At 34.6% G+C, this 57,671-nt stretch carries 61 protein-coding genes, 1 other RNA gene and 2 other annotated features (1 of these 64 running past the window's edge); of the genes, 12 read left to right on the plus strand and 50 right to left on the minus strand.

Annotated elements, in window-relative coordinates:
- Nucleotides 1-42 precede the first annotated feature (42 nt).
- The 16 genes from HNQ35_RS03625 to gpr form a co-directional block, all read right to left on the minus strand.
- Complete coding sequence (locus HNQ35_RS03625; RefSeq protein ID WP_146936912.1) at nt 43-1,371, minus strand: NfeD family protein; 1,329 nt, start codon at nt 1,369-1,371, stop codon at nt 43-45.
- A gap of 189 nt (nt 1,372-1,560) precedes the next feature.
- Nucleotides 1,561-2,007 (minus strand): GatB/YqeY domain-containing protein, encoded by a 447-nt coding sequence (locus tag HNQ35_RS03630; protein ID WP_146936910.1) that lies wholly within the window; start codon nt 2,005-2,007, stop codon nt 1,561-1,563.
- A gap of 18 nt (nt 2,008-2,025) precedes the next feature.
- The gene (gene rpsU / locus HNQ35_RS03635) at nt 2,026-2,208 is read right to left on the minus strand and encodes a 30S ribosomal protein S21 (RefSeq protein ID WP_146936908.1); all 183 of its coding nucleotides are present in this window, start codon (nt 2,206-2,208) and stop codon (nt 2,026-2,028) included.
- Between the two features lie 122 nt (nt 2,209-2,330).
- Nucleotides 2,331-2,981: a deoxyribose-phosphate aldolase gene (deoC, locus tag HNQ35_RS03640; protein WP_146936906.1), complete on the minus strand. Its 651-nt coding sequence runs from the start codon at nt 2,979-2,981 to the stop codon at nt 2,331-2,333.
- Nucleotides 2,982-3,355: 374 nt separating this feature from the next.
- The gene (gene mtaB, locus HNQ35_RS03645) at nt 3,356-4,702 is read right to left on the minus strand and encodes a tRNA (N(6)-L-threonylcarbamoyladenosine(37)-C(2))-methylthiotransferase MtaB (protein WP_146936904.1); all 1,347 of its coding nucleotides are present in this window, start codon (nt 4,700-4,702) and stop codon (nt 3,356-3,358) included.
- On the minus strand, nt 4,702-5,460 hold the full coding sequence (locus HNQ35_RS03650; protein WP_146936902.1) for a 16S rRNA (uracil(1498)-N(3))-methyltransferase: 759 nt from the start codon (nt 5,458-5,460) through the stop codon (nt 4,702-4,704). Before HNQ35_RS03650 ends, mtaB begins: the two co-directional genes overlap by 1 nt.
- 15 nt (nt 5,461-5,475) lie before the next feature.
- A complete protein-coding gene (gene prmA / locus HNQ35_RS03655) occupies nt 5,476-6,423 on the minus strand; it encodes a 50S ribosomal protein L11 methyltransferase (RefSeq protein WP_146936900.1) in 948 nt (315 codons plus the stop codon).
- An 18-nt stretch (nt 6,424-6,441) separates the two neighbouring features.
- On the minus strand, nt 6,442-7,557 hold the full coding sequence (gene dnaJ, locus HNQ35_RS03660) for a molecular chaperone DnaJ (protein WP_146936898.1): 1,116 nt from the start codon (nt 7,555-7,557) through the stop codon (nt 6,442-6,444).
- Between the two features lie 147 nt (nt 7,558-7,704).
- A complete protein-coding gene (gene dnaK / locus HNQ35_RS03665) occupies nt 7,705-9,534 on the minus strand; it encodes a molecular chaperone DnaK (protein ID WP_146936896.1) in 1,830 nt (609 codons plus the stop codon).
- A gap of 38 nt (nt 9,535-9,572) precedes the next feature.
- Entirely contained in the window at nt 9,573-10,181 is a 609-nt protein-coding gene (gene grpE / locus HNQ35_RS03670) for a nucleotide exchange factor GrpE (RefSeq protein WP_146936894.1), read from the minus strand.
- Nucleotides 10,182-10,281: 100 nt separating this feature from the next.
- Nucleotides 10,282-11,310, minus strand: coding sequence for a heat-inducible transcriptional repressor HrcA (hrcA, locus tag HNQ35_RS03675; RefSeq protein ID WP_146936892.1), 1,029 nt, complete (start codon nt 11,308-11,310; stop codon nt 10,282-10,284).
- A gap of 76 nt (nt 11,311-11,386) precedes the next feature.
- Nucleotides 11,387-12,544 (minus strand): radical SAM family heme chaperone HemW, encoded by a 1,158-nt coding sequence (gene hemW, locus HNQ35_RS03680; protein ID WP_146936891.1) that lies wholly within the window; start codon nt 12,542-12,544, stop codon nt 11,387-11,389.
- A gap of 80 nt (nt 12,545-12,624) precedes the next feature.
- Complete coding sequence (lepA, locus tag HNQ35_RS03685) at nt 12,625-14,433, minus strand: translation elongation factor 4 (RefSeq protein ID WP_146936889.1); 1,809 nt, start codon at nt 14,431-14,433, stop codon at nt 12,625-12,627.
- 169 nt (nt 14,434-14,602) lie between these two features.
- Nucleotides 14,603-14,893, minus strand: coding sequence for a hypothetical protein (locus tag HNQ35_RS03690; protein WP_146936887.1), 291 nt, complete (start codon nt 14,891-14,893; stop codon nt 14,603-14,605).
- Nucleotides 14,893-16,056, minus strand: a complete 1,164-nt coding sequence (gene spoIIP, locus HNQ35_RS03695; RefSeq protein WP_246118067.1) for a stage II sporulation protein P — start codon at nt 16,054-16,056, stop codon at nt 14,893-14,895. The genes HNQ35_RS03690 and spoIIP overlap by 1 nt, the downstream gene beginning before the upstream one ends.
- A gap of 282 nt (nt 16,057-16,338) precedes the next feature.
- Nucleotides 16,339-17,424, minus strand: a complete 1,086-nt coding sequence (gene gpr, locus HNQ35_RS03700; protein WP_146936883.1) for a GPR endopeptidase — start codon at nt 17,422-17,424, stop codon at nt 16,339-16,341.
- A gap of 139 nt (nt 17,425-17,563) precedes the next feature.
- On the opposite strand from gpr, the gene rpsT reads away from it, so the two are divergent.
- Nucleotides 17,564-17,824 carry a 30S ribosomal protein S20 gene (gene rpsT / locus HNQ35_RS03705; RefSeq protein WP_146936881.1) on the plus strand — a complete coding sequence of 87 codons (261 nt, stop codon included), beginning with the start codon at nt 17,564-17,566 and terminating at the stop codon, nt 17,822-17,824.
- 27 nt (nt 17,825-17,851) lie between these two features.
- Here rpsT and holA read toward each other — a convergent pair whose 3' ends face one another.
- Nucleotides 17,852-18,874 carry a DNA polymerase III subunit delta gene (gene holA, locus HNQ35_RS03710; RefSeq protein ID WP_146936879.1) on the minus strand — a complete coding sequence of 341 codons (1,023 nt, stop codon included), beginning with the start codon at nt 18,872-18,874 and terminating at the stop codon, nt 17,852-17,854.
- A gap of 342 nt (nt 18,875-19,216) precedes the next feature.
- On the opposite strand from holA, the gene HNQ35_RS03715 reads away from it, so the two are divergent.
- Nucleotides 19,217-19,351: a YqzM family protein gene (locus tag HNQ35_RS03715; protein ID WP_146936877.1), complete on the plus strand. Its 135-nt coding sequence runs from the start codon at nt 19,217-19,219 to the stop codon at nt 19,349-19,351.
- A 44-nt stretch (nt 19,352-19,395) separates the two neighbouring features.
- Here HNQ35_RS03715 and HNQ35_RS03720 read toward each other — a convergent pair whose 3' ends face one another.
- From HNQ35_RS03720 to HNQ35_RS03770, 11 genes are all read right to left on the minus strand, one after another.
- Nucleotides 19,396-21,648 carry a DNA internalization-related competence protein ComEC/Rec2 gene (locus HNQ35_RS03720; RefSeq protein ID WP_170226640.1) on the minus strand — a complete coding sequence of 751 codons (2,253 nt, stop codon included), beginning with the start codon at nt 21,646-21,648 and terminating at the stop codon, nt 19,396-19,398.
- A 30-nt stretch (nt 21,649-21,678) separates the two neighbouring features.
- Complete coding sequence (locus HNQ35_RS03725) at nt 21,679-22,245, minus strand: ComE operon protein 2 (RefSeq protein ID WP_146936873.1); 567 nt, start codon at nt 22,243-22,245, stop codon at nt 21,679-21,681.
- A 40-nt stretch (nt 22,246-22,285) separates the two neighbouring features.
- Nucleotides 22,286-22,891 (minus strand): helix-hairpin-helix domain-containing protein, encoded by a 606-nt coding sequence (locus tag HNQ35_RS03730; protein ID WP_146936871.1) that lies wholly within the window; start codon nt 22,889-22,891, stop codon nt 22,286-22,288.
- 101 nt (nt 22,892-22,992) lie between these two features.
- A complete protein-coding gene (locus tag HNQ35_RS03735) occupies nt 22,993-23,745 on the minus strand; it encodes a class I SAM-dependent DNA methyltransferase (protein ID WP_146936870.1) in 753 nt (250 codons plus the stop codon).
- 5 nt (nt 23,746-23,750) lie between these two features.
- A complete protein-coding gene (gene rsfS, locus HNQ35_RS03740; RefSeq protein WP_146936868.1) occupies nt 23,751-24,107 on the minus strand; it encodes a ribosome silencing factor in 357 nt (118 codons plus the stop codon).
- 3 nt (nt 24,108-24,110) lie between these two features.
- Nucleotides 24,111-24,683, minus strand: a complete 573-nt coding sequence (gene yqeK, locus HNQ35_RS03745; protein WP_146936865.1) for a bis(5'-nucleosyl)-tetraphosphatase (symmetrical) YqeK — start codon at nt 24,681-24,683, stop codon at nt 24,111-24,113.
- Nucleotides 24,670-25,239: a nicotinate-nucleotide adenylyltransferase gene (locus tag HNQ35_RS03750; RefSeq protein ID WP_146936863.1), complete on the minus strand. Its 570-nt coding sequence runs from the start codon at nt 25,237-25,239 to the stop codon at nt 24,670-24,672. Before HNQ35_RS03750 ends, yqeK begins: the two co-directional genes overlap by 14 nt.
- An 18-nt stretch (nt 25,240-25,257) precedes the next feature.
- Nucleotides 25,258-25,548, minus strand: coding sequence for a ribosome assembly RNA-binding protein YhbY (yhbY, locus tag HNQ35_RS03755; RefSeq protein WP_146936861.1), 291 nt, complete (start codon nt 25,546-25,548; stop codon nt 25,258-25,260).
- A gap of 1 nt (nt 25,549) precedes the next feature.
- The gene (gene aroE / locus HNQ35_RS03760; RefSeq protein WP_146936859.1) at nt 25,550-26,395 is read right to left on the minus strand and encodes a shikimate dehydrogenase; all 846 of its coding nucleotides are present in this window, start codon (nt 26,393-26,395) and stop codon (nt 25,550-25,552) included.
- A 20-nt stretch (nt 26,396-26,415) separates the two neighbouring features.
- Nucleotides 26,416-27,528 carry a ribosome biogenesis GTPase YqeH gene (gene yqeH / locus HNQ35_RS03765; RefSeq protein WP_146936857.1) on the minus strand — a complete coding sequence of 371 codons (1,113 nt, stop codon included), beginning with the start codon at nt 27,526-27,528 and terminating at the stop codon, nt 26,416-26,418.
- Nucleotides 27,516-28,031 carry a YqeG family HAD IIIA-type phosphatase gene (locus tag HNQ35_RS03770; protein ID WP_146936855.1) on the minus strand — a complete coding sequence of 172 codons (516 nt, stop codon included), beginning with the start codon at nt 28,029-28,031 and terminating at the stop codon, nt 27,516-27,518. The genes yqeH and HNQ35_RS03770 overlap by 13 nt, the downstream gene beginning before the upstream one ends.
- 406 nt (nt 28,032-28,437) lie before the next feature.
- Here HNQ35_RS03770 and HNQ35_RS03775 point away from each other — a divergent pair, with 406 nt between their 5' ends.
- From HNQ35_RS03775 to sigK, 8 genes are all read left to right on the plus strand, one after another.
- A complete protein-coding gene (locus HNQ35_RS03775; RefSeq protein WP_146936853.1) occupies nt 28,438-28,578 on the plus strand; it encodes a sporulation histidine kinase inhibitor Sda in 141 nt (46 codons plus the stop codon).
- A 195-nt stretch (nt 28,579-28,773) separates the two neighbouring features.
- Nucleotides 28,774-31,110, plus strand: a complete 2,337-nt coding sequence (locus HNQ35_RS03780) for a Na+/H+ antiporter subunit A (RefSeq protein WP_146936852.1) — start codon at nt 28,774-28,776, stop codon at nt 31,108-31,110.
- Complete coding sequence (locus HNQ35_RS03785) at nt 31,110-31,448, plus strand: Na(+)/H(+) antiporter subunit C (protein WP_146936850.1); 339 nt, start codon at nt 31,110-31,112, stop codon at nt 31,446-31,448. Before HNQ35_RS03780 ends, HNQ35_RS03785 begins: the two co-directional genes overlap by 1 nt.
- Nucleotides 31,441-32,922: a Na+/H+ antiporter subunit D gene (locus HNQ35_RS03790; RefSeq protein WP_146936848.1), complete on the plus strand. Its 1,482-nt coding sequence runs from the start codon at nt 31,441-31,443 to the stop codon at nt 32,920-32,922. The genes HNQ35_RS03785 and HNQ35_RS03790 overlap by 8 nt, the downstream gene beginning before the upstream one ends.
- 5 nt (nt 32,923-32,927) lie before the next feature.
- Nucleotides 32,928-33,404, plus strand: coding sequence for a Na+/H+ antiporter subunit E (locus HNQ35_RS03795; protein ID WP_146936846.1), 477 nt, complete (start codon nt 32,928-32,930; stop codon nt 33,402-33,404).
- On the plus strand, nt 33,401-33,715 hold the full coding sequence (locus HNQ35_RS03800) for a Na(+)/H(+) antiporter subunit F1 (protein WP_146936844.1): 315 nt from the start codon (nt 33,401-33,403) through the stop codon (nt 33,713-33,715). The genes HNQ35_RS03795 and HNQ35_RS03800 overlap by 4 nt, the downstream gene beginning before the upstream one ends.
- Nucleotides 33,696-34,064, plus strand: coding sequence for a monovalent cation/H(+) antiporter subunit G (mnhG, locus tag HNQ35_RS03805; RefSeq protein WP_146936842.1), 369 nt, complete (start codon nt 33,696-33,698; stop codon nt 34,062-34,064). The genes HNQ35_RS03800 and mnhG overlap by 20 nt, the downstream gene beginning before the upstream one ends.
- Nucleotides 34,065-34,180: 116 nt before the next feature.
- Nucleotides 34,181-34,888 carry an RNA polymerase sporulation sigma factor SigK gene (sigK, locus tag HNQ35_RS03810; RefSeq protein ID WP_183330121.1) on the plus strand — a complete coding sequence of 236 codons (708 nt, stop codon included), beginning with the start codon at nt 34,181-34,183 and terminating at the stop codon, nt 34,886-34,888.
- Between the two features lie 46 nt (nt 34,889-34,934).
- On the opposite strand, the gene HNQ35_RS03815 is transcribed toward sigK, so the two are convergent.
- The 18 genes from HNQ35_RS03815 to cymR form a co-directional block, all read right to left on the minus strand.
- Nucleotides 34,935-35,471: a hypothetical protein gene (locus tag HNQ35_RS03815; RefSeq protein WP_146936838.1), complete on the minus strand. Its 537-nt coding sequence runs from the start codon at nt 35,469-35,471 to the stop codon at nt 34,935-34,937.
- Between the two features lie 123 nt (nt 35,472-35,594).
- On the minus strand, nt 35,595-36,284 hold the full coding sequence (gene mtnN, locus HNQ35_RS03820; RefSeq protein ID WP_146937115.1) for a 5'-methylthioadenosine/S-adenosylhomocysteine nucleosidase: 690 nt from the start codon (nt 36,282-36,284) through the stop codon (nt 35,595-35,597).
- Nucleotides 36,285-36,310: 26 nt separating this feature from the next.
- Nucleotides 36,311-36,955, minus strand: coding sequence for a YrrS family protein (locus tag HNQ35_RS03825; RefSeq protein ID WP_146936836.1), 645 nt, complete (start codon nt 36,953-36,955; stop codon nt 36,311-36,313).
- A gap of 88 nt (nt 36,956-37,043) precedes the next feature.
- On the minus strand, nt 37,044-37,520 hold the full coding sequence (gene greA, locus HNQ35_RS03830) for a transcription elongation factor GreA (protein ID WP_146936834.1): 477 nt from the start codon (nt 37,518-37,520) through the stop codon (nt 37,044-37,046).
- Nucleotides 37,521-37,716: 196 nt separating this feature from the next.
- Nucleotides 37,717-38,346: a uridine kinase gene (gene udk / locus HNQ35_RS03835; RefSeq protein WP_146936832.1), complete on the minus strand. Its 630-nt coding sequence runs from the start codon at nt 38,344-38,346 to the stop codon at nt 37,717-37,719.
- Between the two features lie 5 nt (nt 38,347-38,351).
- Complete coding sequence (locus HNQ35_RS03840; protein ID WP_146936830.1) at nt 38,352-39,017, minus strand: O-methyltransferase; 666 nt, start codon at nt 39,015-39,017, stop codon at nt 38,352-38,354.
- Nucleotides 39,018-39,037: 20 nt separating this feature from the next.
- Nucleotides 39,038-40,156: an endolytic transglycosylase MltG gene (gene mltG / locus HNQ35_RS03845; protein WP_146936828.1), complete on the minus strand. Its 1,119-nt coding sequence runs from the start codon at nt 40,154-40,156 to the stop codon at nt 39,038-39,040.
- A gap of 132 nt (nt 40,157-40,288) precedes the next feature.
- On the minus strand, nt 40,289-40,579 hold the full coding sequence (locus HNQ35_RS03850; RefSeq protein ID WP_146936826.1) for a DUF1292 domain-containing protein: 291 nt from the start codon (nt 40,577-40,579) through the stop codon (nt 40,289-40,291).
- 10 nt (nt 40,580-40,589) lie between these two features.
- On the minus strand, nt 40,590-41,006 hold the full coding sequence (gene ruvX, locus HNQ35_RS03855) for a Holliday junction resolvase RuvX (protein ID WP_146936824.1): 417 nt from the start codon (nt 41,004-41,006) through the stop codon (nt 40,590-40,592).
- Nucleotides 41,003-41,272, minus strand: a complete 270-nt coding sequence (locus HNQ35_RS03860) for an IreB family regulatory phosphoprotein (protein WP_146936822.1) — start codon at nt 41,270-41,272, stop codon at nt 41,003-41,005. The genes ruvX and HNQ35_RS03860 overlap by 4 nt, the downstream gene beginning before the upstream one ends.
- Nucleotides 41,273-41,350: 78 nt before the next feature.
- A complete protein-coding gene (gene alaS / locus HNQ35_RS03865; protein ID WP_146936820.1) occupies nt 41,351-43,993 on the minus strand; it encodes an alanine--tRNA ligase in 2,643 nt (880 codons plus the stop codon).
- 65 nt (nt 43,994-44,058) lie between these two features.
- Nucleotides 44,059-44,263 (minus strand) — a binding site (T-box leader).
- A gap of 55 nt (nt 44,264-44,318) precedes the next feature.
- Nucleotides 44,319-45,374: an AI-2E family transporter gene (locus tag HNQ35_RS03870; RefSeq protein WP_146936818.1), complete on the minus strand. Its 1,056-nt coding sequence runs from the start codon at nt 45,372-45,374 to the stop codon at nt 44,319-44,321.
- A 34-nt stretch (nt 45,375-45,408) separates the two neighbouring features.
- Entirely contained in the window at nt 45,409-45,600 is a 192-nt protein-coding gene (locus tag HNQ35_RS03875) for a YrzR-like zinc ribbon domain (RefSeq protein WP_146936816.1), read from the minus strand.
- A 69-nt stretch (nt 45,601-45,669) separates the two neighbouring features.
- On the minus strand, nt 45,670-47,982 hold the full coding sequence (gene recD2 / locus HNQ35_RS03880) for an SF1B family DNA helicase RecD2 (RefSeq protein WP_146936814.1): 2,313 nt from the start codon (nt 47,980-47,982) through the stop codon (nt 45,670-45,672).
- Between the two features lie 31 nt (nt 47,983-48,013).
- Complete coding sequence (locus HNQ35_RS03885; RefSeq protein ID WP_146936812.1) at nt 48,014-48,670, minus strand: tetratricopeptide repeat protein; 657 nt, start codon at nt 48,668-48,670, stop codon at nt 48,014-48,016.
- A 13-nt stretch (nt 48,671-48,683) separates the two neighbouring features.
- Nucleotides 48,684-49,790, minus strand: a complete 1,107-nt coding sequence (gene mnmA / locus HNQ35_RS03890; RefSeq protein WP_146936810.1) for a tRNA 2-thiouridine(34) synthase MnmA — start codon at nt 49,788-49,790, stop codon at nt 48,684-48,686.
- A gap of 13 nt (nt 49,791-49,803) precedes the next feature.
- A complete protein-coding gene (locus HNQ35_RS03895; protein WP_146936808.1) occupies nt 49,804-50,946 on the minus strand; it encodes a cysteine desulfurase family protein in 1,143 nt (380 codons plus the stop codon).
- A gap of 28 nt (nt 50,947-50,974) precedes the next feature.
- Entirely contained in the window at nt 50,975-51,397 is a 423-nt protein-coding gene (gene cymR / locus HNQ35_RS03900) for a cysteine metabolism transcriptional regulator CymR (RefSeq protein WP_146936806.1), read from the minus strand.
- Nucleotides 51,398-51,551: 154 nt separating this feature from the next.
- Between cymR and HNQ35_RS03905 the strand changes: the two genes are divergently transcribed.
- Together HNQ35_RS03905 and HNQ35_RS03910 are read left to right on the plus strand one after the other, a co-directional pair.
- A complete protein-coding gene (locus HNQ35_RS03905) occupies nt 51,552-52,835 on the plus strand; it encodes a replication-associated recombination protein A (protein ID WP_146936803.1) in 1,284 nt (427 codons plus the stop codon).
- A 109-nt stretch (nt 52,836-52,944) separates the two neighbouring features.
- On the plus strand, nt 52,945-53,598 hold the full coding sequence (locus HNQ35_RS03910; protein ID WP_146936801.1) for an RsfA family transcriptional regulator: 654 nt from the start codon (nt 52,945-52,947) through the stop codon (nt 53,596-53,598).
- 37 nt (nt 53,599-53,635) lie between these two features.
- Here the strand turns inward: HNQ35_RS03910 and ssrS are convergent.
- The 4 genes from ssrS to dtd all read right to left on the minus strand — a co-directional run.
- Nucleotides 53,636-53,817, minus strand: a non-coding RNA gene (gene ssrS / locus HNQ35_RS03915) — 6S RNA.
- A gap of 114 nt (nt 53,818-53,931) precedes the next feature.
- Entirely contained in the window at nt 53,932-55,698 is a 1,767-nt protein-coding gene (gene aspS, locus HNQ35_RS03920) for an aspartate--tRNA ligase (protein WP_146936799.1), read from the minus strand.
- Nucleotides 55,699-55,710: 12 nt separating this feature from the next.
- On the minus strand, nt 55,711-56,979 hold the full coding sequence (hisS, locus tag HNQ35_RS03925) for a histidine--tRNA ligase (protein WP_146936797.1): 1,269 nt from the start codon (nt 56,977-56,979) through the stop codon (nt 55,711-55,713).
- A 54-nt stretch (nt 56,980-57,033) separates the two neighbouring features.
- Nucleotides 57,034-57,252 (minus strand) — a binding site (T-box leader).
- Between the two features lie 87 nt (nt 57,253-57,339).
- On the minus strand, nt 57,340-57,671 hold the 3' portion of the coding sequence (gene dtd / locus HNQ35_RS03930) for a D-aminoacyl-tRNA deacylase (protein ID WP_146936795.1). 115 nt of this gene lie beyond the right edge of the window; 332 of the gene's 447 nt are visible here — the last part of the coding sequence; its start codon lies beyond the right edge, outside the window — the gene reads right to left on this strand; it ends in the stop codon at nt 57,340-57,342.

Below are 57,671 nucleotides of genomic sequence, written 5' to 3' on the forward strand. Positions count from 1 at the left end.
TAATCTATATCTAAGTTGGCAAAATGCGCCGACTTTGATAACTTAAATTTTTCTAACGACAATTCGTGCTCCTTCAACTTTTACAATCTTAACGCGTTCATCTTTCTTAATAAAAGTTCCTTCCGAAATAACATCGAGTGTTTCATCTTGAAATACAGCTCTTCCAGATGGTCTAAGTCCGGTAAGCGTCTGACCTTCTAAACCAATTAATTCAAGACGATTAACATGTGCTACATAGCCTTCTTCTGTCGTCGTACTATCTTTTAAAATAATATGGCGAAAAAGTCCTTTTTCTAAACCCATTTTTTTAAAAAGAATCACTGACGCAATGATTGCAACAACTAGGGCTATAAAAATGCTTAAAGCCATATGTGATACACTCGCTCCAGAGATAAATAGTGAACCTACAATTGCTCCACCACCTAATAATCCAAGAATGCCTCCTGGCACAAAAAACTCAGTAATTATTAATGCAATTCCAATAATAAGTAATAAAATAGCTTCCATACCGGCAAGACCTGCAACTACATGACCGTAAAAGAACAAAATGAGTGAGACTAAACCCATCGTTCCTGGAACACCAAAACCTGGAGAATACAATTCAACAATTAGCCCGAGGCTTGCAATCGATAATAAAATGGGCACAACGATCGGATTTGTTAAAAATCGTGCAATTTCTTCTGCAAATGTCGGTTCGGTTTCTACTATCGTCGCTTTATCCAAGCCGAGTTCATACAATAATTCCGTACGATTATTAACAATCCCTTCAGCATATTTAACTTTTAAAGCATTTTTTGCGCCTAGGGTTAGGTATTCACCTTTTTTTGCGCCATATTCAGGTAAATCAATGCTCTCATCTGCCATCGCTTTTGCATAAAGAGGATCTCTTCCTTTAGATTCAGCCGCTTCACCCATTTTAGCAATCCATGCAGATTGTGCTTTTTTTTCAGCAGCATTTCCATCACTTGTGATAACACCACTTGCTCCCATCGTTGCATGTGGTTTCATATAAATATTATCCGTATTTAGAGCTATATAAGAACCAGCAGATAATGCATCATTAATAATAAACGACGTCGTTTCTATATCAAGATTTTGTAACATATTTGCAATATGCCCGGCAGCATCAACACGTCCACCTGGTGTATCAATCTCAAAAATGATATGATTGGCTCCTTCTTCAATCGCTTCATCTGTCATTCGTTTCATAAATGCTTCTAGCCCACGCTCAACTTCTTTTTCAACGGGAATAATATATACAAGCTTCCCACGTCCAGCATCATCTGCTTTAACAAATATACGATCACTTATTAATATTCCAAACATGACCGTAACAATCATTATGTATGCGACTAAGATTCGCTTTATCATATATTCACCTCCCTATACTTTTAATTATTATATACGAATTCATATATTATTTGGTTTCATCATTTATTTGTTGGAGCATTCATTAAAAGCATACACTAAAACTTGTGAAAATCATAGTCGTGATTTAAAAATATAGTATGAAATAGAGAAAGATTCCTTACAATTATTGTAAGGAATCTTAACCATTCATTATGATAATTTTTCTTGTACAAGTTTACTGACAAGAGCACCATCTGCTTTTCCTTTAGTCTTAGAAATTAGGGCACCCATAACTCTTCCCATATCTTTTTTAGAAGATGCGTTTAGTTGTTTAATCGTATGTTCAACTAGTTGCTCTAACTCTTTAAACTCAAGCTGTTCTGGCATATATTGTTGTAATATATCGAGTTCATTTTCGATTTTCTCAACAAGATCTTCACGCTTCGCTGTTTTAAATTCTTGGAGGGAATCTTTTCGTTGTTTAGACTCTCTTGATAAAATTGTGAGTTCTTGATCCTCTGACAATTTGTTCGTTCCAAGTTTTATCATTTCATTTTGTAGTGAAGCTTTTACCATTCTAATCACACTGAGTCGCTCTTTATCTTTTGCTTTCAAAGCTTCTTTCATATCTTTATTTAATTGTTCTAAAATGGACATGAAATCGCACCTTCTTTATTAATATCTACGCTTCTTCTTTCGAGCGGCTTCAGATTTCTTTTTGCGACGAACACTTGGTTTTTCATAGTATTCACGCTTACGATATTCTGATAGTGTTCCACTTTTAGAAACATTACGTTTAAAGCGACGAAGAGCATCCTCAAGAGACTCATTTTTACGAACACGGGTTGTGTTTGACATGGTATTTCCCTCCCTCCGAAGCAACAAAACAAATTCTAATGGCATTAACAAAAAATTCACATGCCTTTTGCCATTATAATATATGCTATGTTCAAGGTCAACATCTTATAAAAGATGAGCGTTTATTTTTCTTCTTGAACAATGGATACGCCTGAACTTGCACCAATACGTGTTGCACCAGCTGCAATCATCGCTTCTGCTGTTTTACGATCACGAATGCCACCAGAAGCTTTCACTCCCATATGATCGCCTACTGTTTGCCGCATTAATTTCACATCTTCTACTGTTGCACCACCACCTAAAAAACCTGTCGATGTCTTAACAAAGTCTGCACCAGCTTCTAGTGCAAGCTGACAAGCACGTTTCTTTTCATCATTATTTAACAAAGCTGTTTCAATAATGACTTTAACTAATGCCTTATCTTTGGCAGCGTTGACAACGGCTAAAATATCATTCTTAACAGTTTCATCGTCATTCATCTTTAATGCTCCGATATTAATGACCATGTCCACTTCTTCGGCACCTGACTGAATCGCTTCTTTTGTTTCTGCTACCTTAATAGAGGTCGTTGATGTACCAAGTGGAAAACCAATCACTGTACAAACTTTTACATTCGTTTCCTTCAATCGATCGTAGCAATGGTTTACCCAATACGGATTAACACAAACAGAAGCAAATTGATAAGTTTTTGCATCTTCAATGATTTGATTAATTTGCTCTTCTGTTGCATCAGGCTTTAATAATGTATGATCTATATATTTTCTTAATTCCATTATAAACATCCTCTTTTCTAAAATGGTTTATGTGTACATCTACATAAATAATAGCATGTCTAATAATTTAAATCGAATGGTTCAGAATAAAAACTTATCATAAATAATTGAATAAAATAAATTGTCCCTAGTAAAATAAACTGATGAAAGGGTACAGTTCATAATGAGCCTGTCTTTTAGAACAATGGGCCGTATGAACTATTCTGAATTAAACATATTTAGTATTGAAACATTAAATAGATCCACCCCTTAAGGGAAGGAGTGGATCATTATATTTTTCTATGACAAGCTATATAAACCATCTTTTTTCGTTACAATGAACAAAGTATAAAATACCAGCTAAAATCATACATGTTAGTTTTCCAACTCTTTCTTTATTTAGCCAAGGCATGAGTCGCATCTTCCATGACTCTTACGAAAACACCCTCATTGACAGGATAATCTGCTTTTGTAATTTTCACACGAACAATTTTCCCTATTAAATCAGGTGTTCCTCTAAACTGAACTTTTAAATAGTTATCTGTGTAGCCAGCCAATATGTCTGGATGTTCGGCATCGTGAACCTTTTCTTCTGGAATCACTTCTAACACTTCATTTTCGTAGCGCATCGCATATTGTTTCGCTAACTTATTTGATAAATCGATCAAACGATGAACCCGTTCTTCTTTCACGTCTTTTGGAACTTGATTGTCCATTCGAGCTGCTGGAGTTCCCGTTCTTTGTGAGTACGGGAAGACGTGTAATTCAGAATAACCAACTTGTTTGACGAATTCATATGTTTCCATGAATTCAGCTTCTGTTTCTCCTGGAAAACCGACAATAACATCTGATGTAATCGCTAAATCAGGTAATGCTTTACGAATTTTTTTCACCTTTTCATAGTAAAATTCAGCACTATACTTACGACGCATTCGCTTTAATACGTCATTTGAACCTGATTGTAATGGGATATGAAGATGACGAACAATTTTTCTAGATTGGTCAAGCACTTCAATAACCTCATCTGTAATTTGGCTCGCTTCAATTGAAGATATGCGAATTCTTTTTAAACCATTTACTTTTTCTTCTAAGTCGCGAAGTAACATGGCAAAATTGTAGTCAGGCATATCTTCACCATAGCCGGCTGTATGAATTCCAGTCAAAACAATTTCTTTATACCCTGCATCAACTAGACGCTGAGCTTGTTGTAATACACTTTCTGGTTTTCTAGAACGTAGTAAACCACGTGACCATGGAATAATACAAAATGTACAGAAGTTATTACATCCTTCTTGAATTTTTAATGATGCGCGGGTGCGATCTGTAAATTCTGGAACATCCATTTCTTCAAACACGCGATTTTTCATAATATTAGACACAGCATTAACAGGTAGGCGTGTTTTTTGGTGCTCCTCGATATATTGAATCATATTTTTTCTATCTTGTGTTCCAACAACGACATCAACACCTGGAATAGCTAAGACTTCTCCCGGAGATGTTTGAGCATAACACCCTGTTACACAAACGACAGCATCGGGATTTTTTCGAATGGCACGACGAATGATTTGTCTACTTTTTTTATCTCCTGTATTTGTCACTGTACACGTATTAATAACATATACATCTGCCATTTGATCAAACTCAACACGTTCATAACCATGATCCATGAACAGACGCCAAATTCCTTCTGTTTCATAATGATTTACTTTACAACCTAATGTATGAAAAGCCACTGTTGGCATTAAAAACACCCCAATTCTTCAAATTGATATGAGAGACTTGCTAAAGCATATAAAGCTGCCGTCTCCGTTCGCAATATTCTCGGACCTAATCGAACGGGTGTGAATCCATTTTTCTTAAGCAAAGCTACTTCTTCTTCAGCAAATCCACCTTCCGGACCGATACATAAAAGCAAGGATTGGTCTTTTTTAAGTTTCTTAACTATTGTACTAAAGGAATGATATTTTTCAACCTTAGCCTCTTCTTCATAAGCAAATATCTTAATATCAAATGATTGACTTATTTTAAGCAGTTCATTTAAGTTCATTGGTAAATATACTTTAGGTATACGATTTCTATGACTTTGTTCACTAGCTTCTTTTACAATTCTAGAAAAACGTTCATGTTTTTTTCTACTTTTTTTATCATCCCATTTGACAACGGATCGCTTACTTGAAAATGGAATAAATGCGTGGGCACCAAGTTCAGTTCCTTTTTGAAGAACGAAATCGATTTTGTCACCTTTCGGTAAGCCTTGTGCGATGGTGACGTGAATAGGTAATTCATTGTCCTCTGTTAGCCATTCTTTAACTTTTAATTGGACTTCTTTATCTGCAATCGCATTAATTGCACATATGGCTGCCTTCCCATCCGTGTTATTACAAATGACTTGATCACCAATATGACTTCGCAAAACACGAATGAGATGGTGTGCATCTTGTCCTTTTATGATGACATCTTGATCATGCCAGTTATTTGAAGGGATAAAATATCTTTGCACATTGCCCACCTTCTTCTATTGTTTTTTAGCCACAATCGATACCCAATCATCGAGGTGATTTGTTTCTATAATTTTAAATCCTTGTTTTTCAAGTCCATTTTCAACTAATAAACGCTTTTCATTAATGATACCTGATGTAATAAATATCCCGTCTCTGGTTAAATTATTCCAAGCATCTTCAATAAATTGTACGATGATTTCTGCTAAGATATTTGAGACAATTAAATCTGCTTGATGTTCAGCTCCTTTTAAGAGGTCCTTTTGCATTGGAAATACAGCATGTTCGAGACCATTTAACTTAATATTTTCCTTGGTACTTTTAACAGCAACAGGATCTAAATCATAAGCAAATACTTCTTTTGCACCTAAAAGAACTGAAGCAATACTTAATACGCCTGATCCGCTACCTACATCAATGACCGTGTCTTGCTTATGGATATATTTTTCTAGTGCTTGAATACTTAATTTCGTAGTTGGATGTGTTCCAGTACCAAAGGCCATACCTGGATCTAGTTTGATTATTTTTTCGTTTTTCGATTTTGCCTCATATTTGTCCACATCCCAAGACGGTACGATTGTAACGTGTTCAGAAACATGGACAATATCATAATATTTCTTCCATGCTGTTGCCCAATCCTTTTCGGCAACTTCTCGCAAATAAAGCATATTTGGTCCGATATCAATTTGAAAGTCAGGTAATTGATTGATTTTCTTACGCATTTGATTAATTTTTTTGTCCAATTGTTCATCTTGCTGCGAAAAGTATGCTTTAATAAATACGCCTTCCTCAGGATAATCAGCTATATTAAGATCAAATATTTCTCCAAATTTTGTTTCCCGTTCCTTTTCTATATCAAGTCGATTTTCGATGACAACACCGCTTGCACCATAATTCATCAATATATGTGAAACAGGTTCTATCGCTTCATTCGTCGTATGAACACATAGTTCCGTCCAGTTAATTTTACATCACGTACCTTTCTAGTCACCTTTAAAAGCATTTTTCAATCGTTTAAATAGAGATGAATCCTCTTCTGTAGATGAATGACCACGTAATTTATTAAATTCACGTAGTAATTCTTTTTCACGTTCCGTCAGATTTGTCGGTGTTACAACCTTGAAACGCACATGTTGATCACCTTGTCCATAACCACGAACGTTAGGAGCACCTTTACCTTTTAGACGGAATATTTTACCAGTTTGTGTACCTGCTGGGATTTTAAGTTTTACTTTACCATGAACAGTAGGTACTTCAACTTCATCACCAAGTGCTGCTTGAGTAAATGTCAAAGGCATTTCACAGTAAATATTATCTCCATCGCGTTCAAAGAAATCATGTTTCTTCACTTGAATTAAGACGAATAGATCTCCAGGAGGTCCGCCATTTATTCCAGGCTCACCTTTACCTGCAATGCGAATTTGTTGTCCTTCATCAATTCCAGCTGGGATTGAAACTTGAATCCGCTTATGTTTTTTCACTTTCCCAGAGCCATGGCAAGTTGGACATTTATGTGGGATTTCTTTTCCTGTTCCTTGACACGTATGGCAAACACGGCGATTGACAATCCGACCAAACGGTGTGCTTTGTTCGTGATTCATTTGTCCTGAACCATGACAGGTTGAACATGTTTTTGGTTGTGTACCTGGCTTAGCACCTGAGCCTTTACATGTTCCGCATGTTTCATCTGTCGGGATCTGTATTTCTGTTTCTTTACCAAAAATCGCTTCCTCAAATTCTAATGTGATTGTATACTGTATATCCGCACCTTGTTGTGGAGCATTTGGATCTCTTCGCCTTGCGCCTCCACCAAAAAACATATCAAATATATCACCAAAGCCACCGAAGTCTTGAGCACCGCCAAAACCATCAAAGCCTTGAGCACCTGCATGACCAAATTGATCATACTGGGCGCGCTTTTGATCATCATTTAATACTTCATAGGCTTCTTTTACTTCTTTAAATTTCTCTTCAGCATTCTCTTCTTTACTAACGTCAGGATGATATTTTCTAGCTAATTTACGATATGCTTTTTTTATGTCTTGTTTTGAGGCATTTTTATCAACACCAAGCACATCGTAATAATCGCGCTTACTCACTTATAATCCACTCTCCTCGAACACATTTACATACGTTTAATCTTATCATTTGTATAGAAGCATGACAAATATGAAATGTTTATTTGTATCAGTAAAAAAGCCAAAGTCAAGGAAAACCCGACTTTGACTTTTTTGTTTTAGGACGCCTTATTTTTTATCATCTTCGTCATCAACTTCGCTGTATTCTGCATCGACAACATTGTCATCTTCTTGTTCGGCCGTTCCTTGTTGTGCTTGACTTTGTTGATTCATTTGCTCATATAATTTTACAGAGAGTTGTTGAACCTGTTCTTCCAAAGCTGACTTTTTAGCTTTAATTTCTTCAAGATCTTTACCTTCAAGTGCTTTCTTTAAATCTTCTTTAGCTGTTTCTGCTCTTTGCTTATCTTCATCAGAGACTTTATCACCAAGGTCTTTAATTGTTTTATCCGTTGTGAAAATAAGTTGATCTGCTTCATTACGTAATTCAACTTCTTCACGACGTTTCTTATCTTCTTCAGCATTTTCTTCTGCTTCTTTAACCATACGATCAATCTCTTCATCAGATAATCCACTAGACGATTTAATCGTAATGGACTGCTCTTTGTTTGTGCCTAAATCTTTCGCACGAACATTTACAATACCGTTTGCATCAATATCGAAAGTAACCTCAATTTGTGGAACGCCACGTGGTGCTGGAGGAATATCAGTTAATTGGAAACGGCCAAGTGTTTTGTTATCTGCAGCCATTTCGCGTTCCCCTTGAAGCACATGGATATCTACTGCTGTCTGATTGTCTGCCGCCGTTGAGAAAACTTGTGAATGACTAGTCGGTATTGTTGTATTTCGTTCAATAAGACGAGTAAATACGCCCCCCATTGTTTCAATACCGAGTGAAAGTGGTGTTACATCTAAAAGAAGTACATCTTTAACATCACCTTGTAACACGCCACCTTGTATAGCAGCACCAAGAGCTACAACTTCATCTGGGTTCACACCTTTTGATGGTTCTTTACCAATTTCTCGTTCAATTGCTTCTTGAACTGCTGGAATGCGTGTTGAACCTCCCACTAGAATTACTTTATCAATATCACTTGCTGATAACCCAGCGTCTTCTAATGCTTTTTTAGTCGGTATCATCGTACGATCTACTAGGTGTGAAGATAATTCCTCAAATTTAGCACGCGTTAATGTCATTTCTAAATGCAATGGACCAGCTTCTCCAGCAGTGATAAACGGTAAAGAGATTTGTGCTTGGGTAACCCCGGATAAATCTTTCTTTGCCTTTTCAGCTGCATCTTTTAAGCGCTGTGTCGCCATTTTATCTTGAGATAAATCAATGCCATTTTCTTTTTTAAATTCTTGTACCATATAGTCAATAATGACTTGGTCAAAATCATCTCCACCAAGTTTGTTATCTCCAGCAGTAGCAATAACTTCGAATGTACCGTCACCAATATCTAAAATCGATACATCAAATGTTCCACCACCTAAGTCAAAGACAAGAATCGTTTGATCTTGATCACTTTTATCAATACCGTAAGCTAATGCTGCAGCAGTTGGTTCGTTAATAATTCGTTCAACTTCAAGACCAGCGATAATTCCTGCATCACGTGTAGCTTGACGCTGAGAATCATTAAAATATGCTGGCACTGTAATGACTGCTTTCTCTACTTTTTCACCAATATAATCTTCCGCATAAGCTTTTAAATGTTGTAATGTAATGGCTGAGATTTCCTGTGGTGTATAATCTTTACCTTCTATATTAACTTTATAATCTGAACCCATATGACGTTTAATTGATTGAACCGTATCAGGGTTAGTGATAGCTTGGCGTTTAGCAACTTCACCTACTTGTCTTTCGCCGTCTTTAAATGCTACTACAGATGGGGTTGTTCTGTTTCCTTCTGGGTTAGGAATGACAACTGGCTCGCCACCTTCCATGACTGATACACAAGAGTTTGTAGTTCCTAAATCAATTCCAATTATTTTACTCATTCTACATTTTCCTCCTAAATAATTTTGACTCTATAAATTTACTTATTAACCTTAACCATTGCTGGTCGAAGCACTTTATCTTTAAGCATATATCCTTTTTGTAATTCTTCTACAATGACATTTGAATCAAATGAATCATCTTCAACTTGCATAACGGCATGATGTATGTTTGGGTCAAACGGTTGACCGACTGTTTCAATTTCTGTAATACTTTCTGCTTTAAGCACATCAGTAATTTGTCGATAAATCATTGACATACCATCAACAAAACTTTTCATTTCTTCTGGCACATCTTCTATATTTAAAGCACGTTCAAAGTTGTCTAATGCAGGTAAAAGTTCTGTTGCTAAACTTTCAGATTTATATTTTCTTTCTGCTGCTTTTTCTTTTTGTGTGCGTTTTTTATAGTTATCATATTCCGCTTGTAAGCGTAATAAACGGTCATAAATTTGATCCTTTTCTTCTGTTATCTTAGCTAATTGTTTTTTTAATGTTGTTACTTCTTCAGTTTCTTTTTGTTCTTCTTCAACTGTATGATCGTTCTCACTTTCGACTTGTTTTTCATGACTTGCCACGTCTTTAGTTTCTTCCTTAGTTTCTTCCTTAGTTTCTTCTACATGTTCTTGTGAAGCATCCTTTTCTGCCATTTACGACACCTCCGATATTTCTCAGCTAATGAGCTTACGCTTATAAAAACAGACAAAATAAAGATGTAGTGAATAATCACTACAAAAATAAATCTTTATATCACTTATCCTTGTACATAAGATATAAAGCTTCAGTCATTTCTGATGAAAAAGCATTTAACAATGTAATCACTTTTCGATATTCCATTCGTGTAGGGCCAAGTAGACCAATCGTTCCTTTTTGATCACCATGCACATGGTAGGTAGCTGTAATTAAGCTAAAGTCCTTAATGGCATCAATATCATTTTCTTGACCAATTCGAACATGAATACCTTCTTTTGACGTTTGTACAAGTCTTGCAATCTCTTGTTCGTCTTCCATAATGGATAAGAAGGAGTGAATTTTATTAACATCCCGAAATTCAGGTTGTAATAACAAATTGGACTTCCCACCTACGTATACTTTAACAGGTTGGTCTTGACTAAATACTTTCGACAAATACACATATGCCCTTTCAAAATCTGTGACATATCTTTTCATTAGATGAAGCACTTCATCTTGAATCACTTCCTGTAAGCTAAGGATAGGAACACCAGCTAAACGATCATTTAATATGTTGACCATTTTTTCCAAATCCGATGCTTTCATATCGAAAGGAATTGAAAAAGAGCGATGTTCAACATGTCCCGTATCTGTTACTAATATAGAAACAGCGCTGTGATCTGATAAAGGTACTAACTGAATTTGTTTTAATTTTGTGTCATATATTTCTGGCCCTAATATAATGGCTGTATAGTTTGTTAACTCCGATAGCACTTCTGCTGCTTTTTGAACAACTTGCTCGACTTCAAAATAACCTTCTTGCATAACATGTTTTATAATGTTGATATTACTACTTTTTATCGTCGGTGCAATGATGTGATCAACGTAATATCGATAGCCTTTTTCGGACGGGATTCTCCCTGAAGATGTATGCGTTTTTTCAAGATACCCTAGTTCTTCTAGGTCGGACATTTCATTCCGAATCGTTGCAGCACTTAAAGAAATACCATCTTTTTTTGAAATGACACGGGAACCAACAGGATGTGCAGAATCGATAAATTCATCAATAATGATTTTTAATATTAGTAACTGCCGTTTTGTTAGCATCATATTCACTCCTGTTAGCACTCCTTACCCTTGAGTGCTAATGCTAATAATAAGTTAACAAATCATTATTTCTTTGTCAATTAACATGATTAATCTCTTGTTCATCAAGTAAAAAATACTGAAAAACATCATTACCAAACAAGAGGCCTTCTTCAGTGAGTCGAATAGAGTCACAATCTTCTACTAACCAATTTTTACGAATTAATTCTTTCACTTGTTTTTTGTAAATGCGGTCGTAAGGAAACCCGAATTTTTCATTGAACTGTCGTTTGTTAATTCCTGATCGCTTTCTTAATCCTAGGAAGAATTCCTCCTCGAGTCTCTCTTTTAAGCCGATGGTATCCACCTTCATAACAGGTAAATTATGTTTATTCGCTTGTTTCATATATGCTGGAATAGCTCTAATATTCATCATCCGTTTACCCGGCAAATACGATGATGCACCTGCTCCAAACCCATAATAATATTCATTATTCCAATAGGTAAGATTGTGCTTACTTTCATATGATGGTTTTGCGAAGTTACTTATTTCATATTGCTTTAATCCTTGATGGGCCATGTTTTTCCGAAGTATGTTATACATCTTAACTTCCTCTTCTTGTTCAGGCCGATGTAAGTCTCCTTTTTGATAACGATTATAGAAGATAGTTTGAGGTTCCACTTGTAAAGAATATGCCGAATAATGCGGTAACTGGAAACTTAATGCTTCTTTTACTGTTGCCTCAAAATTTGCTACCGTTTGATGCGGCAAGGCATAAATTAAATCAATACTAATATTTTTAAACTCATTCTTAGTCAAATCATTTATTGAACGATATACGTCTTGAACTTGATGAGCTCGACCAATAGCTTTTAATAACTGATTATCAAATACTTGTACACCTAAAGATACACGATTTACTCCAAAATGTTTTAATAAGCGGATTTTTTCTTCTGTAAAATCACCGGGATTAGCCTCAATCGTAAACTCTTCACATGATGCAACATCAAAATATTGATGAATCAACTGTAATAATTTCTCTAATTGAGCCAAATTTAGAGCTGTTGGTGTCCCGCCACCGATAAAAATTGTACGAATTTTACTTTTTACTTCAGGTAAACATATAGACATTTCCTTTCCTAAAGCTTCTATATAGTCATTGGCCATTGATTCGTTATAAAAAATCTTTGTAAAATCACAATAATGACAGATATGGTGACAAAAAGGAATGTGAATATAGGCTGATTGAATCATGATACTCCTCCTTAAGACAAAATAAGAAAAGGAAAAATTTTATGCTATATGTCACATAAAATTTCTCCTTTCTTTCAAACTTAATTCTCATCCATTTTTAGGACGGACATAAATGCTTCTTGCGGGATTTCAACAGAACCGACCATTTTCATACGTTTTTTACCTTCTTTTTGACGTTCAAGTAATTTTCTTTTTCGTGAAATGTCTCCTCCATAACATTTAGCAAGAACATTTTTTCGAATGGCTTTAATCGTTGAACGGGCAATAATTTTATTTCCGATTGCTGCTTGGACTGGTACTTCAAAATGCTGTCTCGGTATTAAATCACGTAACTTCTCAACAATTTGTTTTCCACGTTCATAGGCAAAATCACGGTGTACAATAAAAGATAAAGCATCCACTTGTTCACCATTTAATAATATGTCCATCTTTACTAAGTTCGAAGGTTGATAGCCGATTAATTCATAATCAAAGGAAGCATAACCTTTCGATTGTGATTTTAATTGATCAAAGAAGTCATAAACTATCTCTGATAACGGGATATGATAAATAACATTCACACGAATAGCATCTAAATATTCCATATTAACAAATTGGCCACGTTTTTTCTGGGAAATTTCCATGACAGGTCCAACAAAATCATTAGGAACCATTATCGTTGCTTCAACAAATGGTTCACGTACTTCTTCTATCTCTTGTTGTTCTGGCATATCTGATGGATTATCAACTTTCACAATCTCACCATCGGTCTTTTTCACTTCATAGATAACGCTAGGTGCTGTTGTGATTAAGTCAATATTAAACTCACGCTCTATTCGCTCTTGAACTATTTCCATATGCAACAAGCCTAAGAAACCACATCTAAACCCAAAGCCTAAGGCTTGTGATGTCTCTGCTTCATATTGTAGAGCGGAATCATTTAACTCTAAGCGTTCTAATGCTTCCCGTAGATCATTATAATCATTGGTATCTATTGGATATAAACCGCAGAAAACCATCGGATTTAATTTCCGATACCCTGGTAACGGTTCCTCTGCTGGACGATCAACATGGGTAATTGTATCACCGACATGTGTATCTGAGACATTTTTTATTGAAGCCGTTAAATAACCGACATCCCCTACATCCAATCGTTCAACTGATTGTGGTTTAGGATTAAAGACCCCAACTTCATTGACTTCGAACTCTTTTCCTGTTGCCATCATTTTTATTTTATCGCCTACTTTTACCGATCCTTGCATAATACAAACGTAAGCAACTACACCACGGTAAGAATCAAATAAAGAATCAAATATTAATGCTTGAAGTGGTTCTTCTGGGTCACCACTAGGCGGTGGAATAGCTTCAACAACACGCTCTAATATATCTTCAATACCTATATTAGCTTTGGCTGAAGCTAAGATGACATCATCTGGATCGATGCCAATCACTTCTTCTAACTCTTTTTTAACACGATCAGGATCCGCGTTTGGTAAATCAATTTTATTAATTACGGGAATGATTTCTAAATCATTATCTAGTGCTAAATAAACATTAGCTAACGTCTGTGCTTCTATGCCTTGTGCCGCGTCTACAACAAGTATAGCACCTTCACAGGCAGCTAAACTTCTTGAGACTTCATATGTAAAGTCTACATGTCCTGGTGTATCAATCAAATGAAATGTATATTCTTCACCATTTTTACTTTCGTATTGAAGTTGTACTGCATTCAATTTGATTGTGATGCCGCGTTCACGCTCTAAATCCATTGCATCCAGAAATTGTTCCTTCATTTCACGTTTAGTCAACGCTTTTGTATTTTCTAAAATCCGATCTGCTAACGTTGACTTCCCGTGGTCAATATGAGCGATTATCGAGAAATTCCGGATGTTTTTTTGCTTTTTTGACATAAATGCTGTTCACTCCTAAGCGTCATTTCCATAAGATCATATAAATTATCAATTATCTTTTTTATACTAAATCTCTAAGTTGACATAAATCACTAGGTTAAATTATATCAATACGTCCACAACGTTTCAAGAACAACTCATTTATAGATTTAGAGCATCGGAAGTTATGTTAAAATAGTAACGATGATATTTGATATATGACTTGTACAACACCTTCATAAAATCCTGTTACAATTTTTTCTAAACCAGTAGCTAATTTTTGTGTAAAATGAGGTGATTGCTTTTGCGTATTCAATGTGTGCATTCGTTCTTTTTCAATATTAATATCAAGTGATTCACTGTATTTAATAGGATAGATCGCGTTTTCTTCAAAATGATGAGACTGTTTATCAAGCCCAAACAACATCCCAATGAGAAAAAATATTACGAAACATAGAACAAATATTGTAAAGCGAGCCATCATTTTTTCACCTCAATCGATTGATTAACTTTCTCCGCATCCCAATAATATTCAGAAAAAACTTCAGCAAACACGTCTGTTGTTCGATATAATTCATCCCAATTATTTTCCACGCCACCAATTTCTAATAAAATCGCATGGTCTGATAAATCTTGATTAAAGACTCCGTTAGTACCAGGCCCTTTTTTTTGAAAAATCCCTCTACTTATACCTGGATATTTCTTTTCCAATAAATAATGTAAGTCTGTTGCAAATTGTAAATTCCGTTCATAATTTGCATGTTCAGCTCCAACAACAAACATTATTTTCGCATAATCTTTTCCCTTTATTTTTTTCGTCGTTTTATCATATCCTTGAGAATCCCTATGAATATCAAATACATAAACGACATCACGGTATTTTGATAAAGCTACTTCGACTGTTTCTCTTGCCACTTGATATGATTTCGGATATTTCATACCCCTATCTTTTAAAACTTGCATATGGTCTGTCTGATCAACAATTGTCCCTATTCCTGCTGATTTTAATGCTTTTTCTAGTCGCTCACTAAGTTTTGTCACATTTGCTTCATGATGGAAAGCTAGATTTGCATTTGATACGTCAGGCAAAGCAGGCAAGAATGATTCACGATTGTGTGTGTTATATATAAAAACAACATTTTTGTCTCCTGTTGTTAATGATGTTTTTACTTTTGAATTTGTACGATCTTTATGGTCGTCATTAATGATAGCATGACGGTCCTGTAGAATATCTTCTAAAGGAGCAGCAGATTCCATTGGTAAATTAGTATAGTCTGTTCCCTCTCCTGCTAACAATATTTTTGTATCAAAAATTTGAAAGCCTGGTAATTCATTACCAAGCAGGCTCCTGACATCATTTAACTTAACATCTGTCGCTATTTGAAACAATGATGATGAAATGCTTGGGAATTGTTCCAATTCTGTCGCATGACGAAAAGCACGATTTTCCATTCCAAATAAATGAAGAAATGTTGCACTCTCTACTTTATTTGTCCATTCTGTCAATATTTGTGATGAGATACGATATGTCGGAGAAACAGTTGTTAATAGCCCAATTAATATAAATGTGAAAAAAACACTAAGAAAATAGACACTTCCTTTTTTTATCAAACGTATCAAGGATAATTCTCTACGTTTAAACAACTTATCACCCCATTTTCTACTAGAATGTTGCTCTATTATAAAACTATGAAAATGGGTAGAAAAGTAGAACAAGCTTCTTAATTGTTTTGTTTTCAAGTGATTTAAACTACCAGCAAGCTTATCTATATTATGCTCCATTAGTCAATAGACAAAGACTTACATCCTAGGTACGAATGCACGCTTCTTTCCATTAATCACGACGGCTTGAAAAGCGAGACCTTATATTATGGTGCATTGTACCTAGAATGGTGATGATGCACTAAAGTACATATAAAGAACAAGTTAGCGTGTATACGCTGATAAGTTATCCACATCTATTGTTTCATGTAAGGCTGCATTAATACCAGAAGCCAGTACATGAGCCATGTTCTTCATAAAATCATCAACTTCTTTTGGCGTTACAATCATGTTTTTTCCAAGTGGTGAAAGTACTTCACTTATTAAAGAACGCTTGTCTTCTTCTGATAAAGTTCCAACCATACCTAAAAAAGTTTGCCGTTTTTCAAGATTAGGTAAATCTGTATCATTAAGTTCTTGTTTTCCAAAAGTAAAGCCACCCGGTAATAAAGATTGGAACGGTCTGTCTTTTTCTTTCCATGTACGGCCAAAATGTTTTAATAAATAATCAATTGTATCACTTGTAATTGTAACGGCATCAACAACTGTCGGTACACCAATTGCAATAACGGGAATACCAAAAGTATGTTTACTCAATTCCTTACGTTTGTTTCCTACACCAGAACCAGGATGTATTCCTGTATCAGATATTTGGATCGTTTCATTAATTCGATCAATCGATCGTGAAGCTAATGCATCGATTGCAATTACAAACTCAGGTTTATATTGTTCTATAATCCCTGCTATAATTTCGCTCGTTTCTATTCCTGTTACGCCCATAACACCAGGTGTTACAGCCGCTACCGGTCGATAACCTTTTGCCACTGTTTCAAATTCCAATTCAAATAAATGATTCGTCACCAATACTTTTTCAACTGTCATCGGACCTAAAGCATCTGGTGTAACATGCCAATTTCCTAAACCGACAATTAATCCTTTGTCATTCTTATGAATGTGATTTAACTTTAAAATATTTTCTAATTCAGAAGCTAATATTTTAGCCGCTGCTTCCTGACTGGCCGTATCTTGTTTTTTGACACCGTCTGCATATATTGTTACGTAATGTCCTCTTTTTTTTCCTGTTTTTCGTGCGCCTTCATCATTAATTTTAACGTATGAAATTTTTATACCATCTTTCTTTACATCACGTACTGTAATGCCTTCACTTTGTCCTTCTTCCTTACCATACATATCCTTAGCCTCTACAGCTAAATCTGTTCGAACAGGATTAAATTGATCATCATTAACCATTAATAACAGCCTCCAAAAAGGTTATTAAGAGTATCATTTGCAATTATTGATTCATTCATGCAAAATATATGTATAGCTTTTAATTTAAAATATTTATTTTCCGAATAATTAGAATATATAACTTGAAGGAGAGATTTAAATGGCTAATATTAAATCGGCTATTAAACGTACGCGAACAAACAATAGAAAGCGGCTACAAAATCAAAAAGAGCGCACGACAATGCGTTCTCATATTAAAGCTGTTGAAGTTGCAATTGAACTAAACGATAAAGCAAAGGCTCAAGAGGCATATCAATCTGCCGTGAAAGTGATTGACAGAGCTGTTCAAAAAGGCATTATTCACGCTAATAACGGTAATCGCCAAAAAGCAAGATTAGCAAGAAAAATGAAACTACGCTAAATAAAAAACGACCGATTCGGTCGTTTTTTATTTAGCGTCATAGGTTACTAAGTGATGTAATAACAGTTCGAAGGCAATATTTTTGTCCATTCTCCCTTGTTTTAATATTGCATCAGTTTCAGCTAATTGATTGATAATATATTTTAATCGTTTAATCGAAAATTGGCGTTCCCTGTCATGGGCAACTTTTACAACATAAGGATGAACTCCTAAACTTTTCTGGATTTGTCCTTGAGTATATCCTTTTTGCTTTAAAAGCTTAACCCTTAATATCATGCGGAATTGATAAGCTAATAAACCAATTAATGGGATTTGCTCCTCTTTTTGCTTCATTAAATCATGATAAATGGCAATCGCTTTATAAAGATCGGCTGTCATAACTGCATCTACCAAACGTAAGGCTGAACTAGTTGGCGTATGGGATACCATTTCCCCTACAATGTCTTTCGTAATGACACCACCTTTACCTACATACAGTGCAAGCTTATTTATTTCACTCTCTAATAATTGAAGGTTTGTTAATAAGTCAGGATCAAGCAAATAAAGAGCTTCCTCTTCAATCGTAACATGTAAATCTTCTGCTATTTTAATAACCCATTTTTCTGCTTCGTGTGGTTTAACAGTTTCACATAAAGCGATCGTTGCTTTTTGCTTCAAAAGTTTTGTTATTTTTTTACGGCTATCTATCTTATCAGAATGAAGTATAAATACAACAATCGAATAATTAGGTGGAGCCTGTAAATACTCTTCCAGTACTGACAATTGATGCTCAAAGGGTAGTTTCTTTGCTTTCGCTTGTAAAAAGACAGGATTTATAGCAAAAATGAGTTTTTTCCCTTCAAAAAAAGGATATGTCATCGCATCAGCTAAAACATCTTGAATAGGGGTTTCAGTTAAATCGTATGTCATTATATTTGCTGGATCTGTTTGAACTTGTTTAATAAAAAGGTCTTTTATTCGCTGGATAAAAAATGTTTCCTCTCCATAAACTAGGCTAACGAGTGGAATATCATTGTTTTTTAGTTGGCGACTTAAATTAAAATAAGTCATATCGTCTCCCCCATACATAAAGTATATATATATGGTACGCTGTTACACATTGTTTCGCAAGCAGTGATTTCAATCTATTTGTACATAATTAAAAGGAGGGCATAACTTCCCTCCTGATCTATATCAACGTATAAGCAAAAGCTTTATACGATTATTTATAGCCTAACCGGACATGATAAAAATATCGCTGACAACTCTTACTAATTATGACGTGTTTTGTCTCTTCATAATCGTTATGGTTTTAAATTGTGATGAAACAATGAAACCTTTTATTAAAAGTGGATTTTTTTGATCATTTATCTTATACTAGATGTTAGTGAATGGAGCTTAGGAGGGTTAGTTATGAATGAATTTGAAAAAGATCCACAATCAAAAAACTTAGACGTTGCTGATTCCATAAAAGGGTTTACTTTTTCATTTTTATATTTTTTATTAATCTTTGCTATTGGTGTTTTTATTAGCGTATTGTACTCATAAGGTAAAAAGGTTACATAATAAAAGAGGCTGACACAGTCTCTTTTTTACTTTCTTAAAAATGTATCAAAATACCCCGTCTTATAATATCTGTAAATCACTGCACCTTGCACATCAGTTCTGTAAATATTAATACCATTCTCTTCTAATGTCGTTATCACTTCTGGCGTAGGATGACCATAACGATTATTTCTTCCAGCTGATATGAGTGCATATGAAGGTTGAAGTTGTTGAATAAATTGATGATCTGTTGACGTATTACTTCCGTGATGAGCTATCTTTATAACATCTACTTGCAGATTAGGATATCGCCTCATGATTTGCCGCTCAATACCTTTTCCAATATCACCTGTAAAGAGCCATGATTTATTAGCAAATAATGTATAAAGAACAAGTGAATTATCATTATCATTCCCAGCTTCTTTAATTGGGGATAGCACGGTAAATGCATGATTACCAATGATTATTTTATCATTTACTTTTACACGTTTTAATACTGTTCCTTGTTCATTCCACTTTTTTTGTTGCCTCATATCAAGTTGATAATATGCGCTCATTATAATTTGGTTGACTGTAAAATCTTCCACAATATAATCAACACTTCCGACGTGGTCTATATCTTCATGTGATAAGATTAAGGCATCAATTTGTTGAATACCTTTAAAATTGAGAAACGGTTTAATAATTTGTTGAAATACACGTTCACTCGGCTTAGCTTCACCAAAAGAAAAGGTTGCACCAGCATCATATAAGATAACACCTTTTCTAAAAGGCAATTCAATAACTAGCGCATCTCCTTGACCTATATCAAGCATTGTTACTGTTCCATATGGTGATATATAGGGTCGAGTAAACATTAACATTAAAAACAATGTAAGACCGGCGCCAACTTGAAAAGCTTGCTTTCGTTTTTCCTGTTCGATAAAATGCATAAATATTAAGAGTAATCCATAATATACGACAGGAAAATAGCTTGGAAATTCACCACCTGTCCATGAGACATTAAATATGATATCAATACGACCAAGTGAAGTTAACATAAAGGAGTGAATATGATGAAAGATGACGTCAAAAAATCGATGAATAAAGGGAATTGGAAACATGAATAGTAATAAAAACATAGATGGGATAACAAACAATGAAAAATATGGTACATATATAACATTGATGAGGATTGACAATGGATTAAATTGATAAAAGTAACTCAGTTGAAGTGGTACAATCATCATTTGTGCGATAAAACTTATGTTTAAGATTTGAAAAGGAAATGGAACATCTTGACGCAACCATTGTTTTGACAATATTAATCCAAATGTAACTAAAAATGAAAATTGAAAACCAATATGATGCATCATTTCTGGTTCTAAAAATACAAATGCAATAAAAACAAAACTAACAACATCCATAATGGGCAACTTTATATTAAATTTTAAACATATGAAAATAAAGCATGCCATCATACTTGCGCGCCAAACAGATGGATCACCACCAGCGATGATAGCATATATTGGTAGAAAGACAACAAAAAATGTTTCTGTTTTCTCCTTTGTCAAAAATCCAGTTTTTACAAAAGTCATATATAAAATACTAATAACGATGCCAACATGCAAGCCTGATATTGCTAGAACATGTGCCAGATTCCAACGTCTAAATAATTCGACTGTTTCTTTTTCTATAAATGAATCATTACCAAATATTAATGCACTTAGCCAAGCTGCTGTTTCTGATCGATATGTGTTAAATATACGTTCTAATATAACGTGACGCAATGAATCAAAATGACTCATAATTGATTTTCCAGTACAATAAACATCATCTATAGACAGTGGGCGAAGCACCGTCTCTATCTGCTTCTGTGCCAAATATCTTTGATAATTAAACTGTCCAGGATTAGTTGCTTCATCAATAACAACCGACGCTGCATTTATCTTACATTTAGCTCCTCTAACGATATCATGACGTGTAGGAAATGGCGTTTGATTTTCTAAAAATAATTGCACAAGTCGTTTTTCTTTCGTTTCTTCGTCCTCGAATATGAATTCAATTCGATTTTCTATGTTATTAACCGCACCGATTATTTTGCCTGAATATAGTCCCCTTTCTACACTATTCATTTGATTACTTTTCTGAACCGGTATCGTATTTAAGAAGTAAAAAAGGAATAAAATAGAAAGGACAAACGGCATGATCGGAATTCTCTTTTGGAGGGTTGCCCACATTAACCAACCAATATAACAAAAGAAAAGCCATTTGATTTCCATCATGACAGTAAAGAAACTGACAATGATTCCAAATGCCACAATATGCCAATACCCTTTCATGCTTACAAACTATTTATGCGAAAATAGTTGTTTTCCTTCCTCCTTTATTAGTTTCAATTTTTCTTTTGAAGCTCCCAAAGCTTCAATTGTATCAATTAATTTAGAAACGTAGGCTTCTTTTAATTCACGTTGTGGATCAAATGAGACTTTGTCAACAGTCACTTTTTCTACATGAATATTTGCTTCTTTGAACAGTTCAATAGCATAAGGATCGTTACGATAATCATTCGCATAATAAACGGTATGAATGCCTGCTTGTATAATTTGTTTCGTACATTGTAAACACGGAAAATGAGTCACATATATATGTGCTCCCTCTGTAGCAACACCAAATTTTGCACATTGTAAGAGCGCATTTGCCTCAGCATGGACAGTTCTTACACAATGCCCATCAACGACATAGCATCCTTCATCCACACAATGGACACTTCCTGAGACACTCCCGTTATATCCTCCTGCAATAATTCGTTTCTCGCGTACAATAGTCGCTCCAACCATTAATCTAGTACATGTACTACGTAAAGCTAATAAATGACTTTGTGCCATAAAGTACTGATCCCAAGGTATTCTTTTCAATGTTATCCCTTCTATCTATTTTTTGGTCGTAGTCAAAAAGCTATGGTAATTGGATAAATTCTTTTATATTTTCAACTGTTTTTTCCCCGATTCCTGGTATTTCTAATAAATCTTCAATCGTTTTAAATAAGCCATGTTCATCACGGTAATCAATAATAGCTTGAGCTTTTTTTGGACCGATACCATTCAGTGTGGTTATCTCTTCTAATGTAGCAGTATTAATACGAATCTTTTTCGTGCCTTCACTAATATGATTAGAACCAGCTTCGTTCATTAGACTTCTGTCTTCGCCTTTTTTTGGTACATAAATAACCATCTCATCTTGTAAACGTTGTGCTAAATTGATTTGTGTTTGATCTGCTGTTTCTGTAAAGCCCCCTGCCACTTGTATGGCGTCATGAACCCGTTTATCATGGGCTAATTCATAAACGCCTGGCTTCTTAACACTTCCTTTAATATCAACAACAATCACTTCTTGTACCCCAACATTTGTTTCATTTTGTTCATCGGTATGAGCGGGGGAATGACTAAAAGGATCTTCAACAATCATCACATTGGCTTCATCACGTATTAGAAAATAAATGACAGCTAAACTTGCGATAGCAACAATCACACCGTATCTTCTAATAAGATGGAAGAAATCCACTCACTCCTTATTATATTAAAAAGATGGATACAGCATCATTATAACGGCTATCATTTGTTTAGACAAACATAGCTAAAACAAAAAAAGATCGAAAAATAACGTTAATCCGATCTTTTTTCCGCAATAATAAAGATTCGTTTAGCCTCAACCTCCGAAAATTTATTTTCTATAGAAAAATCACTATAAATATTTTTTATTTTAAAACCTGTTTGCTTTAGTAGCTGTTGATAATGTTCAATAGAGAGCGTGCGCTGATGATGCATTTCATCATAACGGGTATATTGTTTATCTTCATCTTGAATAAAAAACGTTAAATCATGATACATTTCACCTTTTTCTTCACCAGGAGAACAATGCCATATATAACTCATTTTGTCATCAACATAGGCAAATGTATGATTAATTAAGTTATTGTTAACGTGATATAAAGAATGAATATCAAATATAAATAGGCCACCTTTTCGCAATGATTTATGGACGTGTTTAAAGACCAAACGCACGTCTTCCGCGGTTGTCAAATAATTAATAACATCACAATAACTAACAATCATATCAATATCGTTAAAACCTTCTAATGCTCTTATATCTTGATGAACCCAGTGAATTTGAAGTTGTGCTTGACTCGCTTTTTGCTGTGCGACGGCTAACATATCATGAGAAAGGTCTACGCCTATTAATTGATAGCCCTCACGTGCTAAGCGAAGGGATATTTCACCTGTACCACAGCCCAAGTCAATAATTTTATTAACCTTTCCCACTTTCTTCGTTATTTGCTTTGTAAAATCTACCCATAAATCGTATGGAGCATCGCTCATAAATGAATCATAAAAATAAGCTAAGTTTTGATATATCATACATACTAACCTTCTTGTTTAAGTTGGATTGAAACTTGTGGCGCATCTCCCCATAAGCGCTCTAAATTATAATAACTTCTTTCATCTTTATGAAAAACATGGCATACGATAGAACCTAAATCAACGAGAACCCAACGTGCATGCTCTAAACCTTCCATACGAGCAATATTTAATCCCTTTTCACTCACCGCATCATTTATTCCTTTTGCAATGGCTTGTACTTGTCTTTCGTTTGATCCTTCACAAATGAGAAAATAATCTGCAATAAAAGAAATTCCTTTCATATCTAAGGCAATCACATTTTGTGCTCGTTTATCATCACATGCTTTAGCGACGATATGTAACAATTCTTTTGACTCCATCCATTAACAACCTCCATATACCTTTTTTGTTAAGTCATTATAGGCATGAAACGTATCCGGGTAAATAGGCTGATTTTTGCTCATTAAGAAATTTATTGTGTTTCGTGATATCATCCAGGCTGCTTTAAGTATATCTCTTTCTGCCATATTCCTAACGTCATCTAAACCCGGGAAATTTCGTCCCGGTTCAATATAATCCGCTACATAAATTATAAGTTCAATGGGTGTCATATCTTTTCTACCTGTTGTATGGTAATAAATAGCTGTCTTAACCTCTTCATCTTTAATACCATGTTCAAATTCTATTAAGATAGAGCCGACTGGCCCGTGCCATAGTTCATGGTGAAATTGGAGTAAATCTTTTGGTAAATAAGTAGTTTCAATCCAGTGTTTTAATTCTTTCAATGGACGATACTTCGCATAATCATGGAAGATAGCCGCCAATTCAGTCTGCTTTTTTGACACGCCGTACCTCTCTGCTAAAGTTAATGCAGTATTTAATACGCGAATCGTATGTTCATAACGCTTTTCAGTTAGATGTGGTTTGACAAGTGATAGTGCTTCAGCACGATTCATACAATCCTCTCTCCTTAATATATGAATATACAGCTTCTTTAACTAAATATTTAGCAGGGCGACCAGTTCGAATCCGTTTTCGAATATCTGAAGAAGATACTTCAAATACTGGTACATCAACAGTCATAATCGGGTAAGATGTCTTTAACGTATATCCTGATCGTTTTACACCTACAAATGTGGTGAGTTTCATTAAATCATTAATTTTATACCAATGTGGTAAATATTCAACCATATCAGCTCCAATAATAAAATAAAACTGATCATTTGGAAATAGCTTCTTTAATTCATTTAACGTCTCGTATGTGTACGACGTACCGCCACGCTTGATATCGATTAAATTTATATTAAAGGCTGGTTCATCTTCTATCATTAACCTCACCATTTCAATCCGTTCTTTAGATGTTGCATGGGCAGTACGTTTATGTGGTGGATCTGCTGTCGGAACAAACCATATTTCATCTAACTTTAATGTAAATCTCACTTCCTCAGCAATCATTAAATGACCAATATGTGGTGGATCAAATGTACCTCCTAAAATGCCAATATGTTTCATGTTCTTCTCCCTTTGACATTACGGTAAAACGATTTGTTTGTTTTCCGTCGATTCTTTATAAAGAATGATTTGATTTCCGATAATCTGGACGATTTCCGCTTCCGTTTGTTCTGCTAATTGTTCGGCAACTGTTTCTTTATCTTCTATACAATTTTGCAAAATATTCACTTTAATTAATTCGCGTTTTTCCAGTGCGTCAACAATTTGTTTAACCATATTTTCATTAACACCTGTTTTTCCAACTTGAAAAATAGCTTTAAGATGGTGCGCTTTAGAGCGTAAAAATCTTTTTTGTTTCCCTGTTAACATATTATCTTCCTTCCAATATTTTTGTAAGTTTTTGTTCCATATGCTCAAGTGGGACCCATTGATTTGTCCATATTTTAAAAGCTTCTTGAGCTTGATAAAGAAGCATTGAATGTCCACAATGGATCTTTGCCCCTTTAGATTTAGCATGCCTTAAAAATGCCGTCATAATCGGTTGATACACGATGTCCGATATAATTTGGTCTTTTCTTAAGGCAGGAAAAGATACAATCATTTCATGCTCATTTGGTTTCATACCGACATCTGTTGTCTGGATAATTAAATCATATATCGATCCTATTTCTTTTGCATGTTCTAGTGATAGGATATCTGTTTGAATCATTGTATCATTCAACATCTTAATACTTTCAGCATGCTTTAATGTGCGATTTGCAATGTCAATACGAAGTAATGGTTTAGTTAATAAACTAGCATAAATTCCACGGGCAGCCCCTCCTGCTCCTATTAATAAAACATTTTTTTTAGTTTCTTTGAAAAATGTCGGATAACTACTTTCTAATGCTCTGACATAACCTAATCCATCAGTATTATATCCAATCCATTTTCCTTTACGACGGACAACGGTGTTAACAGCACCAACTTTTCGTGCATGTTCATCGACTTCATCTAAATAGCTCAATATTTTTTCTTTGTACGGAACCGTAATATTAAATCCACAATAACCTTCATGCTCAAATTGTTGAAGCACATGAGCTAAAGATTCATCAGGGTGAACATCGATTAATTGATATTGACCTTTTAATTGGCTTCTCTTTAAAAATTCGGAGTGGATCCATGGTGACAATGATTGTTTCACTGGATGTCCAATTAAACCTAACTGATAATACATTCTATCACCTACATATTCTCCTAAATTAATGCGTCTCTTATTCCAACTGCAATCCCTTTTGGCGCATAAACATCAACTGTTATTCGTTCGCCTGCTACAGTTATCCAGCCTAATCCAGGAAATACGATATCTGATTTGCCTGCCCCCAATCGAAATGAATGTTTAACAAGCGGTGGAAGCATTGCTAGTGTTATTTCATCGGGTGGGGACAACATTTTTCCTAAATGATTTTTATAAAGCTCATCAGCTTTTGCTAATTTTGTACGATGAATGGGTAATCGATTTGAAAAGTAACATACGAAAGATTGACGATTGCCTTTAATAAAATCAATCCGTGCTAATCCACCAAAAAATAACGTCTGCTCTGCATTTAGTTGATAAACACGTGGTTTGATTTCTTTTATTGGATGAATCATTTTTAAATCATTATCGGAAACATAATGAGATAATTGCTTTCTATTGACAATACCAGGTGTATCAATCATATATGACTTTTCATCTAAAGGAATTTCAATAAATCCAAGTGTCGTCCCTGGAAAATAAGACGTTGTAATAACATCATTCTCTCCAGTTGATTCTTTAATAAGTCGATTTATAAATGTTGATTTACCTACATTCGTTGTGCCAACTATAAACACATCGCGTCCTTTTCGATACTTTTCAATCATTAGACTTAAATCTTTCATACCGTGTCCTTTAATCGATGAAATGAGTGCTACATCAATAACCTTAAGTCCATATTCTTTAGCTGAACGGCGTAACCAATGAATGAGTTGGCGTTCACTCGTGGATTTTGGTAATAGATCTTTTTTGTTTCCGACGAGCAGGATCGGATGATCACCAACAATTCGTGGTAAATTCGTTAATAGACTACCACTCACGTCAAAAATGTCAATAAGATGAACGACAAGCCCTTTTTTGTTTTGAATGTTAGAAACCATTTTTAAGAAATCATCATCCGTTATATCTACATCTTGAATTTCATTATAATGTTTTAAACGAAAACAACGCTTGCACAATATATCTTTCTTCGCAAGCGTAGATTTCGGTGTATAACCAGCTTTATCAGGATCTTCTGATTGAATCTGAGTGCCACACCCTAAACAAACAAGCTCTTCGTTTATTTTTCCCATGTAATCATTCCTTTCTTACGCATCCGATTTAAAATAGAACGTTCGATACGACGATTGAATGTCGTAATCTTTGCGTCTGTCTCAACAATAGGGGCAACTAAAATGGTATGGAAGCCTGCCTTGTTACCACCAAGAATATCTGTAAGTAGCTGATCACCTATTACGACAATTTCTTCTCGCTTTAACCCCATCTGTTTTGCAGCTTTTTTAAATGAACGTGATAACGGTTTTCGTGCACTAAAAAAATACGGAGCCCCTAATGGTTCTGAAAAAACTTTCACACGTTCTTTATTATTATTGGATATAATTGCTACTTTTATCTCGTTTTGTTTCATATTTTCAAACCATTCAATCACTTCTGGTGTTGCATCTTTAACATCCCAAGGTACTAACGTATTATCTAAATCTGTAATAATCCCTTTAATGCCCTTACTCTTTAAGCGAAGAGGATTTATTTCAAATATATTTTTGACATAATGATCAGGTAAAAATAATTTTAGCAAATTTAAAACACCTCATAACATATTTTACACTATTTAAAAGGCTAATCCCTATTTAATACTATAACAAATAGATTCGATTAGGAAGTAAAATTAATGAATGACAGATTTTTTTCCTAAAAAAAACAAAGCAATCATAATAAATAATAGAAAGACTATAAATAAAGTAAAAAAATCGTTCGACAAATTCTCCTATTTTTCGATTTGTGGATAATTTTATCAACAAGATAAACCATTATAACAACAGCATTCGTAACATTTAAAAGGAAAGTTATGCACACCTTAATGTAGATAAGTATCCTCTTGTTCGTTTTTTAAAATCATGGTAGATTATTAATAGTCTTTATTAGGAAACAAAGTTAGAGCATGTACTTTTTTTATTAACGGTCTCGATATAGGAGGATTTATTATGTATCGTCTTTCTGATAAATTATTATTGGACGCGTATAGAAAGGCAATTGAACTAAATTTGGAAGCTGACTTTATTTCGCTAATTAAAAAAGAAATCTCACGGCGAAATCTCGGCCATAAAATGAAAATAACGTGTTAAACTAAATGAAGATATTAAGTGAACATCCTCCTTTACCAGTTATTTCTGGATTTAAAAGGGGGTTTTATTTTTCGAGTGGTTAAAATTATGATAAACTTATTTAGTATGTATCTATTTGTCGAATTTTACATAACCATTTTAATCGATGAAATAGAAGCTATATTAGAATCATCTTATTAGGAGGGCATCGATTTCATGATATTCGCAATATTCGTTCCGCTACTTTTCGCCTTATTAGTCCCATTCTTAAGTAGACTCAAACATAAAATACATACTGGGATTTTCGTACTAATAGTTCCATTAGGAATATTCCTATACTACGTTCGCTTTATCGGGAAAGATTTCGTTCCTATAAAAAAGACATACTCATGGATTCCATCTTTAGGAATGAATCTCGACTTGTATTTAGATGGACTTAGTCTATTATTTATTCTTTTAATAAGTGGAATCGGAACACTTGTTGTCGCCTATTCAATCTATTATTTAGATCAAACAGAGAGATTAGGCCATTTTTATGTTTATTTACTCATGTTTATGGCAGCAATGTTAGGCGTTGTTTCCTTTGACAACTTATTTGCCTTATACACTTTTTGGGAACTAACATCTATTTCATCATTTTTATTAATTGGATATTGGCATACAAAAGAACGCTCACGATATGGTGCACAAAAATCGATGTTAATTACTATATTCGGTGGCTTAAGCATGCTAGGAGGGTTTATTTTACTAAGCGTCATTGCTGGCACATCAAGTATTAGAGAACTTATACAGAATGCTGATATTATTTTAAATAACAACTATTTACCACTAGCTATGGGTTTAATTCTTTTAGGAGCATTTACTAAATCTGCACAATTCCCATTCCACATCTGGTTGCCAGATGCAATGGAAGCACCAACACCGGTCAGTGCATATTTGCACTCAGCAACAATGGTTAAAGCGGGGCTCTATCTAGTCGCTCGCTTCTCACCTATTTTCTCTAATTATGAATGGTTTTTTATTATCATAAGTACGTTCGGAATTGTGACATTATGCTGGGGCTCTTATATGGCCGTCCGTCAAACAGATCTAAAAGCAATATTAGCCTATTCAACAATTAGTCAACTTGGTATGATTATGGCTATGCTTGGCTTTGGTACTGAAATTGCTGTTTTTGCAGCTGTGTTTCATATTTTAAACCATGCGACTTTTAAAGGTAGTTTGTTTATGGTAGCTGGTATCGTTGATTTACAATCAGGTACTCGTGACATCCGAAAACTCGGCGGTCTATTTACAATGTTACCTATAACAGGAACGCTAGCACTATTTGGTACGTTCTCAATGGCTGGTATACCGCTTCCATTTTTAAATGGATTTTATAGTAAAGAAATGTTCTTTGAATCGACACTTCAATTATCGTTAACCGGATCTAATTTACAACAAATCCTTACCCAAATGATGCCATATCTTGCTGTATTTGGTAGTATATTTACATTTGTTTACTCCATGTACTTGTTTTTCGGTGTATTTGGTAAAAAGAAACATGATTTACAATTACCTAAAACACCAAAAGAGGCTCCATTGGGTATGCTGATCCCTCCTTCTATCCTAGTGTTAGGGATCATAACAATCGGTTTATTTCCAAATGCTTTTAACAGGCCATTTTTAGCTCATGCTTTAGAGGCGATAAATCCTCAAGCTGCAAGTCAATCCATAGGATTTTGGCATGGATTAAATACACCATTTATTATGTCTTTAATCGTCGTTGGTATGGGACTTGTTCTTTACGGAACACGTTCAGCTTGGACAAAAATCTACCAAGTCATACCTGGAAAATTAAGTTTTAATCGTGTTTATGATCGAATCGTAGAACAGATTGATCGCCGATCAGCTCGTATAACAAACACGTATATGAATGGTTCTTTAAAAACATATATTTCATTCATTATTGGAACAATCGTTTTAGTAACGACTACTTACCTATTTATAACCGATGGATTTACAATAAAGTATGATAATCTAGCTGAAATATCAGTTATTGAAATCGTCGTTGTTGTATTAATCGTGATCGCTTCGATAGCTACGATTTTTGTAAATCATAACTTAGCAGCTTTATTAATTACTGGTATCGTTGGTTACGGCGTCTCTATTTTGTTTCTCATTTATCGAGCACCCGATCTAGCTTTAACACAATTAGTTATTGAAACTGTATCTGTCGTCTTGTTCTTATTAGCATTTTATCATTTACCTAAAATGCGTATGCGAGATGATCAAAAGTTAACAAAATTTAAAAATGCTGTGATCGCCATCGGATTTGGAACACTGATGACCTTAATCGGAATTTCCGCACATAGCTCAAATTGGTTTGAACCTATTTCCGATTATTTCTTAGAAACAGCTCAATCGATTGGCGGAGGAACAAACGTTGTTAATGTCATCCTTGTTGACATGCGTGGACTTGATACTTTATTTGAGATTACAGTACTGGGGATTGCTGCATTAGCCGTATTCAGCCTCATTAAGTTAAAAAAAGATAAGGGGGCGAATAAATAATGGAAATTATTATTTCTATATTAGCTGGAATCATCTTTGCGGTAGCCGTATACAATTTATTACAAAAACAAATGGTACGTATCATTATTGGAACCGTCCTTATTTCACATGCGGCTCATTTGTTTATATTAACAATGGGGAAATTAAAACGTGGGCAACCACCAATTCTAACCGAAGGAATTACGTCATATACTGACCCACTACCACAAGCATTAATTTTAACATCAATTGTCATTAGTTTTGGTTTAACAAGTTTAATGCTTGTGTTAGCTTATCGAACGGCTAAAGAAAATAATACAGATAATATGGAACAATTAAGGGGTAAGCCAAATGAATAATCTAGCTATTTTTCCAATCATATTTCCACTCTTTGCCGGGACAATTTTGGCCTTTACGCATTCAAAAGTTAATATATCGCGACAGTTAGCCAAGCTTTTTGCTTCAATTAATTTATTCATAGCTATATACCTTGTCTATTATGTGTCACAAAAGGGTACAATCGTATTAGAAACTGGCGACTGGGTCGCACCTTATGGTATTGTCATCGTTATGGATATGCTTTCTGTTGCTTTAATTTTAACAACAAATATCATTGTTATTGCTACTGTATTTTATGCACCACATTCGCTTAATATCAAACAAGAAAAGCATTATTTTTACGCTTTTTTCTTCTTTCTAATAAGCGGTGTGAGTGGGGCGTTCTTAACAGGAGATTTATTTAACCTATTCGTATTTTTTGAGGTTCTACTTATTGCCTCCTATGCTTTAATTGTGCTAGGTGGGGATAAAGTGCAATTAAGAGAATCGTTAAAATACGTACTAATTAATGTCTTTTCATCCATACTGTTCGTAACGGCAGTTGCATTCCTTTATGGTGTAGTCGGAACTGTTAATATGGCGCAAATTGCTGAACGTGTTCAGGAAGTAGATCAACAAGGAATATTAACAACGATTGGTATTTTACTATTTTTCGTATTTGCTACGAAGGCAGCATTATTTCCACTTTACTATTGGTTACCAAAATCATATATTGTGCCAAATCCAGTAGTCTCAGCTATATTTGCTGCTTTATTAACGAAGGTTGGAATATATTCAATTATTCGTGTGTTTTCGTTAATATTTGTGCATCAATTAGATTTAACTCACGATATGTTTATTTGGATTGCTGGACTATCAATGATATTTGGTGTGATTGGAGCACTTTCAACAAATAATATTAAACTCATCATTGCATACAATATCATCCCTGCAATTGGATTTATTATGATGGGGATTGGATTTTATAATCAATCTGGTATGAGTGGTTCAATTTATTATTTAATTCATGATATGATCATTAAATCGGCTCTTTTCTTACTCGTTGGCATTATTGCTTATGTGGCAGGAACTTCTGATCTTAGAAAAATGAAAGGTTTAATAAATACATATCCACTTCTCGGTTGGCTATTATTTATAGGAGCCTTTATATTAGCTGGTATCCCACCATTTAGTGGATTTATTGCTAAACTACAGCTTCTCAAAGGTGCCTTTGAAAATGGCGAAATCGTTATTGCTTTAATAGCTTTAGGAACAAGTTTACTCATATTATATTCCGTTATGAAAATCTTTATTAGAGGCTTCTGGGGTAAACAACCATCAGAACAAAACATTGAGAAGAAACCTATTTCTGGGATGGTTGCACCTGTTATATTTTTACTTAGCTTTTCAGTTATACTAGGAATTGGCGCAGAAATATTTGTTCCGACCATAGATTCAATTGCAGAATATTTACTCGATCCACAAATATATATTGATTCTGTACTAAAGGAGTAATGTAAATGGCCTTTCAAATTGTTATCAATCTCATTATTGCTATGATGTGGATGTTCTTAAGCGAGTCATATTCGATATCAAGTTTTATCGCTGGATATGTTCTCGGAATACTTTTATTATTAATTATGAGACGTTTACTTCCCGGACGATTCTATTTAGAGCGCTTTTTTAAAATCATTCAACTCATTTTACTCTTTATTAAAGAATTGATAAAATCAAATATTGATATTGTTAAACTCGTTTATACACCTAAACCAGATATTGAACCAGGTATCTTTGCTTATGAAACAGAATTGAAATCAGACTGGGAATTAACATTACTAGCTAACCTAATTACGCTTACACCAGGCACATTATCTGTTGCAATTTCAAATGATAATTCTACTATTTACATCCATGCAATGGATATTGATGATATCGATGAATCCATTCAATCGATTAAAAATACGTTCGAAAAAGCCATTATGGAGGTGACCCGATGAGTCAAGATATTTTATTAATGACAGAGCATATATTAGATTTGGTCGTCATGATTTGTTTTATTGGTATTTCCATTTCTCTTACTCTTTTGGTTTACCGTATATTAGTCGGACCGACCAACGCTGACCGAGCAGTCGCTCTGGATGCTATTGGTATTAATTTAATGGCTGTTGCAGCATTTGTTTCTTTTACTCTCGTAACTACACAATTAAATGACGCAATTTTATTAATTGCAATCTTATCATTTTTAGGAACCGTTGCCATCGCCAAATACTTAGAAAAGGGTGTTATCATTGATCGAGACTTGGATTAACATCATACTTAACATTGCTATTATTCTGTTTTTAATAACAGGTACATTTTTTGTTGTATCGAGCTCGATAGGTATTGTGCGGTTTCCTGATATTTATACTCGTTTACATGCTGCTACAAAAGCGTCTACACTTGGATTAGCAGGAATACTAATCGGGATGTTTATTTTCTTATTTATTCATCATAACATCGTTAGTGGGAAATTATTATTAGCATTATTTTTTATCTTACTAACAAATCCGGTATCAGGTCATATGATTTCCCGTGCTGCTCATCGTGCAGGAGTTAAACCAGTTACGAAAAATCGAACAGATGAATTGGAAGATGCAATAAAACATCATAAAGCATAAAAAAGCGACTATAAAAATGTCGCTTTTTTATTATGGACAGACACAACGATACCTTCAGCATCATAAAGATACTGATATAGGCATTTGCCCAAATAAAAAGTGTCGGAGGTGTTTTCGTGTCTTTTATAAGTGCTTTTATTTTATTAATTAAAGAAGCGCTTTTCTTTGTATCGTATGTTAAAAATCAAGCCTTCCCACAACCCCTCCCCCCAGATGAAGAGATGAAATATATTCAAGAAATGCAAAAGGGATGTCAGGATGCACGGAATAAATTAATTGAACATAATTTACGACTTGTTGCTCACATTGTAAAAAAATTTGATAATACAGGGGAAGATACAGAAGATTTAATTTCTATAGGGACAATTGGGCTTATCAAAGGTATTGAAAGCTATTCATTGGGAAAAGGAACAAAATTAGCCACATATGCCGCTCGTTGTGTAGAAAATGAAATCCTGATGCATTTAAGAACTTTAAAGAAAGTAAGAAAAGACGTTTCCTTGCACGATCCAATTGGTCAAGACAAAGAAGGCAATGAGATTAGTTTAATAGATATTTTAGAAGCCGAAAACGAAAACATTATTGAATACATTCAATTGAATATGGAAATCTCTAAAATGAGGAAATACTTTTCGATCTTAGATGATCGAGAAAAGGAAGTCATTATTCATCGTTATGGATTAAATAATGAGAAAGAATTAACACAAAAAGGGATTGCTAAACGACTAAATATATCACGGAGTTATGTATCACGAATAGAAAAAAGAGCGTTGATGAAAGTGTTTCATGAATATTATCGTAATGAAAGAAGAAAACGTTCTTAAAATAAAGTCGTGCAAAGTGTTATCACTTGCACGACTTAAAAATCCTTTAATTGTATTCCTCATAACGCTCCTTCTTATTAGGAAGTAACATTAAAATAAAATGCATGACGGCAAATACACTTGCGGCATAATAGGAAACATCCATTCCTGGTATCACATATGGTACGATAATTGGAAAAAATGTTACTACCATGATTGATACGAATAACAAGGATAAAAATGAATCGTAACGGATTTTTTTAGAAAGTCCTAATAAATAGTTCGCGATAATATAAATAATCGCACAAAACAAAGCATAGAAAGCCATAAATTTATAATTTAATGTATCATAATCCTTACTGGTGTTCAGTTCCCCTCCATAAATGATTCCTGGCCCATCAATAGGTAAGAAAGGAATGACTAAATAACTTAGAAAACCAGAAATTCCAAATGCAATCATAATAAATGCCATATAAAAAATAAAACCAACAACTCCTATTCCAAATTGTAAAATCTTTGCTACAAAGGACATACCTGGTATCATATGAAGAACATAGATGACGAATGCTAATAGTAAAGTAGCGATTGCAAGAAGAATTAACATAAAGATCACTCCCACTAACAAAACAATTCACGATACAACATACATAATTTTCAATTAGTTAAATTATATCATATATTTAAGACAATAAAAAAGCAACCGTATAAAATGGTTGCTTTTTTAAAACTAAATTGATGAGATCATTTTCATAATTAATGTAGCAGCATTTTTAGCTGCTTTATCTAGAAATGAATCAAAAGAAACCGAAGCATCTTTGCCAGCAATATCTGATAAAGCACGAATAACGACAAATGGTGTCTTATATTGATAACAAACTTGTGCAATAGCAGCTGCTTCCATCTCGGCAGCAATCATTGATGGAAACTTCTCTCTAACAAATTGTACCCGATCTGGATCAGCCATAAAACTATCACCTGTTGCGATTAATCCTTCTACAGCTCGTATATTAATCCCTATACTCGCTTCTTTTGTCAACATAACTAAATGTTCATCTGCCTTAAAACGTGTTGGCATTTGTGGAACTTGGCCATATTCATAATTAAACGCTGTTACATCGACGTCATGATGAACAACTTCATCTGAAATGACAAGATCACCTATATTTAGTTCTTTAGCAAATCCACCGGCTGAACCTGTATTTATCACATGTGTTGGTTTAAAACGTTCATGCATGATGGTCGTTGCCATAGCAGCATTAACTTTCCCAATTCCTGATTTTAATAGCACGATCTCCTTGCCTAACAGTTCACCATGCGTAAAATCACAATTTGCAATACGAACTTCTTTACTTTTTGTCATTTGTCCTTTTAATAAAGCTACTTCTTCATCCATTGCTCCAATAATTCCTATCACGATTATCACCTCATCATTTTTGCATATTATTAAGGGATGATCACTTCTTTTAATACTTCCACTTTCGTTGGCTGCCATCCTTCTTCATCAACCCACGACAAATAAACACGATACATTTCACTATGATCTTTCGAAGAGACAGTACCAATTGCTTCTTGTTCGCCACCACGACCTAACCAATGGATAATCATATTTTCCTCAGATAAATCTGTTGCAAGAAGCAATGCTTCAGTCATTTCTTTCCAATCCTGAGATGATTTATCGAATTGGGTCGTATGCGGTCCTTCTTGAATCGTTCCAACAGGCTTCCAATTCGCTGTATAAGCTTCTATCACATTGAGATCTGAGCTTTCAACAGGCTCTTTAACAAGCGTTTCATTAAAATCTTCTAATTCAAGTCCAGTCTCATCCGCATCTATACGTTCGTTTTCATCCTCAGATCCGGCTTCTTTTTGTTTTGATTTACGAATGGATGGATCTTGTTGTTCATTTTGTTGATTTGATTTTGCCATATTTGGTTCTTCTCCTTGATTGTCATATCCTACAAAGATCCACGTAACAATTAATACAACAATAAGTATGGTACCGGTGAGTGACAAAATTGTAATTGCTCTAGTATTTTTTCTCCGTTTCTCATATTTATCAACTCGACTATATTGCTCTTTACGGCCCATTTTGTCCCCTCCTACTTATACTCTATTATTGTACCATTATTTCTATGATATTTAATTAAAAAAGAGCGGTAAAACTCCGCTCTTAATTTTATTCTACTTTTATAATTTTCACTTGGAACTCGCCACCTGGAGTTGTTACTTGAACTTCACTTCCTACTTCTTTTCCAAGTAGGCTTTTAGCAATCGGTGAATCGTTTGAAATCTTTCCTTCTAATGGGTCAGCTTCTGCACTTCCTACAATGCGATATGTTTCTTCTTCACCATCAGGGAGTTCTTTAAATGTGACTGATTTACCTAATGAGACGACACTAGAATTATTATTATCATTTTCTATAATAACAGCATTACGAATCATTTGCTCAAGTTGTGCTATTCTGGACTCAACAAAAGCCTGTTCTTCCTTAGCTGAATCATATTCTGAGTTCTCGGATAAATCTCCAAAATCACGCGCTATTTTGATGCGCTCTACAACCTCTTTACGTTTCTCTGTTTTTAAATAAAGTAATTCTTTCTCGAGTTTTTCTTTTCCCTCTTCAGTCATGTAATAACTTTTATCTCTTGACATACAAAACACTCCTTTTAACATCTTTAAAACAATATATATAACTTGTTTGTTATGTATACACTTCATATACACACTAAAAGTACTAAAAACGAGCGGCACATATGTATGTGCGCTCGATTGTCCGCAGTGGTTTATGTTTATTCATATGTTCATACTATGGCAGATTTCTAATAAACATGCAAGCGTTTTCCATCTGTTAACGATTTTTATGAATAATTGTTTCAATTTTTGTCGCCATTAAATCTATTGCAACATGATTTTTCCCACCTTCTGGAATAATAATATCCGCATATCGTTTTGTAGGTTCGACAAATTGTAAATGCATCGGACGAACACTATTTATATATTGTTCAATAACTGATTCGACTGAACGACCACGTTCATTAATATCACGCATAATTCGCCGAATAATACGTAAATCAGCATCTGTATCGACAAATACTTTAATATCCATTAAGTCGACTAAGCGTGGATCTTCTAGAATTAAAATACCTTCTAAAATGATCACTTCTTTTGGCTCTACTGGAATCACTTTATCAGACCGTGTATGAAGTGCATAATCATAGACTGGTTTATTAATAGGATGTCCATTTAATAAATCTTGTAAATGTGAAACAAGTAAATCATTATCAAAAGCAAAGGGATGGTCATAGTTCGTTTGTAACCTTTCTTCAAAGGGTAAATGACTTTGGTCTTTATAATAATAATCTTGTTCAATCACAAGAATTGTCTTATCAGAAAATCGTTTACAAATAGAGCGTGTAACAGATGTTTTCCCACTTCCACTTCCACCTGCTACTCCTATAACGACTGGTTTAATACTCATCAATGTCATGTCCTTTCATGCCAATTACACTTATATGATGATACCTTATAACTTATAGCGACACCATCTCCTATTGGAACAATCGTCGTATTATATTGTGGATGACGACAAATCCACTCGTTATATGATCTCAATTTTTGAATCATGCTCTTAAAACGTGTTGGATATTGATTAGTCTTATCGGCAACATAGCCACGAAAAAGGACGTTATCCGATACAATTATTCCTGTCTTTGCGACTAATGGATGAACTAATTCAAAAAAGCGTTTATATTGACCTTTAGCCGCATCAATAAACACGAGATGATATGTTTTTTGATCGTCCTTTAACTTCTCTATTTGTTCCAAAGCGTCGCCAAAAATTAATTCAATGTGATGATTTTGATCAAATTGATTTATATTCTCTTTAGCAATTGCGTATCTTTTTTCATCACGTTCAATTGTTGTAATATGTGTTAGTGGATACGCTTGTAACATCTGTAAGGCAGAATAGCCAATGCCTGTTCCAATCTCTAATATATTCTTAGGCTTATGGATTCTAACAATTTGCATTAAAAACTGTATACCTAGTGGTTCCATTATAGGTACGTTCATCTGTCTTGCTTGTTGTTCAATGTGTTGAATCCATCCTGCTTTATCAGGCAACAAGCTATTTAAATAATTATCTGTCATAATGAAACCTCACTACTATATTATTTTATATGTTCATTCTTTAGTTTGACGTGCTCATCATGTGTTTTCGCATAATAAATATTTCCTTCTGCATCATGTAAAAAGTATAGAAAATCAGTATCTTCTGGATAAATAGCAGCTTGCAATGAATCCTCAGAGAAATTGGATATTGGTCCAACAGGAATACCTTCTATTTTATACGTATTATATGGTGAATCAACCTCTAAATCTTTCAGTAAAACTTTTTTCTTATGTTTTCCTAAAGCATATAATACGGTTGGGTCTGTCTGTAATTTCATTCCTGCTTTCAACCGATTATAAAAAACGCTTGAAATACTTCTACGCTGCTCTTTATTTTTAGCTTCCTTTTCTATCAATGACGCCATAGTTGTCATTTCATGAATAGACATATTTTTCTCTGTAATATCATCATAATATTTTCCAATAACTTCAGTTGATTTATTAAGCATCGCTTCTACAATCATTTCGACTGATACTTCTTCATCATAAAAATCATACGTTGCAGCAAATAAGTATCCTTCTAAAGGGTTACGAATATCTGGATGTAAAACATCTTCCGATAGCAGTGTCGGATATTGCTCAATTAATGATTCAACATAAGATACATCATTCACCCTGTTCAAAAATTCTTTTTGTTTAATGCCGATTTTTTTCTCAAAGATTTTGGCGATTTCTGGTATTGACAATCCTTCTGGTATAGTTACACGGTAAATCGCTTCCTTAATGACACGACCTTCTTTCAATGATTCTATAATTTCATCGATAGTCATAGCTTGTGTAAAATCATACTCGCCTGCTTGAAAATCCGATTCATTTTTTAACTTTGTATAAATGCGAAAAACACGACTATCTTTAATAATATGATGCTCTTCTAATAGTTTAGCAATAGTAGATGATGAAGCGCCCATTGGAATTTCTATGTGAATTTCTTTTTCGTTGTTCGGATTGACAGGTTGTAAAGCAGATTTGATATACATATAGCCAGAAATGCCCCCGATTAGTAAGATAAAAATAATGACGGTAATCATCATCATAACGATTCTTCTTACTTTTCTTGCTTCATGTCCACGGGCTATTAAATTATCTCGAAAAGACGATTTATTTTTCTTTTTAGACATATGCGGTTTCACCTCTCATCTGGTATATTATACTAAATATACTAGCTTATTTCTATATTTTTTTAATGAGGTTCTCGCATCATGATGATATAAACAGCTGGCATCTAGGATGCCAGCTGTTTATAATGAACTTTATTTATTCAATTCTTCCTCATCTGCTAATGTGTGAAGCATTTCTTCCACCATTTCCCATTCGTCATCCGATTCAATCGGAAATAGGGCGAGATCGTTCTCATCTTGTTTCTTTTCTTCATATCGAAAAGCATATACTTCAACTTCATCAGCATCTTTTTGTTCTACTGGAATAACGGCAATATATGATTGTTCTGTTTGATCAACATCAAATGTAAATAAAACCTCAAATAAATGTTCTTCACCATTCTCATCTGGAATGATAATCCGTTCTTTTTCTTCAAGTGCCATGTTACCACCTCTAATTATTTTGATCAAGATAACTTTGTAAAATCAATGTTGCTGCCATTTTATCAATGACCTTTTTTCGCTTCTTACGGCTCATGTCTGCTTCTAATAATACACGCTCAGCAGCCATCGTTGTCAAGCGTTCATCCCACAATTCAGTCGGGATATGATGAGTTTTTTCAACATGGTCACTGAAGCGAATGCAAGCTTCTCCACGCTCACCAATTGTACCATTCATATTTTTAGGAAAACCAATAATAGCCTTCCCCACTCCATGTTCTTTTATGATTTTTGCTAAGTCTTCATCAGCAGAATGGATGTCATTATCATCCCAATGAAGGGTTGTCAGGCCTTGTGCTGTCCATCCTAAAGCATCGCTAATTGCTACACCGATTGTCTTTGATCCAACATCTAGTCCGATGAGTCTCATTCTTCGCCCTTTTTCTCTTCAATATAAAATTTAACTAACTCCTCAATCACTTCATCGCGCTCTACTTTGCGTATTAAGTTACGTGCATCATTGTAGCGTGGAATATAAGCGGGATCTCCAGATAATAAATAGCCAACAATTTGATTCGTTGGATTATATCCTTTTTCTTCTAATGCTTGATGGACAGTTAATAATACATCTTTAATTTCTCTATCAAACGGCTCTTCTTTAAAGTTAAATTTCATTGTTTTGTCGTTTGAATTCATTCTGACACCCCATTCCATTTTACTCTTAAGTTATATTTTAGCATGTTTATCAAATTAAATATACCGTTACACAATCAATTATTCTTCAATATTGTTTTTAATATATTCTTTAGCAAATGCTAATGCTTCTGGAATTTTATTTGGATTTTTTCCGCCTGCTTGCGCCATATCTGGACGACCACCACCACCACCTTCACAAATTTGGGCTGCTTGTTTAATTAGTTTTCCAGCATGTATGCCTTTATTAATTAAATCCTTTGAAACACCTGCAGCTAATTGTACTTTCCCGTTACTTTCTGTTGCCAATAAAATAACACCCGTCGTTAATTTTTGCTTTAATTCATCAATCATGCGTCGTAATTGGTTCATATCTTTTACTTGAACATGTGCTGTTAATACATTCACACCTTCAACATTTTCTACCTGTTCTAACATAGACGACACTTCAGAATATGCAAGCTTTGCATGAAGTGATTCATTCTCTTTTTCCAACTGTTTCATCTCTTGAAACAATTGCTCCAAACGTGATGGTATTTGATCGACTTGTGTTTTTAATAGGCTTGCTGTTTTATTTAATAATTGAATTTGATCATCCATATATTCAAATGCTTTTTGACCTGTAACTGCTTCAATCCTTCTCGTTCCTGCCCCAATACCTGATTCTGCGATAATTTTAAATAAACCTATTTGAGATGTGTTTTCGACATGGCAACCACCACATAATTCGATACTATAATCATTAATTTGAACAACGCGTACAATATCACCGTATTTTTCTCCAAATAAAGCCATAGCTCCAATTTCTTTTGCTTTAGCAATTGGCATAGATTCGATCTTTAGTGTGATTGCATCCCAAATTTTTTGATTTACAATGCGCTCGATATGTAATAGTTCTTCTTCTGTCACAGCTCCAAAATGAGTAAAATCAAAGCGCAAGCGTTCTGGTTCAACTAATGAACCAGCTTGGTTTACATGTGTGCCAAGAACATCTTTTAAAGCTTGATGTAATAAATGTGTAGCCGTATGGTTTTTTATGATTGCTTGACGCATCTTTTTATTAACAACTGCTTGGACTTTGTCTCCAACCTGAATGGTTCCTTCAGTAATCGTTATCTGGTGCAAGTGCTGACCATTTGGTAGTTTATTAACTGATTTAACAACACCTTTACCATTTGGTGTCTCAATAAAACCTTTATCAGCAATTTGTCCACCACTTTCTGCATAAAATGGTGTTTCTTTAAGAATAATTGAAACAGTTTGTCCAGATTGCGCTTTTTCATACATATCATGATCTAAAATAATCGTAGAAACTTCTGTCTCCACAGTCAATTGATGATAGCCCACAAATGAGCTTTCAACTTTTAAATTCGCTAACATCTCATCTTGAACATGCATTGAATCAATTTTTTGACGAGCTTTTCTTCCACGTTCACGCTGCTGTTCCATTTCTCTATGAAATCCTTCTTCATCAATGATAAAGTCATGTTCAGCTACATATTCCTCAGTTAATTCTTTAGGGAAACCGTATGTATCATATAAACGGAATACTTCAGCACCTGGGAAAATATTGTTGCCTTTACTTTTCTCACGTTTAATAATACTTTCTAATATTTCAAGACCATCATGTAGTGTCTCGTGAAATCGCTCTTCTTCTGTTTTAATGACATTTTCAATAAACACATGTTGTTTTGATACTTCAGGATAGTGTGATTCCATAATTTCTCCAACAACTTCAACAAGTTTATACATAAATGGTTTTTCTATTCCAATTTGTTTGGCAAATCGAACAGCTCGCCGAATGAGTCGTCTTAATACATAACCACGACCTTCATTTGAAGGTAGTGCTCCATCACCAATCGCAAAAGCAACTGTACGTATATGGTCTGCAATCACTTTAAATGCTGTGTCACCTTCGTTACTATCACCGTAATTAACATGAGCAAATTGCTCTGTCTTCTTTATAATCGGCATAAATAAGTCTGTTTCAAAGTTATTTGGTACATCTTGTAATATGGAAACCATTCTCTCAAGTCCCATACCTGTATCAATATTTTTCTTTGGTAATGGTGTATACGTATCGTCTGGGTTATGATTGAATTGTGAAAACACGAGATTCCAGATTTCTAAATAACGTTCGTTTTCTCCACCTGGATATAGTTCTGGATCATTTGGATCATTGCCATATTCTTCTCCCCTGTCATAGAAAATTTCCGTATTTGGTCCACTTGGTCCTTCACCAATATCCCAAAAATTTTCTTCAAGACGAATAATTCTTTCTTTCGGTAATTTAACATCATATAACCAAATATCATATGCTTCATCATCTTCAGGATGAACCGTCACAGATAATCGGTCTGGATTAAATCCAATCCAATCTGGACTCGTTAGAAATTCCCACGCCCATAAGATGGCTTCTTTCTTAAAATAATCACCTATAGAAAAATTACCAAGCATTTCAAAAAATGTATGATGTCTTGCCGTATAGCCGACATTTTCGATATCATTAGTTCGAATGGATTTTTGCGCATTAACAATTCGAGGATTTTCAGGAATAATTCGTCCATCGAAGTATTTTTTCAATGTCGCTACACCACTGTTTATCCATAATAACGACGGATCATCTTGTGGGATAAGTGAAGCACTCGGTTCAACGCGATGGCCTTTTTCTTTAAAAAAATCTAAAAACATTTGTCTAACCTGTTGTGATGTCAACTGTTTCATAACAATGTCACCTTCCATCTATGAAATTTATTTTTAATAAATAAAAAAAGCTCATCACTGCATATTGCAGGGACGAGTTGAATTCGCGGTACCACCCTAATTATGAATATATAGATATTCATCACTTTAACACATAACGGCGTGCACCGGCGAGGATTAGTCGCACTCTAGTTTAGCTTCCATAGCTTTTGGATAGGATTCCTCTCAGCCTATGAGAATCCCTCTCTATTTCCATAAGTTCTATGTACTCGTAACTATCATCGTATTCTCATTATAAATATAATCAGTCACATTATAAGAAATATGAATTGAATTGTCAATCTTTCTAGCTATTAAACGTATAATTTGTCATCACTTTTATAACTGTTAATAAAGGAACGGCTACAATCATACCTATGATACCACCCAATTGTCCACCAAATAATAATGCAAATATAATCATAACAGGGTGCAATTGTGTTGATTTACCGACAATATATGGTGACAAAAAATTGCCTTCTATTATTTGAATAAAAAGCACGCCTATTAAGGCATAAATTACCATTTTACCTGATATTGTAATAGCTATTAACACAACAGGTATTGAGCCAATAATCGGTCCGAAGTACGGAATAATATTCGTCAGTCCCATAATGACCCCTAGTAATAAAGGATAATTTAAGCCTAATATACGGAACAATAAATAGGAAACCAGCGCAACTATAAACGAAACAAAAAGTTGTCCTCTTATATAAGCACCTAAACTATTATGCATCGCTTGCAATAAATTCTTACAATCAGGTAAAAAACGCTTTGGAATCAATCGTATGAGGCTACGTTTTAATGTTTGATAATCTTTTAGAAAATAAAAAACTAAAACTGGTATTACAGTTAGCCAAAGGACTAAACTAAATATCTTTGTAAAACTCTCAATTAATTTATCTATGAAAGCTTCTAGATTTGATTCAAGACCGGTAATAACATGATCTATTTTAGTATGAACGGTTTCGGGCAACCATGATGTTGAAGCGTAAATTTGATAAATAAACGATTCGTACATTTTAATTAATTCTGGTAAATGTTCATTGAAATCCCTAAGCTGTAATACAAAAGCTGGATAAAAGCGATAGATGAGATACGACCCTCCCCCAAAAAAAGTGAGATAGATTAAGATGATGGCAATGCTTCGTGGACAATTTAAATCGTGCAGTTTCTTAACAACAGGATATAAAAAGTAAGCAATCAAGCCAGCAATTATAAATGGGGAAAAGACTGACCATAGGAATGAGAAAAAAGCACAATAAAACGGGTAAAGCTTTACAAGTAAAAAAACAAATAAAAAGACAAAAATGCCTGTGATGACCCAATATAAAAATTTAAAAGCACGATGTTTTACAAACATAGGTGAGACTCCCAAATTGATTGCATGAGAGTAATCAATGGATAGTTCTCTCTTCATCGGTAAATAAATTGTCAAGAGAAATAAGAGAGCCATCAACTTTAATTTCATGGACATTCAAACGATTGCCTACCACTGTCATTTCAATAAAACAATTCCAACAATAGTATTGGTCACTACCCACTTTACCGACATCGTGACTTGAACAATTTGGACAACGAAGCCACATCATTAGCATCACCTATTTATTTAAATAATCTATGTTGATAGGTTGCCCAAATTGCAACAAAATATACAGTTAATCCATAAAATCATAAGGAGATAATTCTTCTTCGTCATTCTCATCTTCTACAACGTTCTGAAGCTTATTCATTTTTTCTGTTAATGAAGTAAAGCGTTTATTCGTATCAACTGTTTTAACGCCTTGAAGAAAAGCCTGCTTCTCTCCACAAATAATTAATGAACGTTTTGCTCGAGTTAATGCTGTATATATTAAATTTTTCCGAAGCATACGTCGATACCCTTTCACTATAGGCATAATCACTATAGGAAATTCACTTCCTTGTGATTTATGAATTGAAATGCAAAATGCATGCATTAAATTCATATAGTCTTTTCTCTCATATACAACTTCTCGCTCATCAAATGATACAACAAGTTGTTCTTTTTTATCGACATTTTCATTTTCTTTAAAAATAGCAACAACCTCTCCAATATCTCCATTAAAAACCCCTTCTTCAGGTTGATTAACGAGCTGAATGACTTTGTCTCCGACCCGATATGTCATATCGTTCATTTTTACTTCTCGTTTTCGATTTGTTTTTGGATTGACCACCTGTTGAATGTGTCGGTTAATCATCATAATCCCTGCTTCCGTCCGATACATCGGAGCAAGAATTTGAATATCTTTCATATCAATTCCTTTTTGAAGTGCTTTTTCAATAATCGATGAGATAACTTGTATAACTTGACTCTCGTTGCATGGTATGAAGCTAAAATCTCTGTCCTTATTTAAATCTTCTACTTGTAATTGATCCCGCTTAATTAAATGCGCTAGTTGAATGATTTTCGATCCTTCTTTTTGTCGATAGACTTCCGTTAAAGCCACAAACGGTATTGCTTTATGCTCTAATAAATCAGATAAAACTTGTCCTGGACCAACAGAAGGTAACTGATCCTCATCCCCAACGAGAAGGACCTGCATCTGATTCGGAATCGCTTTAAATAACCAGTTTGCAAGCCATATATCTACCATTGAAAATTCATCAACGATTAAAAACTTCCCTGTTAGTGGTTTGGACTCATCTCTTTCAAAACTATCATCTCCATCCCAGCCGAGTAACCGATGAATTGTAGCTGCTGGTAAGCCCGTAGATTCCGTTAACCTTTTTGCTGCTCTTCCTGTAGGTGCTGTTAAAACAAACGGATAATCTGCCTTGTCATCATATGCCGTAATATCAATTGATAAATCATGAATCATCGCATATGCTTTGATAATTCCCTTAATAACCGTCGTTTTCCCTGTACCAGGACCCCCAGTTAATATCATCACTTTTGAATGAAGTGCTTTGTCTATCGCCTCAAATTGTTCTTTCCCATAACTCAATACTTCTTCTTCTTCAATTTCTCCAATAATCTTCAATAATTCTGCTTTAGGCGTTTCATCTTCTATCGGATGATCTAATAACCGTTTTAAATGTGATGCGACACCATCTTCAGCATAATATAATACAGGTAAGTAGACACGTTCTTCTTGAATAATGATATGTTTCTCTGTATTAAGCTCATTAAAACAATGAATAATCTCTTCCTCTGACAATTTATCGTTTCCTGTTAATAAAAGTTTTTGTACCTGATTAACACATAAATCAACTGGTAAATAGACATGTCCATTTTTAGCACTTTGTTGTAATACATAAATACACCCTGCACCAATTCGACTAGGATGATCATATGTAAGCCCATTTTTTTGAGCAATCATATCTGCTGTTTTAAAACCAAAACCTTCAATATCAAACACGAGTTGATACGGATTCGTTGCAATGATTTCTATCGCTTCATCTTTATAATTTTGATAAATTTTTTGTGCTAATTTCATACCGACTTGGTATTTCGCAAGATAAATAGCTACTTGTTCAAACCCTTGGTTTTCTTTTAAACGTTCTACAATATTTTTAGCTGTTTCACTTTTTAATCCTTTAATGTCATTTAAAACATGGGGACTATGGACGATTTTTTCAATCGCCCGCTCCCCTAATTTGTTCACAATACGTGTTGCTGTTCGTTTTCCTACACCATAAAATAAATCACTCGATAAATAACTAATAAGTCCTTCCTTCGTATCGGGAATGAACGTCTTATAAGAATGAACAGCAAACTGTGTACCATATTTGATGTGACTCTCAAGCTCACCATAAAAAAGATAAGGCGTTCCTTCATGTAGATTAGCAAAATATCCTTTAATAACAATCTCACTTTCTTCAAACGATGTGTTCGTTTCATGAATACGAATTTTCACGATTGAGAATTGTTCCGCTTCATTATGAAAAATCGTAAACAAAGGCTCGCCTTTCACATAAAATTGTTGTTCTGATACTTGCTCATCTAACATGGATTATCATAACCTCTCGTTCTTCTAAATATTACGCTAATAATTGTTCGACCTTTTTCTTTCCATTCGCTGCTAAAATATGTTCTGGTTGAATCTCTAATGCAGCATTGAAATGTTCTTGAGCTTGTTTTAAATTATCTTGATACATAGCAATAACACCTAAATTATAGTGTGCATCACTATGTTGTTTTTCTTTTTCTAACACTTTTTTAAAAATAGTTTTTGCTTCAGTAATCATTTGCAACTTTGCAATTGTTAAACCATATTGGAAAAGCATCTCGATATCATTGGGATTTAATTCGGTTGCCCGTAATAAATAAGGAACGGCTAGTTTTTCAAGATTTTGGTGTTTAAATGTCAGACCTAGCATAAAATAGACATCCGCTTCTTCTAAACCGAGCTGAATGGCTTTTTCATAATTCGTTTGCGCTTCATTAAACCGGTTTGCTTCATAATATAAGTTTCCTAAGCCAAAATAAGCCGTAGCTGATTTGTTATCAAGTTCAATCGCTCGCTTTAAAAACAATTCTGCTCGGTCATAATCTTTCAAAATAACTAACAAGTTTCCTAAATTAATATAAGCGATTGGATCGTTAGGATGTTCTTCAATTTGCTCTTGTAATAACTTCAGAGCATCTTCATACTTTTTTTCATTCATATAGTGTATCGCTTTTTCTTGTTTCTCCATACTAAACCCTCATTTATACATATGTTAAAACATGACCATTTTTTAAAACTTGATCAATTGTACCGCCACCTAAACAGACATCATGATCATAAAACACGACCGCTTGACCAGGTGTTATAGCCCGAGCGGGTTTTTCAAATTTTACATAAACACGGTTGTTATCCCGAATCTCTACTGTTACAGGTGTATCTTTTTGACGATAACGAAATTTAGCAGTACATGTAAAATGATCTTTTATTTTATTCGGATTTATCCAATTGACATCTGTAGCTATTAACGCATCTGAATAGAGTGCTTCATGATGAAAACCTTGTTCGACATATAATACATTTTCTTCTAAGTTCTTACCAACGACAAACCACGGCTCACCAGGACCACCAATACCAAGTCCTTGCCTTTGACCAATCGTATAATACATAAGACCGTCATGCTTACCCTTGACTTCACCTGAAAGTGTGCGCATCTCTCCTGGTTGTGCTGGTAAATATTCGCTTAAAAATTGTTTAAAATCTCGCTCTCCAATAAAGCATATTCCCGTACTATCTTTCTTATTTGCCGTTACGAGTTGATGTTTTTTAGCCATTTCACGGACTTCATGCTTTTCTAGGTGACCTAGTGGAAACATGACACGTTTCAACACATCACTAGTTAATTGATTTAAAAAGTATGTTTGATCTTTATTTGCATCAACACCACGTAACATTTCATATGTGCCATCTGTTTCTCTAACTCGTGCATAATGTCCTGTTGCTACATAATCTGCACCTAAAGATAAAGCATGGTCTAAGAAAGCTTTAAATTTTATTTCTTTATTACACATGACATCTGGATTCGGCGTTCTACCAGCTCGATATTCATCAAGAAAGTAAGTAAATACTTTATCCCAATATTCCTTTTCAAAATTAACAGCATAATATGGAATATCTAATTGATTACATACGCGTATAACATCATCATAATCTTCAGTAGCCGTACATACACCAAATTCATCGGTATCATCCCAATTTTTCATAAAAATACCTACAACATCATATCCTTGTTCTTTCAATAAAAGAGCTGTAACAGACGAATCGACACCCCCGCTCATTCCGACGACAACTCGAATATTTTTCTTATCCATTGTTTCACCTTCTTTATTTAGTTAACCGTTTAACAATAGAAGCAATCCGTTGTGCTGCTTCTTTAATATTTTCTTCGTTGTTCTCTCGGCCAAAACTGAACCTAATCGATTGATTTATTCTCGAATCATCTTGTCCGTACATTGCCACTAAAACATGTGATGGGTCTACTGCGCCAGCGGTACAAGCACTCCCACTGGATGCCGCAATACCTTCTAAATCTAGGTTTGTTAAAAAGCTTTCAACATGTATTCCTGGAAAGCTAAGATTTACAATATTGGGAACGGCTTGCCTTAATTCACCATTGATTGAAAATGAAACATCTTCTGCTTTCAATGTGTCTAAAAAAATGGTACGGTAATCTTCATACATATCTCGATTCTTATCTTTAGATTCAAGCATTAATTCAACTGCTTTTTGAAAACCAGTTACGTTAACTATGTTTTCCGTTCCAGGGCGCCGTTTCCTTTCCTGTTCCCCGCCAAAAGCTAATGGTGATATTTGGACGGTTTCTGCTGTATACAAAAAGCCAATTCCCTTAGGTCCGTTAATTTTATGAGCTGAAGTCGTTAACAAGTCGATATGCATGTCTTTAACGTGTATATCTATAAGACCATATGCTTGAACGGCATCCGTGTGAAAGTAAGCCTGATGGTCTTTAAGTAATTCAGCAATTTCCTTAATGGGCTGAATCATACCTGTTTCATTATTTACATACATAACAGAGACAAGTATCGTCTCATCAGTTAATGATTGTTTTACACTTTCAACCGAAACAAGTCCATTTTCGTTTACTGGTAAATATGTTATATTAAAACCATTTTGTTCTAAATATTCAGCAGCATGTAATACGGCATGGTGTTCTTGTTCTGTTGTAATAATATGATTTCCTTTATGTTTATTCGCTAAAGCTGTACCTATTAGAGCAAGGTTATCCGCTTCAGTACCACCACTTGTAAAGTAGATGTCTTTCTCATTCGCATGAATGCTTTCTGCAATAACTCGTCTTGCCTCATCCATAACTTGTCTAGCTTTTCTACCATAGGCATGTATACTTGATGGATTACCGAATACCGTTTGCATAATCAAGTGCATTTGTTTAATCACTTCTGGATGAAGTGGTGTTGTTGCTGCATGATCAAGGTAAATGGGTTTCATCCTAATCTGTCCTTTCTAAAAGCGTATCTTAAATATAAAACATATAAGCTTCTTCTGGTTGGTTATGTCTATCATATTCAAGTAAATCCTCTAAGGATGTTTCTTCTAATACTGTCTTGACTGCATCTCTGATCTTAAGCCAAAGCGCCCGTTTAGCAGGTGATTCGTCTTCAAGAGCTTCTACTAAAACAATGGGACCTTCTAAAACACGAATAATATCTTTAGCACTTATATCTTTTGGGCGTTTTGTTAACTTATACCCACCGTAAGCACCACGTACACTTTTTATTAAACCAGCATTACGAAGTACTGTGGCTAATTGTTCTAAATAATGATCAGATAAATCATTTTCTTTAGCAATCGTTTTAATAGAAACAGGGCCTTCTCCATACTGCTTTGCTAATTCAATCATGATTGTCAAACCGTAACGCCCTTTTGTTGATATCTTCATCTATGAAACCCTCCAATACAATAAAAAAACAAATCTATACGAAATCAATGTAATTTGTATGAATTAATGATACCCTTTATTATATCATGACAACATATATGTTCAATTTCAACCTATTGAAATGAATGAACATATTGATAAAGGACGATGTTTAATGAAACAACAACCATTAGCATATCGAATGCGCCCATCACATATTGATGATATTATTGGACAAAAACATCTTGTTTCAGAAGGTAAAATCATTCGTCGAATGGTTCAAGCAAAGAAATTAGCTTCGATGATTTTATATGGTCCACCTGGTACAGGAAAAACATCGCTTGCCTACGCATTAGCTAAAAGCTTAGATTTACCAGTTAAGATGCTAAATGCGGTAGTCGATAAGAAAAAAGATATGGAAATAATCATAGCTGAGGCGAAAATGACTGGACATATAGTTCTGATTTTAGATGAAGTACATCGACTTGATAAAGCGAAACAAGATTTCTTATTACCACATTTAGAGAGCAATCTCATTACAATGATTGGCTGTACGACAAGTAATCCATATCATGCTATCAATCCAGCGATTCGCAGTCGTTGTCATTTATTTGAACTTCATGCCTTAACAATTGATGAAGTAAAAGAAGCAATATATCGCGCGTTAGATGATGTGGAAAATGGTCTTGGAAACTATGACATCATGATAAACAATGACGCACTCAATCACTTTGCCATCGCTGCAAATGGAGATTTGCGTTCCGCTTTAAATGGACTTGAATTAGCGGTTTTTTCAACACCGGCCAATGAGGACAACCAAATCTTAATTGATTTAACAACTGCTGAAGAATGTATGCAAAAGAAAAGCTTTTCTCATGATAAAGATGGAGACAATCATTATGATGTTTTATCTGCTTTTCAAAAATCAATCCGCGGAAGTGATGTGAACGCAGCACTACATTATTTAGGTCGACTTATCGAAGCACAAGATCTCGATAGTATTGGTCGTCGTATGATAGTAACAGCATACGAAGATATTGGATTAGCGAATCCACAAGCTGGACCACGAACAATAGCAGCTGTTGAAGCTGCAGAGAGACTAGGGTTTCCAGAAGCTAGAATTCCCCTTTCTGTTGCAATTATTGAATTGTGTCTCTCTCCTAAATCAAATTCCGCTTATAAAGCATTAGATTCGGCCTTAAGCGATATTCGTAAAGGAAAGATAGGTGATATACCTAACCATCTAAAAGATTCTCATTACAGCGGAGCGAAACAGCTTGGACGTGGGATTGACTATAAATATCCGCACCATTCTGATTCAGGATGGGTATATCAAGAATATTTACCAGATATAATTAAAGACCGCCAATATTACAAACCTAAAACAACAGGCAAGTTTGAAAGAGCTTTAAAACAAGTGTATGAAAATATCACTCAGCAAAAACAGAACCATAAATAGAAAGGTATAATTCCTTTTCAAAACGGTCAAACTAGTTAAAGCAATCCCCACTAGTTTTCTTAGTAATTTTTTTTTAAGATTACCGTCGTAGGAAAAGGAGTTGAATAGAATGGCAAAAGTAAGGCAAGATGCCTGGTCACATGAAGATGACTTATTATTAGCTGAAACAGTATTACGCCATATCCGTGAAGGAAGTACCCAACTTAATGCTTTTGAAGAAGTAGGAGATAAATTAAATCGTACATCTGCGGCATGTGGTTTCCGCTGGAATGCTGAAATTCGTAAAAACTATGTCGATGCTATAGAATTAGCCAAAAGACAACGTAAAGAGCGCAAACGTGCATTAGAAGGAAAAAAGAGACCAACACAGTACCAATTACCAAGTATATCGAAATCGCAACAACCAACTAGTGGACAAACAAACTATCAAGATCATGGAAACATTTCCTTCGATTCTGTTATTTATTTTTTAAAGCAAGTAAAAGAGGAATATGTTGCAACATCTCAAAATAAACTCTCTTATGATTTATTAAAGCAAGAAAATAATAAATTAAAAGCAGAAATCGAACGTTTAACAAAACAATTAAATATGACTGAGAAACAATTAATTACAATACAAGAAGACTATCAAACATTTATTCAAATAATGGATCGTGCTCGAAAAATGACCGTTTTCGATGGTGAAGATACAATTAAACCACCTACTTTCCGGATGGATAAAAACGGTAATCTAGAACAACTTGCTAACAATTCAGGTAATTAAAAAACTCTTCCATTTATCTGGAAGAGTTTTTTAATTTTAAAATCCCAATTGTGCCGTCCAAATGGTTCTTTTGATCCCGCTCTTGGCAGGTGGGTGCTCTGTTTTATACTTTATACGTCCCTTAAAAAAGGGCATGTATGCCATATAAAAACGATTGCGAGCTCCCTATCAATTTAGTGTTCGGTCAAAATGTAATTTGGACGTACACATCAGGATTTTTTTATCTAATTGTAAATTCATCTTAACATACGGCTGTTTCAATTTCAATATGTTTTTTCTTAACGATTTGATGACAATATGTCATCTATCTAACAAATCATTAAAAAAGGTCTATTATTTTTTATCAAGCATACGTATATGAAGTTCACGTAATTGTGATTCACTAACTTCACTCGGTGCATCAGTTAATAAATCCGAAGCTGATGCAGTTTTTGGGAATAAAATTGTATCACGCAAATTGGAACGACCTGCTAATAACATAACGATTCGATCTAATCCAAGTGCCACACCACCATGTGGAGGTGCTCCATATTCAAGTGCATCAAGTAAGAAGCCAAACTGTTCTTCTGCTTGTTCTTGAGTAAATCCTAGTGCATCAAACATCTTATTTTGTAGATCTTTTTGATAAATTCTTAGTGAGCCACCACCGAGTTCATAACCATTCAGTACAAGATCGTATGCTTTAGCACGGACACTACCAGGGTCTGTCTTAAGTTTTTCTAAATCTTCCTCTACTGGCATTGTAAATGGATGGTGCGCAGCAGTGTAACGACCTTCTTCCTCATCATATTCTAATAATGGCCAGTCTGTTACCCATAAGAAGTGAAACGCTTCATCATCAATTAGTCCGAGATCTTTACCTAATTTAATGCGTAATGAGCCAAGACTATGGAATACAATGTCTGAACGATCAGCAACAAATAATAGTAAATCACCATCCGTCACATCAGCATGTGTTATGAGCCTGTGCTTTTCTTCATCACTTAAAAACTTCGCAATGGGACCTTTTAACTCACCTTCATCCATCTTCAACCAGGCGAGTCCTTTTGCACCATACACTTTCACATATTCTGTTAAATGATCGATATCTTTTCGTGAATAAGTATTAGCATGACCTTTAACATTTATTAAACTGACACGTCCACCTGATTCAACAGCACCTTTAAACACTTTGAATTCAGAATTCTTAAATATATCACTCACATGGATAAGTTCCATACCAAATCGAGTGTCAGGTTTATCTGAGCCGTAACGAGTCATTGCTTCATCATATTTCATACGTGGTAATGGTAATTTAATATCGATGTTTTTCACTTTTTTCATCACATACTGCATCATCTTTTCTGTTAAGCTCATAATTTCGTCTTGTGTCATAAATGAAGTTTCAATATCAACTTGCGTAAATTCAGGTTGTCGATCAGCACGTAAATCTTCATCTCTAAAGCAGCGAGCAATTTGATAATATTTCTCAAAACCACTTACCATTAATAATTGTTTAAAAAGTTGTGGTGATTGTGGTAAAGCATAGAATTCTCCAGGGTGAACACGACTCGGAACGAGATAATCTCGCGCACCTTCTGGAGTACTTTTTGTCAATATAGGTGTTTCCATTTCAAGAAACGCGTGCTCATTTAAAAAATGACGAATCTCTTGTGTAATTTGATGACGTAACTTAAATGTTTCTTGTAACTCTGGACGACGAAGATCTAAATAACGGTACTTTAAACGAATATCTTCTGAGACATCAGCTTGATTAGAAATCGTAAAAGGTGGGGTTTTTGAATCGTTTAATATATCAATTGTTGATGCAATCACTTCGATTTCTCCAGTCTTCATATCTGGATTAATCGTATTTTCATCTCGAGCGACAACTTTTCCCGAAACTTCAATGACATATTCACTTCTTACTCTGTCTGCTATTTGCAAGGCTTCTTCTGAAATTTCAGGATTAAATACAATTTGGACAATCCCTGTTCGATCGCGTAGATCGATAAAAATAAGCCCACCTAAATCACGCCTTTTTTGTACCCAACCTTTTAAGTAAACATGTTCATTAAGATGTGATTTTGTTAGTGTTCCTGCGTAAACTCGTTCACTCACAATATTTCCTCCTTATAATTTTTCTTTTAATGTTTGAACTAACTCTGATAATTTAACTTCTTTTTGATTGCCCGTTTCCATATGTTTCACATTAATAACTTGTTTAGATAATTCTTCCTCACCAAGGACGAGAACATATTTAGCATGTAAGCGATTAGCTGCTTTAAATTGTGCCTTTACTTTTCTACCTTGATAATCTCTGTCTATCTGAATACCGTTTTGTCTTAGTTCATGTACGAGTTTAAAAATAACCTTCTGTGGTACATCACCCATCGTTACTAAGTAACAATCTAAAGATTGATCAATCGGCAAATCAATATTTTCTGCTTCTAATGCTAAGAGTAAGCGTTCAATACCCATTCCAAAACCGATACCAGGCGTATCAGGTCCACCTAATTCTTCAATCAAGCCATCATAGCGTCCACCACCAGCAAGTGTTGTAATCGCACCGAATCCTTCTGCTTCACTCATGATTTCGAAAGCTGTATGATTATAATAGTCTAGACCACGTACAAGATTAGGATCAACATCATAATCAATCCCGATTTCTTCTAACAATTCGAGCACTTCTTCAAAGTATTTTCGTGATTGATCATTTAAAAAGTCAAGAATAGATGGTGCATCCTTCATAGCAGGATGGTCTGCATCTTTTTTACAATCGAGAACCCGCAAAGGATTTTGCTCTAATCGGAGTTGACAATCTTTACACAACGAATCTATGTGTGGTGTGAAATGTTTAATCAAAGCTTCTCGATAAGCTTTCCTACTTTCTTTATCTCCTAAAGAATTAATGACTAGCCTTAATGATCTTAATCCTAGAGTTCGATAAATAGTCATAGCTAAATCAATTACTTCAACGTCAATAGCGGGATTTCTTGCCCCTAACACTTCCACACCAAATTGATGAAGTTGTCTCATTCTTCCTTGTTGTGGACGTTCATAGCGAAATAATTCCATAAAATAAAATAATTTATGTGGCTGATTTGGATCACCATAAAGTTTATTTTGAACGTAGGCTCGAGCAACAGACGCTGTACCTTCTGGACGAAGTGTTAAACTACGACCACCACGATCATTAAATGTATACATTTCCTTTTGAACAATGTCTGTCGTATCCCCGACACTCCGCTGAAAGATCTCCGTATGTTCAAACATCGGTGTGCGAATTTCCTCATAATGGTATGCTTCGCAGATTGATTTAATTTTCTCTTCAACGTATTGCCATTTTCTTGTGTCTTCGGGTAATAAATCGACTGTTCCACGTGGTGCACCAATATTCATATTCATCTCTCCTTCACACTTTTTTAAATAAAAAAACTCTCGTCCCCTAAATAAAATAGGGACGAGAGTTTTCCCGCGTTGCCACCCTTGTTGATGCTTAAAGCATCCACTTCACACAGTTAACGCCTGTGAACGGCTAAATCTACCCATATGATTCGACATAGCACTTCAGGAGTGTCTTTTCGTTAGGTTATCATGTAAAATGCTTCCAGCCATCGGCATTTTATCTCTGGACAGATATGGCCTAACTACTTATTCCATCATTAGTTTTGCTTAATTAAAGTATAAAAGTCATATTATGAATAGTTATTATCTTAATATTTGCTTCGTCTTCTGTCAAGTCCCTACTTAAATCTATTTTTACCGTTCAGCACTATCAATGATAATTGTTACAGGTCCTACATTTGTAAAACGAACATCCATCATTGCACCAAATTGACCTGTTTCTACATGGATCCCTTCGTCTTTTAACAATTGATTAAATGAATCATATAAAGATGCAGCTACATCTGGTTTAGCAGCTTTAACAAAACTTGGACGGCGTCCTTTTTTCGTATCAGCATACAATGTAAATTGCGAAATCGATAATACACCACCCTGAACATCTTTTAGTGATAAATTCATTTTTTCATTTTCATCTTCAAATATACGTAAATGAACGATTTTATTTACGAGATATTGAATATCTTCCA

This window comes from Cerasibacillus quisquiliarum (assembly GCF_014202495.1).
Classification (GTDB): Bacteria; Bacillota; Bacilli; order Bacillales; family Amphibacillaceae; genus Cerasibacillus; species Cerasibacillus quisquiliarum.

Coding starts and splice junctions, on each gene's coding strand:
- HNQ35_RS03625 (WP_146936912.1), bottom strand. CDS start 1,371: ATGATAAAGCGAATCTTAGTCGCATACATAATGATTGTTACGGTCATG.
- HNQ35_RS03630 (WP_146936910.1), bottom strand. CDS start 2,007: ATGTCCATTTTAGAACAATTAAATAAAGATATGAAAGAAGCTTTGAAA.
- rpsU (WP_146936908.1), bottom strand. CDS start 2,208: ATGTCAAACACAACCCGTGTTCGTAAAAATGAGTCTCTTGAGGATGCT.
- deoC (WP_146936906.1), bottom strand. CDS start 2,981: ATGGAATTAAGAAAATATATAGATCATACATTATTAAAGCCTGATGCA.
- mtaB (WP_146936904.1), bottom strand. CDS start 4,702: ATGCCAACAGTGGCTTTTCATACATTAGGTTGTAAAGTAAATCATTAT.
- dnaK (WP_146936896.1), bottom strand. CDS start 9,534: ATGAGTAAAATAATTGGAATTGATTTAGGAACTACAAACTCTTGTGTA.
- grpE (WP_146936894.1), bottom strand. CDS start 10,181: ATGGCAGAAAAGGATGCTTCACAAGAACATGTAGAAGAAACTAAGGAA.
- hrcA (WP_146936892.1), bottom strand. CDS start 11,310: ATGCTAACAAAACGGCAGTTACTAATATTAAAAATCATTATTGATGAA.
- hemW (WP_146936891.1), bottom strand. CDS start 12,544: ATGATTCAATCAGCCTATATTCACATTCCTTTTTGTCACCATATCTGT.
- lepA (WP_146936889.1), bottom strand. CDS start 14,433: ATGTCAAAAAAGCAAAAAAACATCCGGAATTTCTCGATAATCGCTCAT.
- HNQ35_RS03690 (WP_146936887.1), bottom strand. CDS start 14,893: ATGGCTCGCTTTACAATATTTGTTCTATGTTTCGTAATATTTTTTCTC.
- gpr (WP_146936883.1), bottom strand. CDS start 17,424: ATGGTTAATGATGATCAATTTAATCCTGTTCGAACAGATTTAGCTGTA.
- rpsT (WP_146936881.1), top strand. CDS start 17,564: ATGGCTAATATTAAATCGGCTATTAAACGTACGCGAACAAACAATAGA.
- holA (WP_146936879.1), bottom strand. CDS start 18,874: ATGACTTATTTTAATTTAAGTCGCCAACTAAAAAACAATGATATTCCA.
- HNQ35_RS03715 (WP_146936877.1), top strand. CDS start 19,217: ATGAATGAATTTGAAAAAGATCCACAATCAAAAAACTTAGACGTTGCT.
- HNQ35_RS03735 (WP_146936870.1), bottom strand. CDS start 23,745: ATGATATATCAAAACTTAGCTTATTTTTATGATTCATTTATGAGCGAT.
- rsfS (WP_146936868.1), bottom strand. CDS start 24,107: ATGGAGTCAAAAGAATTGTTACATATCGTCGCTAAAGCATGTGATGAT.
- yqeK (WP_146936865.1), bottom strand. CDS start 24,683: ATGAATCGTGCTGAAGCACTATCACTTGTCAAACCACATCTAACTGAA.
- HNQ35_RS03750 (WP_146936863.1), bottom strand. CDS start 25,239: ATGAAACATATTGGCATTTTAGGAGGTACATTTGATCCACCACATATT.
- yhbY (WP_146936861.1), bottom strand. CDS start 25,548: ATGTTAACAGGGAAACAAAAAAGATTTTTACGCTCTAAAGCGCACCAT.
- aroE (WP_146936859.1), bottom strand. CDS start 26,395: ATGTATTATCAGTTAGGTTTAATTGGACATCCAGTGAAACAATCATTG.
- yqeH (WP_146936857.1), bottom strand. CDS start 27,528: ATGGGAAAAATAAACGAAGAGCTTGTTTGTTTAGGGTGTGGCACTCAG.
- HNQ35_RS03775 (WP_146936853.1), top strand. CDS start 28,438: ATGTATCGTCTTTCTGATAAATTATTATTGGACGCGTATAGAAAGGCA.
- HNQ35_RS03780 (WP_146936852.1), top strand. CDS start 28,774: ATGATATTCGCAATATTCGTTCCGCTACTTTTCGCCTTATTAGTCCCA.
- HNQ35_RS03785 (WP_146936850.1), top strand. CDS start 31,110: ATGGAAATTATTATTTCTATATTAGCTGGAATCATCTTTGCGGTAGCC.
- HNQ35_RS03790 (WP_146936848.1), top strand. CDS start 31,441: ATGAATAATCTAGCTATTTTTCCAATCATATTTCCACTCTTTGCCGGG.
- HNQ35_RS03795 (WP_146936846.1), top strand. CDS start 32,928: ATGGCCTTTCAAATTGTTATCAATCTCATTATTGCTATGATGTGGATG.
- HNQ35_RS03800 (WP_146936844.1), top strand. CDS start 33,401: ATGAGTCAAGATATTTTATTAATGACAGAGCATATATTAGATTTGGTC.
- HNQ35_RS03815 (WP_146936838.1), bottom strand. CDS start 35,471: ATGTTAATTCTTCTTGCAATCGCTACTTTACTATTAGCATTCGTCATC.
- HNQ35_RS03825 (WP_146936836.1), bottom strand. CDS start 36,955: ATGGGCCGTAAAGAGCAATATAGTCGAGTTGATAAATATGAGAAACGG.
- greA (WP_146936834.1), bottom strand. CDS start 37,520: ATGTCAAGAGATAAAAGTTATTACATGACTGAAGAGGGAAAAGAAAAA.
- udk (WP_146936832.1), bottom strand. CDS start 38,346: ATGAGTATTAAACCAGTCGTTATAGGAGTAGCAGGTGGAAGTGGAAGT.
- HNQ35_RS03840 (WP_146936830.1), bottom strand. CDS start 39,017: ATGACAGATAATTATTTAAATAGCTTGTTGCCTGATAAAGCAGGATGG.
- mltG (WP_146936828.1), bottom strand. CDS start 40,156: ATGTCTAAAAAGAAAAATAAATCGTCTTTTCGAGATAATTTAATAGCC.
- HNQ35_RS03850 (WP_146936826.1), bottom strand. CDS start 40,579: ATGGCACTTGAAGAAAAAGAACGGATTATCATTCCAGATGAGAATGGT.
- ruvX (WP_146936824.1), bottom strand. CDS start 41,006: ATGAGACTCATCGGACTAGATGTTGGATCAAAGACAATCGGTGTAGCA.
- HNQ35_RS03860 (WP_146936822.1), bottom strand. CDS start 41,272: ATGAATTCAAACGACAAAACAATGAAATTTAACTTTAAAGAAGAGCCG.
- alaS (WP_146936820.1), bottom strand. CDS start 43,993: ATGAAACAGTTGACATCACAACAGGTTAGACAAATGTTTTTAGATTTT.
- HNQ35_RS03870 (WP_146936818.1), bottom strand. CDS start 45,374: ATGTTTGTAAAACATCGTGCTTTTAAATTTTTATATTGGGTCATCACA.
- HNQ35_RS03875 (WP_146936816.1), bottom strand. CDS start 45,600: ATGTGGCTTCGTTGTCCAAATTGTTCAAGTCACGATGTCGGTAAAGTG.
- recD2 (WP_146936814.1), bottom strand. CDS start 47,982: ATGTTAGATGAGCAAGTATCAGAACAACAATTTTATGTGAAAGGCGAG.
- HNQ35_RS03885 (WP_146936812.1), bottom strand. CDS start 48,670: ATGGAGAAACAAGAAAAAGCGATACACTATATGAATGAAAAAAAGTAT.
- mnmA (WP_146936810.1), bottom strand. CDS start 49,790: ATGGATAAGAAAAATATTCGAGTTGTCGTCGGAATGAGCGGGGGTGTC.
- HNQ35_RS03895 (WP_146936808.1), bottom strand. CDS start 50,946: ATGAAACCCATTTACCTTGATCATGCAGCAACAACACCACTTCATCCA.
- cymR (WP_146936806.1), bottom strand. CDS start 51,397: ATGAAGATATCAACAAAAGGGCGTTACGGTTTGACAATCATGATTGAA.
- HNQ35_RS03905 (WP_146936803.1), top strand. CDS start 51,552: ATGAAACAACAACCATTAGCATATCGAATGCGCCCATCACATATTGAT.
- HNQ35_RS03910 (WP_146936801.1), top strand. CDS start 52,945: ATGGCAAAAGTAAGGCAAGATGCCTGGTCACATGAAGATGACTTATTA.
- hisS (WP_146936797.1), bottom strand. CDS start 56,979: ATGAATATTGGTGCACCACGTGGAACAGTCGATTTATTACCCGAAGAC.